Origin of the sequence: Arthrobacter subterraneus (genome assembly GCF_900099735.1) — a bacterium.
GTDB lineage: Bacteria > Actinomycetota > Actinomycetes > Actinomycetales > Micrococcaceae > Arthrobacter_D > Arthrobacter_D subterraneus.
In genome coordinates, this window is the sequence record NZ_FNDT01000022.1 from 1 (window position 1) to 41,994 (window position 41,994).

Sequence of the window (41,994 nt, forward strand, 5' to 3'; positions counted from 1 at the left end):
TGGCAAATAGGGTGAGTTGGTACCGGTAATCCGGCTATTTGGTACTGCGGTTCCGGCGAGTTGGTACTGCCGTTGGTGTTCGGGGTGCTGTGCTGTGGGTGGGGCGGCGCGCTGGGCGCCGTCTCTTCCTATGTGAAGGGGCAGTATGGCCGACTACAAGGTGATCATGACGCTGGCGATCGCCGGGCACAGTTATGACGAGATTGTTGCTGCTGCGGGGTGTTCGCGCCGTGAGGTGGCAGCGGTGAAGAAGACGATTGCCGCTTATGGTTTCACCGCCGGGCAGGTGAGCTCGATGACTCCGGCGGAGATCGCCGGTTTGTTTCCCGATGGCCGTAAGCGGGTCTCGGAAGGTTATGCGCAGCCGGATTTCGGTCCTGTGCTGGCGGCAATGAAAGCGAACCGGCACTTCACCATTCAGCAGGCGTGGGGTAAGTACCTCGCTTCCGAAACAGGTGGCGGGAAGAAGTATGGGTACTCGCAGTACTGCGCCTTGTTCGCCGAGCATGCCCGGGTGAAGGATGTTGTGGCGACGCTGCGTCATGAGCCTGGCCGGGCGATGCTGGTGGACTGGGCCGGTGACACCCTTGAGGTGGTGGACGCGGTCACCGGTGAGGTGACCAGACTGTATCTGTTCGTCGCGGTGCTGCCCTATTCCGGGGCGGTGTTCTGCCGGGGGTTCACGGACATGAAGTCCCCGGCATGGATCGCCGCTCACGTGGCCGCGTTCGAGTTCTTCGGCGGGGTCCCGCAGCTGGTCGTTCCCGATAACCCGACGACGGCCACTCATCGTCAGCAGCAGGGCGAGGCGGCCCGGGTGGTCAATGCCAGGTATCAGCAGTTGGCGGATCACTACTCAACAGGGATTGTCCCTGCCCGGGTGCGCAAGCCCCGCGACAAGGCTGCCGTGGAATCAGCGGTGCAGGTGGTCAATAAGCGTGTGATCGGCTACCTGGCTGAAGAAGTCTGGACTGTCGTCGATGACCTCAACGCCGCGATCGCGGACAGGATCTCCGAGATCAACGAGACGATCCGGCGTGCCGACGGCAGCACCCGGTGGGAACGCTTCGCGGCGGAGGAAGCCCACCTGCTGCAGCCGCTTCCGGACGAGGGGTTCGACACCGTGGAGTGGAAGCAGCTGAAGGTCGGACGGAATTACCACGTCAGCTGCGACTCCCAGCATTACTCGGTGCCCTACACCTATGCCGGGCAACTGTTACGGGTGCGGGTCACGTCCACGACGGTGACGGTGTTCGACGGGGACCAGGTCCTTTGCCAACATCTGCGCCGGCAGGGACGGAAGGGACAGTATTCCACGGACGTCACCCATGCCCCTGAGCAGCATCAGAACATCGACGGGCTGTGGTCCAGGCAGTGGTTCCTGGACCGGGCGAGGGGCTTCGGCCCGGCCACCGGGAAGGTCATCGAGCAGATTCTTGACCGGCACGCGATCGAAGCGCAGGCGTATCTGGATTGCCAGAACATCCTGGAGACCCTGGGCAAACGCAATAAGCAGCGCCTGGAAGCCGCCTGCCAGGTTCTGCTCAATAACGGGCACGACGCCGGCAGTTACAGCACGATCAAGCGGATCATGGCCACCATCGATTCCGACACCAAACGGCAGAAACCCCCGACACCGGCGGCGGTCACACGAAAACCGGTCAGCGGTGCCGGCACCGCGGTGCATGTCCGCTCCGCTGCCCACTACCAGCTCGGCGGGCAGGGGGCAGGAGCCTGATGTTCACCAGCATTGACCACGAGAAGTTCCGTGCCCTGCGCATCGCGCACCTGGCGACCCGGTTCGAGGAGCTGATCACCGATGAAGCCAATGACGAGCTGACACCGGAACAGGTTTTCCTCACGGCCGTCGATGACGCCCTCGACCAGCGCCGGGCACACCGGGTCGAGAAACTGATCCGCGCCGCGAAATTCCCGATCCCGCAGGCCTCGGTGGCCGAGATCAACTACCAGGAAGGCCGCGGAGTCACCCCGGTCAGGATGAAACGCTACGCCGCGCACCAGTGGAGTCAGGACCCGACGAATCTGCTGATCATCTCACCCACCGGCGGAGGCAAAACCTATCTGGCGTGCGCGATCGGGATCGCCGCCTGCCAGAACGGGCACACCGTCGCCTACGCCCGGATGGATGATCTCGCCAGGCGGTTGATTATCGCCCGCAGCGACGGCATCGGCCACCAGAAGCTGCTCAATGAGCTTTCCGACGTGGACCTGTTAATCATCGATGACTTCCTCACCGTCGGGATCGACCCTGAGGCCGCGAACGACCTCTTCGCCGTCCTGGCGAACCGGGAACACCGGCTGCCCACGCTCATCGCCTCGCAATCCGGGCCGGCCTACTGGGTCGAAGCACTCCCAGACCGCGTCGCAGCCGATTCAATCGTGAACCGGCTGGCCAACAACGCCCGCCGCCTCAACCTCGGCGAAATCGATATGCGACGGCTCCGGGCCGACCAGGCACGAGCAGAACCGGCTCACTGGGAATAACAGCCCATCGCTACTTGGTACCGGCCAGCTATCCAGGCCGGTACCAAGTCAGCGGAAGCGCAGTACCAAGTCGCCAGACTGGCAGTACCATCCGGCCCTACTTGCCACCATCCCGCCGCGCCAGCCTCCACCAGACGCTCATGCACGCTCTCGATATCTCCTCGGACTACAGCATCCAGATCCTTCGAGGTTCGTGATTCCGAGATCCCACGGCGGAGCTCCAGCGAGACACCCCCTTGACGAGCAGTGTTGGACCTCCGTCGCCATCGACCAGCGACGCCATCAACTGCGTTACGACGAGGACGCCGATGTGCTGCTGCAGCCGACCGAACACGACGCCTTCGCGCTTGGCAGCCTGGGTCAATCGGTCCCGAAGTGCGCGCAGACCGGTCGGCGATGCCTCGTAACGCTTGATCATGCCCGCACCGCAGGCCGAATACCCGCAACTTCGGCACGCAATGCTTCAGCCTCGGCGCGTCGCAGCAACCCGCCTGCTTCAGCGCGGTCGACGGCGAGTCGCAGTTGGTAGGGATCGGTGCCGGTAGCCAGACAGTCACGAATAGTCCGTTGCACTGTGGTCACCGGGATACCATCGGCCTCGGCGATGTCCGATGGCGAAAGTTCGCGGCGGTGCAACCGGTACAGATCACCTCCGCCGGTGCGCGGGTGGTTGTTGCGTGGCACGGTCAGGTGCACCCTCGATGGGTTCACATCGGAGAGTTCATGGAGGACGAGCGCCGACTCATGAGAGACGATTCCTCGCCCAAGCGACCAGGCGACCGCTTCTGCCAGATCGTCATGCTGCCCCCGTGGGAGGACCGGGACCCGGTAGGCGCCTCGGCCCACCCGCTCCAACCGTCCGCGAGCAGCCAACAACCGCAGTTGTGTAGGGTCGATCCCCAGTTCGCGAGCGTCCCTGGTGGTGACGTAGCCGTGCTGGTCAGCAGCCCTCTCTACGAGCAGATCCCAGACCCTCATGTGCTAGAGCGTATCAAATATATACGCTCTAGCACACACCGTCTGAATGGATCATCGAAGCGGCGCAGCCGAAGACTCCTCCGTCGTCGCACCCTCGGGCAGGTCAGCGTTCGGCGTGCCCGCATCGCCACCCACACGCTGCAGAGGCACCCGACGCGCCCGGGGAGAGCGCCGCACGCGGTTCAAGCGACCGTAGACCAGGTACATCACGGTACCCATGACCACCATCAGCAGCACCGTGTACACAAAGGTGTTGCCGATCGCTTCCACGGAAGCACCGCCGTCGGTATTTGCCTTGATCTGCAGTCCCAGCGGCTGGTAGAGCGGGTGGGCCAGGAAGACGGCGGTGTCGTAGTCATCGAGGAGGTTGTTGAAGTTCAGCGCAGCCACCGCCGCGGCTGCGGGCAGGACCGCCGGCAACAGGATGCGCCGGAACGTGTAGAGCGTTCCTGCCCCCATGATGGCGGCGGCTTCCTCCATTGACCCGTTCACTGAGGAGAACGCAGCCTTCAGCATCCGCAGCGTGAACGGAACCTTCACGATGACGAAAGCCAGCAGCAGAATCACCACCGTACCGCTGAGCACAAAGCCGCCGACCAGCGGATTGGGCCGGTCGTACGTGATGAGTAGCCCGAGGGCAATCATCGCGGCCGGAAGAATCCAGGGAATGTGCAGCAGATACTCCAGCGCGCTCATCAGCCAGCCGCGGTACTTGAGCATGAGCCGGGTGACGAAGAGCAGCCCGCCCACAGAGATGATCGCCGCGAGCGCGCTGTACACAATGCTCACGATGAAGGGCTTCAACGCCGACTGCTGCGACAGCACCCGCACATAGTTCTCCAGCGTAAACCGGTCCAGCGTGAGCACGCCGGTGCTGATCGCTGCACTGTCCATGCACGAGTACAGGACAACCAGCGTCAGCGGAAAGACGTAGATCAGGAAGAGGACATAGGCCACCGCATGCACGGCGATGTTCGCTCCGCGATCCCGAATGGGCTGCTTCTGCAGCGGGGCGGCGACCTTCGCGACCGAATGATAGGTACCGCCGCGCTCCAACCGCGTCATGACGGAGAGCATAGCGATCGTCGCGACGCCCAGAACAAGGGCCAGCAGCGCGGCAAGATCACGCGACGTCGTGCTGTTCGCGAACGTCAGGATCATTGGCGTGATCGTTTCGAAGTCCTGGCCGCCGAGTACCTGCGGGGCGCTCAACGCGCCGAGCCCGGTCAGGAAGGACAGGATCGTGACGGCGAAGAGCGTGGGCTTCAACGTAGGCAGAACAACGCGTCGCAGAATAGTCCAGGACGAGGCCCCCAGATTTCGCGCAGCTTCGATGGTCTGGAAATCGACATTACGAATCGCGGACCCCAGGAAGAGCATGTGGTTGGTTGTCGTCGCAAAGGTCATCACGGCGAGAACCGCGAAGAATCCCTCGAACCAGGTCCGGTCCATATCCGGAAAAATGCCAGCCAGGAACTTCGTCACGATCCCGTCCGCACCGTAGATGAATTTGTAACCGGCGGCGAGGACAATGCCGCCGTAAATGAACGTCGTCGCGTAGCCGAGCCATAGGACCTTGGCACCGCGGATGCGGAAATACTCGGTCACCAGCACAATGAAAATCCCGACGGCGTTCACGGTGAGTGCCAGGGTAACCGCCAACAGGAAACTGTTGCCCAGTGACATCATCGCCCGTTCCGAGGACATCAGCTTCTCGACGGCGCGGCCCGTGAACTGCCCATCCGGAAAGAACGTCTGCACCAGCAGGTTGGCGTTCGGCCACAGAAGGAAGGCCGCGATGAACCACACCAGCACGGTCATCGTGATGACGACGGCGGGCGAGCGCAACATCCTTCGCGTTGAGCCGGTCACCCGGTCGCCCCGTACTGCAGTACGTGCGCCGGATTGATGCGCACCCGCGCTTCCTCGCCCAGGCCCGGACCGTGACGTCCGTCTTCCTTGACGAGGACCTTGATGTCGGCATCATCCAGGCGGACCGTGTAGCGGCTGTGCTGGCCGTGATAATTGCGGGCGGTGACGCGGCCGCTCACGGTGACGCTGCCGTCGTCGTGCAGGTGGTCGCTCCGACCGGGAAGATCCAGTGCCGCCTTCTCCACGCGCAGATAGGACAGCCGCGCCGGATCCAACTGTGACCGGCGCGCCAGCTCATTGAGCCGGTGAATCAGAGCCGGAGTGAGCGAGGAGGAATCGCCGATGAAGTTGCAGACAAATTCGCTCGCTGAGGCATCGTAGATCTCCTGCGGCGTGCCGACCTGTTCGACCCTGCCCTTGTTGAAGACCGCGATCCGGTCGCTCATGGTCAGCGCCTCGTCCTGGTCGTGGGTCACGTAGACGGTGGTGATACCGAAGTCGGACTGGAGGGCCTTGAGCTCGCCACGGAGCTGATGCCGCAGCTTGGCATCCAGGTTGGAGAGCGGCTCATCGAGAAGCAAAATTTTGGGCTTGAGCACCAGCGCCCGCGCAATCGCGACGCGCTGCTGCTGGCCGCCCGAAAGTTCCGATACCTTCTTATGCAGCTGATCGCCGGACAACTCCACCCGAGCGGCCATGTCCTCGACGAGCCGGTCCCGCTCCGCGCCGGACGTGCGGCGGACCTTCAGGCCGAACGCAATATTCTCCCAGACGCTCATCGACGGGAACAAGGCATAGTTCTGGAACACCATGCCTACTTCCCGCTTGTCGCTCGGCACGGTGGTCACGCGGCGACCGTCAATGAAGACGTCACCGGCGGACGGATCGACGAAACCCGCGAGTGTGCGAAGCGCCGTCGTCTTGCCGCAGCCGGATGGGCCGAGCAGGGTGAAGAATTCCCCGGGCTCGACGTGCAGGTCGAGGTTGTGGATCGCAGTGAACCCGTCGAAGGTCACCCGGATGGAGTCGAAGCGAATCACTGCATGTATTCCAGTTCGATCTTCTCGACCCAACCGGCCAGGTTCTCCTCGACGAAGGTCCAGTCGATGTCCTGGTGGGTGAACTGCTCGTCGAACTCGATCACCTCGGGCTTCGTCTGCTCCAGCGCGCCCTCATTGACGGGCAGCGAGTCGAACTCCTGCGCCCACTCCCCCTGCACCTCTGCGCTTCCGAACCAGTCAATGAACTCCTGCGCCTGTTCCTGCTGGTCAGTGCCCTTCACGACGGCGACCTGCTCGATGGCGTACGGCACCCCGATTTCCGGCGCCACAGCGCCGGAGGTTACGCCGTAGGCTTCCTCCCGCCCCGGAATAGACGACGACGGCATCTGCCCGAAGTCGACCTCACCCTCCGCGAAACGGGCGAAAAGGTCAAGATCCTTCACTGCGGGTACGCCGTTGCTGAAATACTGCTCGATCTGGCTCCAGCCCTCTTCGCTCACACCGAGCTCGCCGCTGTCCTCACGGTACCGGCTGAGAATTCCTGCCATCACAAGCTGGGTGGTAGCACCGCCCATACCGGTAACCCGCTCATAACGGTCCTTGTACTCGTCCTCAGTCCACAGTTCCGGCCAGTCCTTCGGTGCTTCGTCGGCACTTACCGTGTCCGCGTTGTACGCGAGGACAATCGCCTGCTGCACCAGCGGCCAGTACGCCTTCTCATCCGCCGGGTCAGCGAGGGATTCGTCAACCTCTCCCGACCATTCCGGCGTATACGGCTCGAGGACGTCTTCCTTCTTCAACTGCTCGTAGTACACGTTGTTCAAGCCGAAGACGACGTCGGCGATGGGGTTGTTCTTCTCGGCGATGAGCTTGTTTGTGGCATCGGCTCCACCGGCTCCGACAATCTCGATGTCAAAGCCTGCTTCGGCAGCTTCTGCCTGAAGCCACTCGCCACGGCCTTCCGAATTGGAATTGGTGTACACGACGAGCGTGCCGGCCTCAGCGGACCCTTCACCCTCGGCCGCGGTATCACCCTGCCCGCAGGAGGTCAGCAGGACTGCGGCAGCAATGGAAAGGGCAATGGCACCCAGGGGCTTTCTCACGATTGGTTCTCCTTCATGGCGTTGCGCACGCCCCGAAATCGGGACAGGTCAACGGTTCCGGATGAAGGTGAACTGTTGCTGCAGGACACCTTAACGGCGGGGCAACAGTGACGGTCGCTGTAGACCGGCTGCGTGAAGTAAGCGGAAGCGCCCGCGGTGACGCCGTCGGCGATGCCGAATGCCGAATGCCCCCCATGACACACCCCAGGCGGAGGTCTACAATGAGCGCATGCCGCCAACACACGTGGTGGAGATAGAGCGGAAGTTCGAGGTCAGTGACGGCGCAGCCCTGCCCCCGCTTCAGGGCCTTCCCGGCGTAGCGCAAGTAGACCAGCCGGACACGCAGATCCTCGAGGCTGAGTACTTCGACACCAGGGACCTGCGCCTGGCATCCGAACAAATCACGCTCCGACGGCGACGCGGAGGTGATGATGCCGGCTGGCACCTGAAACTCCCCGGGGCCGGCGGTGACCGGCACGAGTACCACCACCCGCTGGAAGAGGACGACGCTGTCCCGGAAAGCCTCCTGCGGTTGGTGAGGGTGCATGTCCGCAACCAAGAGGTGGGTGTGGTTGCACGACTCCGTACTCAGCGCTCCCTGCACCGCCTGCGCAACAAAAGAGGCGAGCTCCTGGCCGAGCTCGCTGATGATCTGGTGCGCGCGGAATCTCTTGTGCCCGAGCGGCGTTCCCAGCACTGGCGTGAGTGGGAACTGGAACTGAAAAATGGATCACGGACCCTGTTGGAGGCTGGACAGGGTTTGCTCGCAAGTATCGGAGTTAAACCCTCCAGGCACACTTCGAAACTCGGCCGGACCCTGGGCGAGAACCTCCCCTCACGCCGGCAGGGGTCTCCGGCCACAGGGAAAAGCAGCGCGGGCGACATTTTGCGCTCCTATCTCACAGAGCAGGTCCGGGTACTGATTGAACAGGATCCCCAGGTTCGACTCGATACCAAAAACGCGATCCACAAAATGCGTGTTGCCACCAGGCGTATGCGGTCGGTCCTGGCAACTTACCGAAAGCTCCTGAACCACCGGAATGAAGCAATGTATTTGCGGTCGGAGCTGAAGTGGCTTGCCGGTGTCCTCGGCGGTGCCCGGGACGCCGAGGTGATGCACGAACGTCTCAAAAAAATGATTGCCGAGGAACCTGACGAACTGGTCATGGGGCCGGTCGCCCGCAGAATCGACCTGGAACTGGATTCTGACTACCGGGAAGCCCATGGAAAGGTCCTCAGAGCACTCGACAGTGACCGGTACTTTCAACTGATCGACGCTCTTACCGCTCTTCTGGATACACCGTCGTTTTCCAAAATGGGCAAAAAATCTGCCCGAAAGGTTATCCCGGATCTGGTGGACCGGGATGCTGCCCGGCTCCGGGAGGCGGTGGAGCAAGCAAGGAAAAACCCTGCCGGCATCGGTGACCATCCTGCCCTCCACGACGCGCGCAAAGACGGTAAACGCCTGCGCTACGCCGCTGAGACCGCTTCACCCATCGCTCCGAAGAAAGCTGCGAAGCTCATCGAGGCCGCGCACGGTGTGCAGAAGATTCTGGGCGACCATCAGGACAGCCTCGTCACTCGGAGCATGCTGCGACGGCTCGGCGCCAAGGCGGCGGCCGATGGCGAAAACGGGTTTACGTTCGGGCGCCTTCACGCACTCGAGCAGACAGCCGCGTTGGAGGCCGAGACCCGCTTCCACGCCGAGTGGAAACAGTTTCCCGCCGTGTCGCTGCGGAAATGAGAACCGCGGCCGGTTAGCTCCAACGCTGTGCAACGCTGACTCCAGGCCGTCAGGTGGGACCCTTGCATGCTATACGTTCTGCCGTGAACCTTGACGGCGACGATCGGTCAGGTCCACACTCTGGGGATGGATGAAGAGTCCAAGGACACCATCGTGACGGGCGTCGTTACCCGGCTGGCTGTTCGTTTCCCCACGGCTCCTGAAGCACGAATCAAAACCCTTGTCGGGGAGGAATACGATGCCCTCGCGGACGGGCCTATCCGCATCTACGTTCCAACGCTGATCGAGCACAATGCCAGAGACCGACTTCGGCGCGACCATCTGCTCATCGCCGAGGCACAGCGGACAACGACCGGCCCGGCTCACAGTCCTGATGCCGCACCGACGATCCCAACAGGAGAGGGCAGTGACGATCTTCCGCCCTCGACGGCTCCTTCGTGGACCAGCGAACGCGGCGCCCTCAAACGGGACATGGTCTTTCGAATCATGTGGGCCGGGGCAGTAACGGCGGTGGCCATTGTGGTGATTTTCCTGGTTGTGCAGGACCCGGCTCAGGAAATGCTGATAGCAGCACCCGTGGTCATCATTCTGGTGATCCTTTCTCTGCTGATGGTTATTCGGCAAGCCCGAAAACTCAGGCATGGCCCAATGGGTCGACAGAGACTTTGAGAGGCTGCATACGCTGCGTCCGGCCATTCGGACGGACTCCAGTGTCCCTTCAATTTCCTGGGTCTGAAGCTGTGATCTCCAAGCAGACTGTGGACAGGTAGGTCAGTCGAAGATGAAGCAGACCTTCTCCCGGAAGCAAACGCCAACATTAGTAGTCTGGCGGAGTGAGCGAGATCCGCATCGGCACCTCCGGGTGGAGCTATGACCACTGGAACGGCATCTGCTACCCGCACGGCACTCCACCGGCAAAGCGGCGGGACCACTACGTCGCCCGGTTCGACACGGTGGAGCTGAACGCCAGCTTCTACCGCTGGCCGCGCGATACCACGTTCGCCGGATGGCGCCGTCGTCTTCCCCATGGGTTTGCGCTGTCCGTCAAAGCACCGCGTGGGCTGACGCACGGAAAGAAGCTGTACGCGCCGGAGGTCTGGATTGAGCGGATCGCCCGCTGCTGGCATGAGCTCGGCGCCCGCCGCGCCGTTCTGCTCGTCCAGCTCCCGCCGTCCATGGAGCGCGACGACGCCCGCCTGGACTACTTCCTCTCCCGCCTGCCGTGGTGGATCCGCGTCGCCGTCGAATTCCGGCATCCCAGCTGGGACGACGACGCCGTCTACGCAATGCTCGAGCGGCACGGTGCCGCATACTGCGTGATGAGCGGAGCGGGACTCCCCTGCGTCCTGAGGGCGACAGCTCCGTTCGTGTATGCGCGGCTGCACGGGCCCGACCACAACTATCTGTATGGAGGCTCGTACTCCGACGATGACCTGCGCTGGTGGGCCGACCGGATCCAGGAGTGGCACGGCACCGGCAGGGACGTCTATGTGTACTTCAACAACGACGGCGGCGGGAACGCCGTGCGGAATGCGGAGACGCTGCGCGGGCTGGTCGGGGTGGGATGACCTCCTGCATCGTGATCTGCCAGTACGCCGATGGCACCACAGGTGAGGCCCCGCTGACCGTAACGGCGGACTAAGTACGGAAGCTTCCGTTATCCGCGGGATACCGTGCGCGCAATCGCTTGAACACCGCTTCCGACGTCGGGAGTCGGCTACGGCACGACCCAGTCCTCTATTTGGAGGCCGGGGACCCGCTCGAATTCCCGCAGGTTGTTGGTGACCACCACCAGCCCCCGTGACCGGGCGTGGCCGGCGATCATGGCGTCATAGGGGCCGATCGGCGTTCCAGCACGTTTCAGGCCCGCGCGGATCTGTGCGGCGTGGTGGGCGGCCGAAGCATCGAATTCCAGGAGCACCAACCTGGCGGCCAGGCCTTCGACCACACGGAGGTTCGCCTCGACGTTCGCCGATGCCTCCGCGCCATAGACCAGTTCGGAGAGCACCACCGTGGACAGCGCCATCCGGCCGGCATGTTCGTTGAACGCGATCCGGAGGTTTTCAGGCTTGTACCGGACGGCGTGAATCAGCGTGTTGGTATCAAGCAGGTACTTCAGGGTCACAGGTCTGGACGCCGCTGCTCTTCGGGCTGCTCACGGTCAGCGAAAGTCTCGTCCACCGGAGGACCGGCAAACCAGGTGTCCCACACCAAATCGACCGGGGAGACGATACGCGCATCCCCGTCAGCGATGACCTCCACTTCGCGGACACCCTCCGGCCACTCCAAAGCTTTTGGTATTCGTACCGCCTGCGACTGGTTATTTCTAAAAACCCGTGTAGTTGCCATGACGCCTCCGGTGTGTATACAACCAGTATATACACCGGACTGATCGGGGTGGAACGAACGCTAAACCCGGCTCTCATCCACCATGCGCGCCACATGAAGCGTCAGGTACGTGACCTCGTCACCGGTGAGCGGGGTGCCAAGCCTGAGTTCCAGCACGCTCTGGAGCTTCAGCGCCGTGGAATAGGCGTCCGGATAGGAGTCCTTGATAGCGGTGAGCAGGTTGTCCGCACCTTCTTCGAGCTGCTTGCCGGAGTTCGCACGAACAAAGAAGTACCGGAGGTGGGTGATGAAGCGGGCAGCATTGACTGTATTGCGGTCGAAGGGACGCTCATAGGCCTGTTCCAGCACCTCGAAAAGCTGTTGGAACAGACCCGTCATCTGGTAGGTGTACGAAAGATCCCCGGAGGCGAAACCGGCATTGACCAGGTGCAGGGTGATAGCGACGGCCTCACCCTCGTCGAGAGGAGCGTCCAGACGGGAATTGACGAAGTCCAGGATGCGCTGGGCCGCACGCAGTTCCTCCGGGTAGAGGTGCACGACTTCGGCACGCAACGGGTACTCGAACTGCAGGCCCTGGCGAAGCCGTTTGATGGCAAAACTGAGGTGGTCGGCGAGCGCAACGGACAGCACGGCGCTTTCCGGAATGTCCATTTCCGTGCGCCCGGCGTCCAGCGCCTGTTCGGCAAGCATCAGGTGTTCGGGCGGGATGGCCGCGACCATCGCTCCGAGGTTGTCGGGATCCCGGCCGTCTTCGGGAACGAAGGTGCGCACCACCTTGGCCGGGTCTACCCTCTGGCCCGGCTTTGCCTGGAACCCAAGACCCCGGCCGGTGAGAATCACCTCCCGGCCGGTGTGGTCACGGGAGAGGACCACATTGTTGTTGAAGACGCGCAGGATTTCCACGTCGTTGTCTCTCCTGCCTCCGATGGTGGGCTAACCCGTGTAGGGAAAGCCTAGACGGCTGCGGAAGGGGCGGGCGCGCAGTAGTGCGCCCGCCCCTTCCGCCGGGTCAGCGCAGTGCTGCGCCGTTGGTGGTGATGACGTCCCGGTACCAGTCGAATGACTTCTTTCGGTAGCGCTCGAGGGTGCCTGAGCCGTCGTCGTTCCTGTCCACGTAGATGAAGCCGTAACGCTTGCTCATCTGCGCAGTGGATGCGCTCACCACGTCGATGCAGCCCCAGGCAGTGTACCCGAGAACCTGGGCGCCGTCGGCGATAGCTTCACGGACCTGGACCAGGTGGTCGTTCAGGTAACCGATCCGGTAGTCGTCCTCGACGGTCAGCATGCCGTCGATTTCCACGAGCACGTCCTTGGCTCCGATGCCGTTCTCGACGATGAACAGGGGTTTCTGCCAGCGTTCCCAGTAATCGTTGATGACCACGCGCAAACCCTGAGGATCGATCTGCCACCCCCACTCGGAAGCTTCCAGCTTCGGGTTCGGCACTCCACCCATGATGTTTCCGGGCCCCTGGTCCACCGAGGGATCAGCCGACTCACAGATGCTCATGTAATAACTGAAGGAGACAAAGTCGACAGTGTTCCGAAGGTCCTCGCGGTCCTGCTCCGTGATGTCCAGTTCGATGCCGTGGTCGCGGAAGTAGCGCAGCAGATACCCGGGGTATTCTCCGCGGCAGTGGATGTCACCGAATGCGTAGCTCGCATGGGCCGTGTCCATGGCCTTGACGACGTCGTCCGGAGACGGCGTGAGCGGATACACCGGCAGCGCCAGAATCATGCAACCGACCTGCGCGCCCGGCATGATGTCCCGGGCCAGCCTGGTGGCCCGCCCCGAAGCAACCAGCTCATGATGGATCGCCTGGTAGAGGTCCGAATCGGTCAGCTCCTCACGCGGAGTAGGAATACCGCCGGACAGGAACGGCGCGTGAATCACGGAGTTGATCTCGTTGAACGTGAGCCAGTACTTGACCCGGCTGCCGAAGCGCTCAAACAGCACCCGGCAGTACTGCTCATAGAAGCCGATCAGTTTCCGATTGGTCCAACCTCCGTAGGCCCGGGCAAGGTTCAGCGGCGTTTCATAGTGGCTGATGGTTACCAGCGGTTCGATGCCGTACTTTTCGAGCTCGTCAAGCACCCGGTCGTAGAAGGCGAGGCCTTCCTCATTGGGCTGTTCGTCGTCGCCGTTGGGGAAGATCCGGCTCCAGGCGATGGAGAAGCGGTATACCTTGAAGCCCAGTTCCGCGAAGAGCGCGATGTCCTCCGCATACCGGTGGTAGAAGTCGATGCCCACCTGCTTCAGATTGTCCTCCGTCGGGCCTTCCGCAGGAGGGGTCATAATGCCGTTCGGCATCACGTCCTGGATGGACAGACCCTTGCCGCCTTCAGCGTAGGCGCCTTCCAACTGGTTCGCCGCAGTGGCACCACCCCAAAGGAATCCTTCAGGGAATGCGCCGCCATTGTTTTCTACTGTCGCGTGGCTCATGCTGTCCTCTCGCTTGGAATTCAGAGTTCGACGTCGAGTGCGGGCACGCCGTGCGCGAGGCGGCCTTCGGCCGACGGTAGGACGGCGGTCAGTTCCTTGGTGTTGGTGACCACCATGATCGTGGTGGAGTCATACCCTGCCGCCTCAATCTTTCCGCGATCGATGGTCGCCAGCAGGTCTCCCGCTTCTACCCGCTGACCGCGGATCACTGCGGACTCGAAGCCTTCGCCCTTCATCTGGACGGTGTCAATGCCGATGTGCACCAGCACCTCGACGCCGTCGTCGGATTTGATGCCATAGGCGTGACCGGTCTTCATCGCTGCCTGGATGATGCCGGAAACTGGGGCGTAGATCTTGCCGTCCTCAGGAATGATTCCCATGCCGGCACCCATCGCGCCGGAGGAGAAGACCCTGTCCGGCACGTCGGAGAGCGCCACCGCTGCACCGCTCACGGGAGCCAGGACCTGGATGTTCCGCGCGGTGACACCGGCAGTCTGTCCAACGGACGGCTCGGCATCCGGAGCCGGGACCGGATCATTCACCGACGGGATTGCGGCGGCGTCGGCCTGTTCGCGCGGACCGAACAGGAAGGTGAGTGTGAAGGCAATGGCGACAGCCAGGCCCGTACCGGTCAGGAGCAAGGCAAAACTGCCCACGGAGGCGAATGCTGGCAGGGACAGCAGGGACGGGAAGACAAAAGCGTTTGACGCACTACCGCCGATCGCTGCGACAGCTCCACCGATGGCGCCGGCGGCAATGCCGAAGTAGAACGGCTTCTTCAGCGGGAGGTTCACACCGTAGATGCCGGGCTCGGTGACACCGGCAAGGAAACCTGAAAGAGCTGCGGGTGCGGCGACTTCCCGGCGCTTGGCGCTGCGGCTGCGCAGAGCAACCGCGAGCATGGCCGCAGCCTGGGCCAGCACGGCGGGAACCAGGGGCGCCATCAGGAGGGACTGCCCGCCAGTGGCCAGCTCATTGGCCATAATCGGCACGAATCCCCAGTGCAGACCGAAGAGCACAAAGACCTGCCAGAGACCTCCCATGATGGCGCCGGCCAGCCAGGGTGCGAAGGTGAAGATCGCCGTGATACCGCCTGAGATTCCCTGGGAGGCGAAGGTTGTGAGAGGACCGACGGTGAGGAGGGTGAGCGGAACCATGAGTACGATGCTCAGCAGGGGAGTCATGAAGTTCCGGATGGCGGCGGGAAGCACCTTCAACAGGAAACGCTCGAGGTAGCCCTGCAGCCAGACCGCGACGATTATCGGAATGACTGAACTGGTGTAGTTCATCATCACCAGCGGGATGCCCGCGAAAGCCACGGGTTCGCCCGCTGTACCGAGCGCGACGATGCTGGGGTAGACCAGCGTGCCGGCGATCGCCATCGAGGTGAACTGGTTCGTCTTGAACCTGCGTGCAGCGGTGATTGCAAGGAACAGCGGCAGGAAATAGAACAGCGCGTCTGCTGCCGCAGACAGAATGACGTACGTCTGGTTGGTGGCATCAACCCAGCCGAAGGTGGTTGCCATACTGAGGAAAGCCTTGAACAGGCCGGCACCGGCCAGCGGCCAGAGAATCGGGGAGAAGATCGAGGAGACCACGTCGATGAAGCGGTTGAAGAGGTTGCCCTGGGCCGGCGCTTCCTCGTTCGTGTCATCCTTACCGAACCGGCTGATCTTGCCGAGTTCCGCGAAGACGGTGGGCACCTCGTTGCCGATGACCACCTGGTACTGCCCACCCGCCTGCATGACGGTGAGGACTCCGGGCAAATTCTCGACGGCGGCGGTGTCTGCCTTCGATTCGTCCCGCAGCTTCAGACGAAGCCGGGTGGCGCAGTGGGTGGCCCCCATAATGTTTTCTTCGCCGCCTACCTTTTCGAGGATATCGGCGGCCAATGACCGGTAACTTACGGAAGCCATGGCAGTCCTTTCTGTCTGTTCCGTCCTCCGGGCACAAAAAAAGACCCGAGCCACACGTCACCGTGTGTCTCAGGTCTTGCCTCGTGTCAGAGTAACAATCCTTCAGGCTGCATCGCCTGCTCGGAAAACTGTAGCCGTGACCGAGGTCACTCGTCAAGTCGATGGTGACGTCGTCGTAATTGCGGGTGCGAAGCGCTCCGCATTACTGGCCTCCGGAAGCGGCTCGAAAGAAAATGGCCTAGGCTGAAATGATAAGCTGACTTATCACCTGGACACGCTGCTCCCTGGTGCGCGGCGCTGCCAGACCATTGGTCCGATTGCCCTGGAGGTGCGTTGAACGAGCAAGTGCAGGTCAAGACGACGACGCTTGCCCTGTCCGAGGCGGAGCTGAGCATCGAGGACCTGTGGGTTCGCTATTACGGGCTCGGCGGGGCAATCTCGGCCTTCGAGGTCCAGTCCTACCTGTCAGGCCTCCTGTCATTGCCGCCCCTTGAGCGGAATCTGCTGGCCGATGCCACAAATGAGCTGCTCGAGCTTACACCGGTACAAATCCGCGTGCCGGCTGATGATGAAGGCGGCGCTGATGTTTCCGCTGAGGATTCACTGCGTGCACTCGGCGCAGCCGGTGCTTTCCTCCTCAGCGTCGAAGAGCAGGAAAGTGAACGCCTGGCCGCGTTGGACCGGACCCGTCTCCTGGACTCCATACCGGAATCCCGGTTTGATCGGTACACGCAGCAGGCAAAGGACCACTTCCAGGTCAGCTCGTCAATCATCGCACTGCTCGATGACCGGCGCATGTTCCTGAAATCGGTACTTGGACCGATTGAGCAGAATCTACCCAGGGAAATTACCTTCTGCCACGCGACGATCCGCAATGCCGGGCCACTCATCATCACCGATGCTCTCGCCGATGAACGATTCCAGAAGAACCCACTCGTGCTTGGGGAGCCGTTCATACGCTTCTACGCCGGGCACCCGCTACGGGGACCCCGTGGGTGGACCGTTGGCACACTGTGCATCATTGACCAGAAACCACACGACTTCTCGGAGAAAGACTGCCGGTTCCTACAAAAGCTGGCCCGCCTCGTCGAAGAGGAAATCAACAGCTGACCCCGGGAGCGGGCTTCCGTAAGCCAATCCGCCTTGCCGCGAAGACCCACGCGGAGGACAGTGATGTACATGAGCGCACGCCGCCCGGCCCTGATCCTCTTCGGTGGAGTGCTCGGCGTCATCCTTCTTGTGCTCCTGCTCTTGTCCTCCATGGGGGACCCGCCGCCCGACCCCAGCACAGCTCCCCTGGAGGTCGTAGCTAACAGCCCCGACGATGGGCGATGCCTCCTCAACCGCGAGGACGTTGCGGCCGGAGTGCACGAAGTCGCGGTGATCACCGAGAGCTCGGGGGCGACAGTGGTACTGCGCGACGAGGCCGGTCAAACCGTATTCCAGTCGGAGGATCCGCAGGTACCTCCAGCGGACGAGGAACCGGAGGCCACCGGCGTCGAACTCGTTGAGGGCCAGTACACGGCGCTCTGCCAGTACCCGGACGGCACGACAGGTGAAACCCCGCTGACGGTGACGGCGGACTGACCCTTGACTTCACTCATCCGCTGGACCAGCATGTGCACGAGTGCGCGGACGCTGCGTCCGGATACTGTCCGCTCTTCTCCTCGGCGCAGCGCAGCTCTGGCGGGGTTGGCTCCTCTGGCGATCGGCCGGTGCCGCGCCGACGGCAGCGCCGTAGACTCGCTGTTGCCGAAGGACATTCACGCTCGGGGGAGGAATTCACGTGCACCATCGATGGACAAGACACGCGTGTGCCCATCACACCAGTGACGCTGTGGGCCGCCTCGAACCTCTCGCGCCCCGCATCGACGAGCTTGCTTCGGTCCAGCCGGCCGAGTTGGCTGAGTGGATCTCCGTCGAGGCCGACGACGAACCCGAGGTCCCCGGCCACGATTGGACGGTGGAGCTGGACGATGAAGTCTCCCTGCTGGTTCATCCCGACCGTGACGACGTGGCGAATCTGTTGGGTGAGCAGGCGGGAGTTCAGTCTGTTGTCCAACTCGACCGCGAGGTGTTGGTGGTCAGTGCGCCACGGATGTGTGCCGACGGGGTGCGAGCCGCCGTCGTACTGGCCGTCTCGGCAGCGAACGAGCGGCTCCAGGACGGTGCACCGGCCGGGCAGGCAAGAATCCTGCCTGCGGAGGTCCACGTGCCACCCGTGCCGGCACCCACCGCGGAGAGTGCCCGTTCTTCTACCGAGGACGACGCCGAGTCCCGGCTGGTTACCGGCCATGCCCGCTGCGAAGGCCGGCTGGTCCAGCTTTGGGTCAACATGGACGGCATTCTTCTCCTGCCCGCCGGGACACTCCCCCACGGTCCGCTGGACCCGAGCGATAATCCGCATCTCCAGCGCGCGAGGCTCAGCTCCGGTCGGGCTGCCGCGCTGGCGGAGCGTCACGGCGGGCGATGGATTCCCTACCCCTACCTCGGCAGTCTCCGCCTGCGTAAACCCGGATTGTTTCGGCGCCGCTGGAGCGCCACGATCACCGAACGAAGTGGCGCTTCCGTCTCGATGACCTGGAAGGGAACCCGCCCGCACGCGCTGGTGCTCTGGGGTTACGTTGTGGCTAGGTGCGGGCTCGGTTCGGTGAACGGACTGCCCTGAGCCAAGACCCGGGACTGCGGCATGGAAGTGCCTGCTCACGCGGACTTCGACCGCGCTTTACGCCATGGTTCGCGCTCGGTTACCTCAACATTACCCGGCGCTGTTTGGCTCATGGTGATCCTTCCCTCACCAGACTGGAGCCCACCATGCCGAGCCAACCCACACCCTCGACCTTTAACTCCCCAGGCCGCCGTAACTGCAGGCCGCGGGTAAGCCGAACGGGCACACCTGGAACGGCGGCGTGAGCGCTCAGCAGCTTGCCTGGATCGAGCGACCCTCGAGACTGCGCGCAAATTGGGGGAGAAAGTGGTCCTCAACTCACATCACCCGGTCTTTCCCCTCGACCAGCACAACGCGTACAACGACGCCGAACTGGTGGACCTCGTGAGCTCCTACGACAACGTGGTGGCCTGGCTCAACGGCCACAACCACGCCGGCAACTACGGCTTCACCGGCGGCACCCACTTCATTCGAGCGAGTGGTACGCTTTGATGTACCACTCGGAAGGAATGTCGATGTCCGCAATCACCGCAACAGACGCTCGGCGCAACCTGTTCGGACTCATCCAGCAGGTCAACGAAGACCACACTCCTGTCGAAGTTGTTTCGAAGCACGGCAACGCCGTCATCATCTCCAAGGACGACTACGACGCGATCACTGAGACGGCCTACCTTTTGCGGCATACCAAAGGCGCGCAGCGCCTGCTCGCAGCCCTGGAACGCGCGCGGCGCGGAGAGTTCGAAACCCACGAACTGCATGAGGCGTGAGCCGGCAACTCGCATTCGACCGGAACGGGTGGGAAGACTACATCTACTGGCAGGGCCAGGACAGGAAGACCCTGAAGCGAATCAACCTGTTGATTCAGGACGTACTGCGAGACCCGTTTACCGGTACGGGCAAACCTGAGCCTCTCAAGCACATCCTGTCGGGTGCCTGGTCCAGGAGAATCGATGAGGCGCACCGCCTCGTCTACCTTGTCACTGACACGCACATCGTCGTGTTGCAGGCGCGCGACCACTACTGATTCACAACCATCTCTGGCCAGCGGTGTTGTCCCGATACATCCGCGCAGGTAGCGTTTCCCGCATGCCAAAGTCGAAGCGATCCAAGAGAAAAGCGACAGGGATTAAAGCGACCGGCGACAGACACCTCAGCGCGGTACCCCAAGCGCCTGCGCCGCCGGTCGCACTGGCCTCCGCCAGTCGGGTCATCGACTCTTTCGCGGCAGAATTCGTCCACTGGTTCGAAGACGAGGGTGCAGGCAGTGCTGCCGAAGCGATGCAATCGCTACGTGCCATGGAGGCGATCCTCACCGCCGAATACAAAGTTACCGGCGGGTGCTCGGCCACTGAATTCACCCACGATGAAATTCTCGCCGTCGTCGAAGCCCTGGAGTTGGAGGATGAAGCGCTCGCGCTCCTCGACCTTTGGCATCTTTACGTCGATTTCCTCGCCGAAACCGGACGATGGACCGGCTCCGGCGAAGAACTGGAGAAGGTGCACGGTCTCCTTTCCGGACCGGACGGTTTAGCCATCGTAAACGTCCCGGAACTGACCGAGGAGGAGGAATCCAACGGCTTCGCGGAACTTCCCCTCATCCAGCGGACCACCGAGTTACTGCGCTGGATTGACCGTGGAAAGGAACTGACCGCCACCGGTGCCCTGAGGCTGAAGGACATCGCGCCCGCAGCTGCCTGTGTCGGAGTGAACGCCCGCGGCGCACAAAACGCCCCACGCGTTCCGCAGCCATTGCCCGGTTTCGAGGCACCCGTGCAGGAGGAGGGACTGAAGGTTCGCTCCATGCATGAAGTTCCGATTCTCAACGTCATCTGGCGCACCCTGACCGGCATGGGTTTGTTGATTCTCGGGCCAACCTCAGTCCGCCCCGGACCGGACGTGGAGAGGTGGCTGAACGGAACCCCTGAACAAAAGGTTGAACTGTCCCGGGGTTTCGTTACCGAATTCCTGATCGCCAATCTCGATGACAGCAACAGTTGGCTAGAAGTTGCGCAAAACTCCGGGTTCCTGCTGGAGGTGGCGGCTCTCCTGGCGGGCACCACTGAGGAACCGGTGGCCAGAAACGCGCTGGACCGTTTCGCTCTAGAGGCGGCCGGCATGCCGGACTACCTTGCCGGAATCGCCGCCGCATCCGCGCGCAAGCGTCTGGATACCTTGACCGAGCTGGGAATTTTTGAGACCGGCGGCTACTACAGGGTTCGCCCCGTCGTCGTGCAGTGCATTGCGGCGGTGGATGAGCGGGTGCGTGCCGATAATGAAGAACAGTACGACGACGAATCGCTCACCTTCCTGCCCACAGCGCCCGGCCATCCCGGTGGCCCGGCGGACGCCAACAGCACCTATCAGCTGAAAATAACGCTTCGGGAATCTGAACCGCCGATCTGGCGGCGCGTTCTGGTGCCCGCATCCGCAGCGCTGGGCGAACTGCACAACGTTGTGCAGGCGGCCTTCGGGTGGGAAGACAGCCATATGCATCTTTTCAGTGCGGGCAACCGCTCTCGGGGAGGCACCTTTCAACCGGTGGGCTGGGACGGTCGGCAGCCGGAAAACTCCATCGATGAAGCCTCGGTTCAGGTGGGGCAACTGTTGTCGAAGAAAAAGGAGAAGCTGACATACGTTTACGATTTCGGAGACGACTGGATCCACGACATCACCCTTGAGGAGATCCTGGACAAGGAGGAGGCCGGCGCTCTTCCACGCTGCACCGACGGCAGCGGTTTAGGTCCCGAGGAGGACAGCGGTGGCGTATGGGGCTGGACAAATATGGTCCGGACGGCCAACGATCCGCGCGCTGAGGATCACGCGGATATCCGCGAATGGCTCGGGCTTCGGCCTGGGGAGAGAGTCGATCCCGAATCGTTTTCTCTTCCCGATACCAATGAACGGCTGAAGCGTCTGCGCTGATGCCGTCAGCGCAGTCTTCCAGCCGGGTTCCTGAAGAACCACAATGCAATTCCCGCGTACGAACTTCAGCCCGACTTAACGGAGCGGCCCGCGCCCTGTTACCGCGACGTTACCCGGCGCTGTTTGGCTCGTGGTGGTCCTTCCCTCACCAGACTGGAGCCCACTATGCCGAGCCAACCCACGCCGTCGACCCCTCACTCCCCCAGCCGCCGCCGCTTTCTGGGACTGAGTGCCGGCGCGGCCGCTGCCTTCGCCGTGGCCGGCGCACCAGCCGCGTCCGCCAACCCGGGCAACGCTGCACCGCCGCTGCGTTTCGGAGTCATAGCCGACTGCCAGTACGCCGACAAGCCCGACCGCGGCGTCCGGCTCTACCGGCAGTCCATCGGAAAGCTGCAGGAGGCGGTCACCACCCTTAACCAGGAGGACCTCCGGTTCGCACTGCACCTCGGTGACTTTGTCGACGAGTTTCCGGAGAGCTTCGACGCCGTCACCCCGATCTGGGAGCAGCTGCGGATGTCGAAGTTCCATGTGCTTGGCAACCACGACTTCCAGATGCCCCGCGAGGAAGTGCTGGCCGCGATGAACATGCCGGCGTCCTACCATCACTTCCGCCGCAACGGCTGGCGGTTCATCGTGGTGGACACCAACGACATCAGTACCTACGGCAACCCCGAAGGCTCAGCCAACTACGAACTCGCCCGGCAGATGCGCGCCGAACTGCAGGCCGCGGGCAAGCCGAACGGGCACACCTGGAACGGCGGCGTGAGCCCTCAGCAGCTTGCCTGGATCGAGCAGACCCTCGAGACTGCGCACAAATTGGGGGAGAAAGTGGTCCTCAACTCACATCACCCGGTCTTTCCCCTCGACCAGCACAACGCGTACAACGACGCCGAACTGGTGGACCTCGTGAGCTCCTACGACAACGTGGTGGCCTGGCTCAACGGCCACAACCACGCCGGCAACTACGGCTTCACCGGCGGCACCCACTTCATCACCTTCAAGGGCATGCTCGACACCACGGTCAACTCCTACGCCACCGTGCAGGCGTACGACGACCGCCTCGTGATCGAAGGATTCGGTCGCGAGCCCAACCGCATTGTCCCCATCGGCGCCCCCGCGTACGAAGCCTGACGCGGTGCGGATCCTGGTTTTAGGCGGTGACGGCTTTTGTGGCTGGCCAACCGCCCTGCACCTGTCGAATGCGGGGTATGACGTAACCATTCTGGACAACCTCTCCCGCCGTCGCATCGACGTCGAACTCGGTGCGCAGTCACTGACCCCGATCGAACCGATCCAGGTGCGACTGGACGCCTGGCGTGCCGTCTCGGGCCGCAGCATCGGGTTTGTGCAGTGCGATGTTGCCGCCGACTTCGAGCTGTTGCTTCAGGTGTTGGACAGTCTCCGCCCGGACGCTATCGTTCACTTCGCCGAACAGCGCGCCGCCCCCTATTCCATGAGGTCCGCCCGGCACAAGCGCTACACCGTCAACAACAACATCAATGCCACACACAATGTTCTGGCCGCGCTTGTGGAGTTGGGGCTCGACTCCCACCTGGTGCATCTGGGCACCATGGGCGTCTACGGGTATGGCACAGCGGGCGTGCGCATCCCGGAGGGCTACCTGCCGGTGTCGATGACCGCCGACGACGGCGGCACCGTGGATCAGGAAATCCTCTACCCGACAAATCCGGGCAGCATCTACCACCTGACCAAATCCCAGGATCAGCTGCTCTTCGCCTTCTACAACAAGAACGACCACCTCCGCATCACCGACCTGCACCAGGGCATCGTCTGGGGTACCCAGACCGTGGAGACCGCCCGCGACCCGCGTCTGATCAACCGATTCGATTACGACGGCGACTATGGCACCGTCCTGAACCGTTTCCTCATGCAGGCGGCAGTGGGCCACCCCCTCAGTGTGCACGGCACCGGCGGACAGACACGCGCTTTCATCCATCTGCAGAACACCGTCCAGTGCGTCCAGTTGGCTCTGGAGTCTCCGCCTGCCACGGGCGAGCGCGTCCGGATCCTCAACCAGATGACGGAGACGCACCGCCTGCGCGACCTGGCCCGCATGATTGCCGGAATGACCGGGGCACAGATCGAGTATCTGGACAATCCGCGCAACGAAGCGGCCGAAAATGACCTCATAGTTGAGAACAGCGGGCTGTTGGCACTTGGCCTGGAGCCGCTGACTCTCGCCGGGCACCTGCTCGCTGAGGTTACCGAGATCGCCCAGCGCTACGCCGGGCGGTGCGATCTGGAGAAAATTCCGTCCCGCTCACTCTGGCGCAGACCTGCACCCGCCGTCGTCCTCTGATCAGGAGGGCAGGCGATGAAGATGAGAATCGCTTTTGTCACCGAGGTGTGGCGTCCGTCGATCAACGGCGTGGTCACCCGTCTGTCCGTGGCGGTTGACGGTCTTCTGGCGGCGGGACACCAGGTGCTGATCATAGCGCCCGACGTCGGCGGCGGCCACGGTGCCTCTCCCCGGCAGCCGGGCCTCACCGTGCGCCGGGTGCCCTCCTTCCGCTTCCGCTTTATTTACGGAGGCCAGCCCTGGGGGCTGCCGATGCCCCGCGTCGACCGGTATCTGAAGGATTTCCGGCCGGACCTGGTCCACGTCGTGAGCCCCCTGATGCTGGGCATTGCAGGGGTGCTCGCCGCGCGGCTGCAGCGACTGCCGCTCGTCGCTTCCTTCCACACCGACGTTGCCGCCTACGCCGGCTCCTACCACCTGGGTTGGCTGCGCCCGGCGATCTGGTGGGTCACCGCCCAGCTCCACCGGCAGGCCGCCCTGAACCTCGTGACTTCCGAGTACGCAGCTCAGCTACTGGCCTCCCACCGTATCGACCGGGTGCAGGTGTGGCAGCGCGGCGTCGATCTCAGCCTCTTCCAACCCGCTCGGGCCTTGAAAAGGACGCCGGACGAGCTTCCCACCGCGCTGTATGTGGGCCGTCTGGCTGACGAGAAGGGCCTGCACCGGCTGGCACCGCTGGCCCGGTCGGGGTGCGTCCGGCTGCTCATGGTGGGTGATGGGCCCGACCGTGACAGACTGCAGGCAGAATTCGCCGGAACGCCGACCAGCTTCCCCGGCTCCCGCTCTGGTTCAGCGCTGGCCGAGACGTATGCCGGGGCGGATGTCTTCGTCTTCCCGTCGACCACCGAAACACTTGGTCTGGTGATCCTCGAGGCACTCGCCAGCGGCCTTCCGGTGGTGGCCGCTGACACCCCCACGGGCCGGGAACTCCTTCAGGGAAACCCGGCGGCGCGGCTGTTTCCGCCGGATAGGCCTGAGCAGATCGCCGGCCTGGTGGCCGAGCTGCTCTCCGGCCTGTCACGGGAGGAGCTGGCGCAGCACGCGCGTAGGGAGGCGGAGCGGTGGGGGTGGCGGGCGGCAACCGAACAGCTGACCGGGTACTACCGCGAGGTCCTGGACGACGCCGGGTAGCGGCACGAGTGCCCCGGTACACTCGTGTTTGCTGTTACCCCACCACCATCCCCCGCCAGGCCACGTCCAGAGCTGACCGGCATGGACGGGTCAAACCCGTCCGGCGAGGTCTAAACTGTGAGGGTCCATCAGTATGAAAAAGAGGTCGAACCATGCTTAGCTCCAGCAAGGTAACGACGATCCTGCCTGTGAAAGACATGGACCGTGCACGAAGTTTTTACGAGAAGTCCCTCGGCCTGACCCTGGCGGGCTCCATGGAGGAGGGAACGTGTCTCTTCAGCGACGACGGCCACAACGGGATCCAGCTCATGCTGAAACCGGAAGGTAGCCCCTCCGGCAATACGGAAGTCAGCTTCGAGGTGGAGGACATCGCAGCGGAATTGCGGGCGCTGGAATCCAACGGGGTCAGGTTTGAGGACTATGACCTCCCCGGGCTGAAAACCGTCAATCACGTTGCAGAGAGCGACGGGCATAAGGCGGCCTGGTTCACCGACACGGAGGGGAACATCCTCTGTCTTCATCAGATTGCGGGCTAACCCGCGCCTGACGAGGGTCTGGAGGTGAGCTCGGGGAGCACCACCGCTGCTGCTCTTCGGGCTGACCAGGTCACGGCGGGGCGATCGATTATGCCCGTATCCGTACCCTATCCGGCGGGCTTTCAGGGGACCAGATTCCGCAGCCGCTCCTGAAGCAATGGGACAGCCGACTCCGTGACCGCGGTGATCGCCGTGACGGGCGCGAACCCCGCGGCGAGCAACGTGAAGTCGCTGTGTTCCTCCGCCTCGCCGACGGTGTCCTCCACCGACAACCGGATGTACTGGTGCCCGCGCTCAGCCATGGTGGTCTGCACAATTCCGAATTCGGCAAGCGTGGCTACGCGGTACTCCGGCTGGTCAGTTCCGGCACTGTTCGGCACATTCAGGTTGAGGACCGTCCCCGGCTCATGATCCAGCAACACCGGAAGCAACCCCGCAGCCATCCTGGCTGCGTGCTTCCAGTGCAGCTCCGCGGGATCCAGGCCCGTGTCGAGGGAGACTGCCATGCCGCGGCCGCCGTTGATGCCGGCGGTCAGAGCCGCTCCGACCGTGCCGGAGTGCAGAATGGCACGTCCCACGTTGGCGCCGCGGTTTACTCCGGAAAACACCACGTCCGGCGGATCACCGAATGCGCCGTGGGCCGCAATCATCGAAATGAACCCCGGCGCTCCCGGTACTGCGAAAGCCCGGACGCCGTCGAGCCCTTCGATGGGCCGCTCCTCAACGTGAATCCGGCCCTCGTCCTCCACCGCGATGATGGACGCGCTGCTGCCGCTCGACTCAGCGGAGGGGGCAGCTACCGTAACGTCATGTCCGCCGGCCGCGAGTTCAGCAGCCAGGGCATGCAGTCCCGGTGAGCTGATGCCGTCGTCGTTCGTGACAAGGATTCTGGTGGGCCGGTTCATTCTGTACGCAGTCCTTTCGCCGGCTCGTCAGCGGCTGTTCCTCTGGCCCGTTCCGGCTGATGACCGCCCCTGTAGGGAACGATGCGGACCAACCCCATGAGCTGGCGGATGGTATCGGCATCGCCTGTGCCCAGTCCGTGCCGGGTGACGTTCAGCGCCCCGGCAGCACTGCCCTGGGTGACTGCCTCGAGCAAGGATTCACCGGATGCCAGCGCCGCGGCCGTTCCGGCCGTAAGCGAGTCACCCGCCCCGCTGGTATCTACGGTTTCCAGCGACGGCGCGTGCACCTCATGCACTTCGTTTTCGAGCAGCAGGAGCGAGGGCAGGTCCGCTCTCGTCACGATCACCGTTGCCGCTCCCTCTCCGACGAGACCGCGCATCGCGCGGATCAGGTCGTCGGGCCCGGTGGAGTCCGCCCGGCCGCTGTCCACGAGTTCATCATGCGAAACCTTGACCAGCGCGACGCCGCCGTTCACGGCTGCCGTGAGCCGGTCACCCGCCAGGTCCGCGATCACGGTACAGCCGGTTTCCTCGAGATCGGCCGCCAAGCGCCGGTAGGCGTCAGCCGGCACGATGCCCTCACGGGCAGGGCCGCTCAGAATCACGGTCCCGGCCGCTATCCCGGCCTGCATGGTGAGGCTGTACAGCTGGTCCAGTTCATGCCGTGAGAGCCGGTGGCCAGGAGACTCAGCCAGTTCCTCACGTTCGCCGCCCCGACGGTCATGGATGTAGGCGCCGTTGCTTCCGGCCCCTTCCACAGCGGTGACGGCGCGAAAAACCGCTACTGCACCCATCGCAAGAACTCCCTCCGGAATGTTGCGAATATCCGTTTCCGATTTCAATCTAACGTGCTGCCGGTCGTTGTGCGACGGACACCGGCTGATTCAGTCTGGACCGCTGACAGCTACAATCCTCGAGCAACGCGGTCTAGGTTCCCACCCCGAGCGAAACCCACCACGCAAGCTCCTCCTCACCTTCAAGCCGCGGCCCGGGCACGGTGATCCAGCCGCGGCCCATCGGCCGTGTCCTGCTCATAGTCGCGGGTTCTGCACCACGCGTCAGGAGGTCGTCGTACCGGCTAGGATCGGTACGCACCAGGAGGCCTCCGTCCCGGCCGGCAGCCACTGCCATCCGCCCGTCCACCATGAAACACACCCCGCCGAACATGCGTATTTCCCGCACGTCCTGCTGGGAGTTCAGAATGGCCCGGATCCGGTGCGCCAGCGCTTCGCGAGGGCCGTCTGCAGCGGTCATGAGCCGATGGTACGCCATGTCGCTGAGCGAGCAACTCTCGCAGCTATGGCAGTGGAACGGAGCCCCGTTCCTGCTCTCCTGAAAACAGAAGAGGTCAGTAACTCTCCTTGGGCAGCACGATCCACAGAATGATGTAGACCAGCTCCCCGATGCCTACCAGGCCGAAGATGATGAATCCGATCCGGACCAGCCACTTGGGCAGGCCGAAACCGGTGGCCAGAGCCGCGCAGACTCCAGCGATGAGTTTGCCGTTACGGGGTCGTGTCAGTGTGCCAGCCATGTGCGCGACTCTACGCCCCCTGCCGAGCCGACGAAACCCCTCCGGTACGTGGCCGCGTTGAGGAGGGGGCCGGCATTAAAGGCAAAGGGGCGCACGCCGCGGACGCCGGCGCGCACCCCGGTGTGGGGGCCTACAGTCCCGGCGCTGCCGGAATGTCGAGGTCCGTCTCGACCATGTGGTTGAAGTAGTTGGTGAACAGGTTCAGGGCCACATGGGTGGAGAGTTCGGTGAGCTCCTCGTTGGTCCAGCCGGCGTCGAGCGCTGACTGCCAGGTGCCGTCCGCAACGTTGCCCTTGTTCGCGGTGGCCTCGCGGGCCACCTGCAGGAGTGCGGCGAGCTTGTCGTCGAAGTCCACCTGTCCGTTCCGGACCGCGACGGTCTGTGCCTCGGTCAGTCCGGCGGCCTTGGCGCCCATGGTGTGAGCCGATTGGCAGTAGGTGCACTCGTCCACGTTGGCGACGGCGAGCGCGATCGCCTCACGGGTGCGGGCGTCGAAGGTGCCGTAGTCGCCGATGACCTGCTGCAGGGCCACGTAGGACTGCAGGACTACCGGCGAGGACGCCATGGCGCCGTGGATGTTGAGCACCTTGCCGAACTTCTGCTCGAGGGCCTTCAACTCGACACGGGACTCCTCGGGAGCTGAATCGATGGTCTGCACTGTTACGCGTGACATGGATATGCCTTTCTCTCGGTGATTCTTGCAAGCAGCGGGCGCAAACGGCCCACCGACAACTGGAGTTCAGCGCGGATCAGGAGCTTCTGCGGGCGATGGTTCCGAGCCGGTTCCGGTCCCGGACCGTGATCCGCCCGCGGCTCTGCCTGATCAGGCCTTCGGCCGCAAATTCGGCCATGGTTTTGCTGGTGGCTTCACGGGTGGCTCCGAGGAGCCCGGCCAGTTGTTCGTGGGTGATCCGGATGGCCGGAGCCTGTCCGAGCATGCTGGGTCGGGATGCATCGGCCAGCGTCAGCAGCGTCTTGGCTGTCCGGGCGGACAGGGGACGGAGGGCCAGATCGGTCAGCCGCTCCTCCAGCCTGGCCACCTGCTCGCCGAGCAGCCTGGAGATCCGGACCGCAATGCGGGCGTCGGCAATCAGGTGCCGCTCGACGTCGTCGACCGTGAGCTGGCAGATCACAGATTCCTCGATGGCTTCGGCGTAGTTGTCATACATGCGCTGTCCGACGAGTAGCATTTCCCCGAACACCGCCCCGGGTTCCAGGATGGCCATGGTGAGAGCCTTGCCGTCCTCGGTGATCCGGAAGATCCGCACCCGTCCTGACCGGAGGATGAACAGGGAGGTCACCGGTTCCGACTGCGAGAAGACCAGCTCACCGGCCCGGAAACGCCGCTCCGGCACCATGAGCTGCATGGACTCCAGTTCGGCGACGCTGAGGTCCGCGAACAGATCAACGTCATTCAGGCAGGTGAACGCCTCAGGGTCTCCCGTGGTCAATACGTCTACCTCTCGTTTCTGTGGCGACCAGGGCCTCTCCCCCGCCGCCGGTGTGCCTGCCAGGCCTACCGCGCACTCGTCCTTCACCTGCGGCCCCGCAGCATTGCAGACGCGCTCACCCCGAGGATTATTCCGTAGATCAGGTGTCCGAGCAGGGACACCCAGGCGGCGGCGTCGATCATGAATACCGGCATGCCCATCATCGTCGGCATCAGCAGCAGCGGGCCAAGCAACCACCACAGCGCGCCGTACGCGAGCCCGATCACGGCCGAGCGTGCCAATCCGGACAGCATCCCGGCAAAGGGCACTGTCAGCCCCAGCCCGATCAGCACCGAAATGACAAGATGCACAGCCAACCCGACGACTGCGGCGTCGCTGCCCACCAGGGACGCAATCATGGGCAACATGCCCATCATGGCCATGAGCACACCGAACACGGCGCCGCCGGCGAGCCCGCCGACAATGCCTGCCGTGATGCGTCGAGCCATTGGGACGTGCCCGGCGGGCGCGCTGGCCTGCGCGTGCGTGGACGAGTTTCTGGGCCTGGTTTTCATCGGACTGCCTTCCTCGATCTTCCTCGATATGTCCTAGTTCCAGAACGCTACGGCGCCTCGCCGGTCCGCTCTGCAACCCAGAACACACAAGGACAATTTCCTCTCAGGCCCTCACCACCCACCCCTGCCCGCCGGCCAGAGACACCCCTACGCGGTCCCCGGCCCGAAGCGCCGGTGCACCCGCCAGTTCGACGGCGATGCTTTCGACGGCGGTGCTCCCGCTGCCCGGGGCGGACTCCACCCGTACCCGGACCAGCACGTGGGCACCCATCGACTTCACCTCGGTGACCACCCCGGTGGGGGCCTCGTCGCCGGAGGAAGTGCCGCCGTCGTCGTTCCGGATCAGCCGGAGCGCCTCCTGGCGCACCACCAGCAGGGCCGGCCCGTCCGGGACGCCCGGCTGGACGCGGACCCGGCCCAGCACCGAGGTATGAAACCCGCCGGCCGCGTGCCCTGGAACCTCGTTGAGCCCGCCCAGGATGCGGTTCACCGCACGGGTGGCCGGTTGGTAGTGCAGTTCGGGGACGGGACCATGCTGCAGGATGGTGCCCTCGTCCAGCACGGCGATCGTGTCGGCCAGTACGGAGGCTTCCCGCCGGTCGTGCGTCACCAACACGATGGTCGGCTCGAGTTCCGCGCGGATCTTGCCCACGAGCTCATACATGTCGTCGGTGAGCCGGGAGTCCAGCGAACTGAACGGCTCGTCAAGGAGCAGGATGCGCGGTTGCGCGGCGAGGGCGCGCGCCAGCGAGACCCGCTGTTCCTGGCCGCCCGAGAGCTGGCCCGGCATGCGCCGCGCAAATCCGCCGAGCTGCACCAGGTCGAGGAATTCCAGCGCCTGCGAGCGCGCCTCCCGCCTGGTCACACCGGCCATGCGCGCCGGAAACGCCACGTTGTCCACCACCGTCAGGTGCGGAAACAGCAGCGGCTTCTGGAAGACGACAGCGATGCCCCGGTTCTCGGCCGGCACCGCGCTGGCATCCTGCCCGTCCACGAGCACCGACCCGCTGCTCGGCGCATCCAGTCCGGAGGCGATCCGCAGCAGGGTGGACTTGCCGCTGCCGGACGCGCCAAGCAGCGCCACCAGGGAACGCGCCGGCACGGTGAGGGAGACGTCGCTCAGGACCTCGGACTGTCCGAACATCCTCGACACCCGGTCGAAGGTCAGGCTGGAACTCATCGTCTCCTCCTCGGCCCGGGCACCGCCAGAAGCGCCAGCAACAGCAGCGGCGGCACGATCATGGCGAGGGACAGCGCCGCGGTGAGCTGCTCGTTTCCGGTGGCCGACGCCGCGGAACCCAGCACCAGCGGCAGGGTCAGCAGCTGTCCGCCGCCGACCAGCAGCGTCGTAATGTAGTCGCTCCAACCCACCAGGAACGCCAGGAAGGCCGCCCGGGCGGTGGCGCGGGCCAGCAACGGGATCCGCACCCTCGCAAGAACCGCCCGGGAAGAAGCACCGAGAGTGCGCGCCACTTCCTCGAACTGGTCATCATAGGAGGCGAGTGCCGCCCGGAACATGAACACCGTGTAGGGCAGTGCGGTCACCGTCAGCACCAGTACCACGGAGGGGAACGCAGGCACGCGTGCGCCGAGCAGCAGGACGTTCGAGCCCATCACCAGCGCGAAGGGCGGGATTGCCAGCGGCGCCAGCAGGATCATCTCCACCCCGCGCGCCCAGCCGTTGGGAAGCCGCCGGATAGCGAAGGCCGCCAGTGCGCCGAGAACGGTGGCGGGCAGCGCAACGCTGAGGCCAAGGACCAGTGACGCCCCTGTGGCCGTGAGGACCTCCGGCCTCAGCAGCGCAGCCAGTCCGTCGGTGGAGAAGGCCCCGGGAAGCACGTCCGGAGCCCGCCATTCCGCGGCGACCGACCACAGGATCAGCGGCACCAGCGGCAGCAGGATCCACAGGAACAGCAGCCCGCCGAGGAGCGGCCGCGTTATCCCGGTGCCTCCGGCTGCCCTCAGCCGCACCGGCTGGTAGGCCTGCATCAGCGCCACCCCCTGACGCGGCGCAGCAGCAGCAGTCCCGCGCCGATGGCCGCAAGGCCGACGACGACGGACGCCAGGGCGGTGGCCATCGCCTCCGGCCGGGCGGTCAGGTCAATGGAGCCGAAAAGGCGGACCGCGCGGACCGGCAACGGTTCCGGCGAGACCGGTCCCAGCAGCCAGGGCGCCTCATAGGAGCCCAGCGTGTAGACGAAGACCACCAGCGCGGACACGCCCAGTGCCGGCAGCGCGAGCGGGAGCAGCACGTGCAGCATCCGCTGCTTCGCGGACGCGCCCAGGGTGGCGGCTGCCTCGCAGAGACCGCCGGCGGAGCGGGCCATGCTGCCGACCAGCACGAGCGCCACGAACGCGGACTCCTTCCAGCCGAACTCGAGGATCGCCGCACCCCACCCGCGGCCGCCGACCAGCCCGGGGAAACCGGACGGCATGCCGAAGACGCGGGCCAGGAAACCGGCGTCGGACAGCAGCAGCCCCATGGCGCCCGCGGCCACCAGGTGTGGGATGGGCACCGACGCCGCGCTGAGTACGGCCAGCACCCGGCTGCTGACGCCGGAGGTGAGCACGTAGGCGGCAATCAGGAAGCCGACGACGACGGACAGTACGGTGGATGCCGCGGCGATGTAGACGGAGATTCCGGTGGCGAGCAGGAGTTCGCCGTCCGCGTCCCAGGCCGCGGTGCTGAACTCCGGTTCCCCGATGATCGGCAGGAGTCCCAGGCTCTGCAGGAGGGCGGCAACCAGCGCACCCGTGAGCACGAGGGCCACCGGCAGGACAGCGGGTGCAGCGATCAGCAGCGCCCTGGCACGCGGGGCCATCACCCGCCGGCGACTGTCCGGCGCCAGGCGTCGTCCAGTTCGGGGACCCAGGCGGAGCCGAGCTCCGCGTGGGAGTTGCGGGAGAGCTCCTCGTAGGGCGGGACCACCGGAGAGGACGGGAGTCCGTCGAAGAGGGCGCGCTGCGCCGGTTCCAGCCGGTCGACGTCGAGCACTGTGAACTGTCCCCACACCTTGGGGGCGGCCTTGGCTGCCTGCTGTTCCGGGGAGAGGGCGAGGTTGGCGACGGCCATGGCGCCGGCGGCGTCCTCGGCGTTGGCCGGTATGGCGAGGAAGCTGGCGTTGCCCACCGTGCCCTCGTCCAGGGTCAGTACCTTGGTGGACGGCGGGAGGGCACCGGAATCCACCAGGTCGGTGAGCCGTGCCGGGCCGTAGGTCATGCCGAAGTCCACCTCGCCGTTGGCGAAGAGTTCGTTGAGCGCCTGCTCGTCGCGCGGGTAGGTTGCCCCTTTCCGCCACAGGGACGGTTCCAGGGACTCCAGCGCTTCAAGGGCGGCAGGCGCATGCTCTTCGAAGGCTCCTTCGCTGTATTCGAGGGAAACCTCGGCCGCTCCGCCGGCGGTGGAGATCAGCACCTCGCGGAGGAAGACGCTGCCGGTGAAGTCCGGTGGTGCCGGGTAGGTGAAGCGTCCCGGGTTGGCCTCGGCCCAATCGAGGAGGCCTGCCAGGCTGGTGGGCGGCTGGGACACAGTGTCCGAGTTGTAGAAGTACGTGAACTGGGCCTTGTGCCAGGGTGCTTCGCAGCCGTCCACAGGCGTTCCGAAATCGTTGGTGAGCAGCGGGTCCGCCGGGTCCGTGAAGGCCATGTTGGGCAGCATATCCGTCCACCCGCAGCGCCAGGCGTCGGCCTGCCTGCCGGTGCTGAAGACAGCGCCGTTGACCCAGACCAGGTCCACCGAACCGTCGTCACGCCCTGCCTGTATTTCGCTCAGGACCCGGTTGAGCGCGTCCGCCGTGTCCGCCACCGGGACCCGGCGCAGGATGATGCCCAGCTCCGCGGCGGCCGGGGCGAGGGTCTCATCCACATACGCGTTCCCCTGCTCATCTCCGCCGTACATCCACAGGTCCACGGTGGAGCCCTCGGCTGCTTCCAGTACGTCGTCGAATCCGGAGAACTCCTCGTCGGGCTGCTGGCCGGACTGCCCTGCGGCGGCGCCGCAGGCGGAGAGCAGAAGCGCCGAGGCGAGCGCAAGCGGGGCCAGCGCGCGGCGGAACGGTCGGGGGGCGGTGGTGTGCATGGTTCCTTCCGGGTTTTCCGGTTCACGTATGCTCATTGCGTGCCTCGGTGGAGGACGGCAACGGCGAACGGACGGCAGGTACGGTGACGGAGCAGGGCGGGCGGCGCGAACGCTTTCCGGCTCCCCTCCGACGGGCACTTCTTCTCCTGGTATTCGTGGCCGCGGCGACTGCGGCTGTGCTTCTCATCCCGATTCCGCCCGTCGAGGAGCTCCGCGCGATGGTCGATTCGGCCGGGTGGTGGGGGCCGGTGGGCTTTGGGCTGGGCTACGCCGCACTGACGCTCGCACCTGTTCCGAAGAACGTCCTCACCGTTGCAGCGGGCGTACTCTTCGGCTTCGGCGCCGGCTTCCTGATTGTCTACCTTGCCGCGATGCTGGGAGCCACGGCCGCCTTCTGGCTGGGCAGGTATCTCGGCCGCGAGGCCGTGGAGCGGTTCACTGGGACGCGGGTTGCCCGGGTGGACGAGGTCCTCCGGCAGCGCGGATTCGCCGCCGTGGTGGGGGTGCGGCTGGTGCCGGTGCTGCCGTTCACTGCCATCAACTACTCCGCCGGCCTCACCTCGCTGGGCTGGCGCCCGTACTTCCTCGGAACCGCGCTGGGCATCCTGCCCGGGACGCTGAGCTTCCTTGCGCTGGGTGCCTACGGGTTCGAGCTCGGCTGGCAGGCCCAGGTCGCCGCAGCCGGGCTGGGCCTGCTGACCCTCGCGGGTGTGGTTTACGCCGTGCGGTCGCGCCGGAAGGGCACCCGCACCGATGTTTGATTCCCGGCTCCGCCCGCTGCTGGCACCCGCGCTCAACTCCGCCGCCCGGCGTCTCGACGTCCCGTGGATCACCCCCAACCGGCTGACCTCGCTGAACCTGCTGTTGGGCCTTTCCAGCGCCGCGCTCGCCGCCGGCCAGCTGTGGGTTCCGGCGCTGGCGGCCTGGCTGCTCTGCCGCCTCGCGGACGGCCTGGACGGCCCGCTGGCCCGGCTGCGTGCGGCGCAGACTGCTGGAACCGGAGCGGACGACGCCGGCCAGGGCGGGTTCTGGGACATCTCAGCGGACTTCATGGTGTACGGCGCCACGGTGGTGGGCGTGGCGGTCGGCGCAACCGCAGGGTACGACGCCGGCTGGCTGCCGTTCCTGCTGGTCCTGTTTGCCTACTACATCAACGGCAGTGTGTTCCTCGCCTTTTCCTCCATCGCCGAGCGCAGCGGCAGACAACTCGACGACGGACGCTCGCTGTCCTTCCTGGGCGGCCTCGCGGAAGGTGCGGAAACCGTCGTCGTACACAGCCTGTGGCTGCTCTTCCCGGCATTCGCCGGTCACATCGCGCTGGTGTGGGCGGTGCTGGTGTCGGTGAGCGCAGGTCAGCGCGTTGTGACAGGTTTCCGTGCACTGCGCTGAGGCGGCCGCCTTCAGTGTCGCCGCCGGCAGGGTCACCGGCGTCCGTTCCGCAGGCGCGCGACGGCGCTGAGCAGGCGTACGGCGGCTGCGGCCACCGGCGAGTCGAGGCCGGCCCGGGCGTGGCTGATCGCGGCATTCCACACGGCGTCGTTGTAGGTGGGGTACGGGTGGGTCACTCCGGCGAGCGCCCGCGTGCTCATCCCCTGCTGGACCGCGAGGGTGAGCTCGGCCAGTGATTCACCGGCGCGCGGGCCCACGATGGTGCCGCCCAGGATCCGTCCCCTTGTGCCGATGACCAGTTGTGCGAAGCCTGCCGTCCGGCCCTCCGTGATGGCGCGGTCGGTGTCGTCCAGGTTCACGGTTGAGAGGCTCAGCCCGGGGGCGGAGGCGTCGGTGATTCCGACTGCCGCCACCTCCGGTGAGGTGAACGTGACGCGCGGGATCACACTGCTGACCGACCGGTGCAGGCCGAGGATGGCATTGGACGCCGCGGTGCTCGCATGGACGCCGGCGAGGTGGGTGAATTTCGGGTTCTGCGTCACGTCCCCGGCAGCCCAGATGCGTTTGTTGGACGTCCGCATGGCCTGGTCCACGAGGATCTGACCCGCGTCGTCGAGCTCCACGCCTGCCGTGTCCAGGCCGAGGCCGTCCGTTCGCGGGGTCCTTCCGGCGGCAACCAGGAGAACGTCGGCGTCGAACCGGTTGCCCTTGGACGTGAGGACCGTGGAGCTTCCGTCGTTGGTGCTCTCCACCGTGCGGGCGGATTCGTTTTCGGCGACCGTGACGCCGTCGGCCGTGAGGGCGTTCCGGACCAGGGCGGCAGCCTCCCGGGTTTCCTTGCCCAGGATGCCTGTCCGGGCCAGGATGGTGACCCGCGTACCGAGCCGGGCGAATGCCTGGCCGAGTTCGCAGGCGATCGGCCCGCCGCCGATGATGACCATCCGCCGGGGCAGTTCCGTCAGGTCCCACACGGTGTCGGAGGTGACCATGCGGGCGTGCGCGAGTCCCGGAACGGGCGGCACGGTGGGGTGGCTTCCGGTGGCGATGAGTGCATTCCGGAAGCGGATCCGCCGGCCGTTGACTTCGGCCTCGCCGTCGGCCGTCAGCCGTGCGGTGCCGCTGCGGACCTCGACGCCGGCGGCTTCCAGTGACTCGGGGGAATCGGCGGGTTCGATGGCCCGGATCGCTGCAGTGATCCGGTCACGCACCCGGCCGAAGTAGGGTTGCCCGCCGGTGATACCGCGCTCCTCCGCTGCGTCCTTCGCCGCGGCCAGGAGGGTTTTGGAGGGTACGCAGCCGGTCCACAGACAGTCACCGCCGGTGCGCTCGTTCTCCACCAGTACGGTCCGGGCACCCAGCCGGGCGGCAGTTTTAGACCCGACGATCCCCGCCGTTCCGCCGCCGACAACGAGGAGGTCAACCAGCTTGTCCATGTATTCAGCTCTTTCCTGGGAAGGTAGGCGGTGGTGCACCCAGACTACGGTGACGGGAATCCCCGTCGGGGTCTGTAATCCAGGACACCGAAGGCGGGATGGAGGTGCCCTAGGGTTGTCCGGCGTGCGCCCTAAGCTGGAATCACCCTTTTATGCAATGGAAGAGGCCCCGGTATCGAGAAGTACACAACATTCGCACCGCTGTACGACCTCCTGTCGGCGGAGTTTCCGGTGTACCGTGCCGGACGCCGTCGCGGCGTGGACCTGCTCCGGCTCCAGCCCGGCGACCAGGTGGTTGATCTCGGCTGCGGCACCGGACTCAACTTTGCGCTGTTGCAGTCGAAGGTGTCCGTCGGCGGCCTGATCGTGGGAATCGACCGGAGCGCCGCGATGCTTCGCCAGGCACGGCGGCGGGCGGAACGCCGCGGCTGGAAGAACGTTGTCCTCATCCAGGCCGATGCCACCACACTGTCCCCGGCTGACGTCGGTGCCCGGGTGGCCGCCGCGGGCGGGCGTGAGCTGTCCGACTCCGCTCTGGCCACCTACGCGCTGTCGCTCATGCCGGAGTGGGAACGTGCCTGGACGAACATGCGGAACCTCACGAAGCCGGCCGGGCGTTTGTGCGTTGTCGATATGCGGCGGCCCACGGGCCCCTACGCCCTGCTGACGCCGCTGGCGGTGGCGGCGTGCCGGCTGGGCGGGGCGGACATTGACGCCCATCCCTGGACCGCCGTGGACCGGGACTGCCTCGGAGTGGAGGCCTCTTCCACGCGCGGCGGTCACCTGCAGGTCCGCGCGGGCACGGCTCCCGCCCTGCGGCGCGTACCGGGGTCAGAACATCCGGCTCGGTAGAATCCGGAGAATGAGCTCAGACCCCGCCGGCACTTCTTCGCCAACCAGCACTACTGCACCGACAAGCCGCGCCGTTTTCCTTGACGTGGACGGTACCTACGCGGACTACGGGGTGGTTCCCGAGGGCCATGTCCGTGCGGTGCAGGCCGCCCGGGAGGCCGGGCACAAGATCCTGCTCTGCACCGGACGGCCGGTGTCAATGCTGAGCGCCCATATCCGCGCTGCCGGATTCGACGGCCTGGTGGCCAGCGCCGGGGCGTACGTCGAGGTGGACGGTGAGGTGCTGCTGGACCGCCGGTTTCCACCGGACCTCGCGGACCGGACCGTCGCTGCGCTCGACACGAACGGTGCCGTGTACATCCTTGAATCGCAGGAGTCCCTGCACGTGCCCGCAGCGGCGGTGGAACGCCTTCAGGAGATCATCGAGGAACACTTCCAGCAGGGTCCGGACGGCCGAGCGGCCGGGGCGTCAGCCATCCTGGACACAGTTGAGTTGATGACGGACGGCGTCCCTGTGCCGTTCGCCAAGGTCTCCGTGTTCGATGCGCCCATCCCGGTCAAAGCCATCGCGGACGGAATCGGGCCGGCTGTCGCCGTCGTCGACAATTCCATCGCTGACGAGGGCCGGCACAGCGGCGAGCTGTTCCAGCACGGGATCAGCAAGGCCGACGGCGTGGCTATCGCCCTGGAACGCTTGGGGATCCGCCGGGAAGACTCCATCGGCGTCGGGGACGGCCAGAACGATCTCGAGATGCTCGCGTACGTCGGCCTGGGAATCGCCATCGAAGGGTCCTCGCCCGAGCTGATGGCGGTGGCACAGCAAACGGCCGCTCCGCCCAGCCAGGAGGGCCTGGTCTCGGCGTTTGCGGAGCTTGGGCTGTCGTAGACGCACTCCCGGTTTCCCGGCTGCGTGCCGGTTCCCCCGGCTTCTGAGCCCTATTCCGCGTGTCGGATGGCGACACGCCGTCCGGACAGGGGTGCACGCTCCAGAACCTGGGGGATCCGGCCCGCGCGGAGCCGTCTAGAACTGGATGCCGCGGGTCAGGCCGCCGTCCACGAGGATGTTCGCGCCGGTGGTCCGGCTGGACTTCGGGCTGGCGACAAAGACCACCGTGTCAGCGATCTCCTGCGGCGTACCCATCCGGTGCGTGGGATTCAGGCCCATCGCCATGCTGAACAGCTCAGGGTTTCCCTGCTCGATCTGCTCCCACACACCGCCGCGGTGGTAGGTGTTGCCCGGTGAAACGGTGTTGGCCCGGATGCCCTGCTCAGCGAGCTGGAAGGCCAGCCCGGCCATGTAGGCGATGATCGCCGACTTCACCGTGCCGTACGGACCGGAAGCGAAGTCCACTTCCCGCCCCGAGACGCTCGAGATCGCGGTGATCGAGGGCGCCGTGCTGTGCTCGAGGTGCGGCAGCGCCGCCTTCACCAGGCGCACCGACCCCATCAGGTCCACGTTCAGGGATGCTTCCCAGTTCTCCTCCGTATCCGGAATCGCGAGTGCGCTGACGTTGCTGACCACCATGTCGATGCCGCCGAACCGCGTCGCTGTATCACTCACCCAACGGGCCACGGCTCCGCCGTCACCGACGTCGACTTGCGTGCCAACCACAGTGTCCCGGCCCACCGCTTGCTGGGCTGAAGCGACGTCGTCGGCGTTTCTGGCGCAGAAGGCGACGTTGGCGCCCTCGGCAGCGAAGGTCTCCACGATCGCACGTCCAATGCCCTTAGTGCCTCCGGTGACGATGGCGGTCAGTCCGTTGAGCTGCAGATCCATGGTGGATCCTTTCTGGTTGCCTAGATTCCGGCGCTGCGGTCCCGCAGGTCGGTGTGGACGCCGTCGTATGCGCTGGCGGAGGGAAAGAGCGATTTGGCGGCCTTCACCACGACGCTGTAGTTCGCGTCCACCGCGTTGGCGATCGGAGCCTGCGCCGTCTGGGTGAGCAGTTGGTAGGCGTCCATGGCGTGGAGACCGAAGAGCTCACCGAACCAGCGGACCATTTCCAGCTGGCCGATCCGCCAGGAGTCCTCCATCGGGCGGGATGACCCCACCGCCATCCAGTGCGTGTCCGTCTCAATACGCGGCCAGGCCGGGGCGCCGCCCTTGACCAGCTCCACGATGATGGTCGAGTCCATTGCGCCCTCGACGGCGGTGCCGCACGCTTCGCCCTCGCCTTGTCGGTAGTGCCCGTCGCCGATCGAGAAGAGCGCGCCGTCCACGTTGACGCCGAGGTAGATGGTGGAGCCGGCCTTGACCTCGGGCGAGTCCATGTTGCCTCCGAACCGCTCGGGGACGAGGGAGGAACGCACTTCACCGCCGGGCGGTGCCACGCCGACGGTGCCGAGCATGGGCTCGACCGGCAGTTCGAGCCGGAAATCACCGAAGCGGGATTCGAAACCGACGGTGTTGCGTGCGGAGTCGAGATGGTAGATCCAGGTGGTGTCGGGCAGCGGGTCCTGCAGGAGTGCGGTGCGGTCGGTGCTGGTCAGGCCGCCGAAGAACGGGATGGTGGCGGAGGCTCCCCAGCTGCGGGCCGGTGTCAGGTCAACGATGTGGAGGACGAGTGTGTCCCCCGGTTCGGCGCCCTCGACGTAGAAGGGTCCGGTCTGCGGGTTCACGAAGCGCAAGTCCACCTTCTCACTGGAGAGGTCCTCGACGGACGTGAGCGCGTGGTTGAAGGCATCCTCGGACCAGAGTTTAAGGACCGTTCCGGGCTTGATGGTCATCGCCGGCTTCGCACCGCCGAATGTGTAAACGAGCTGATCACGTGACGGCCGGTACTCGATGATTTCCATTACTGGATGCTATGCCGTGGCCCTCAGCCGAACAAGAGTCCGACGGTACTCTTCAACTTTCAAGACCGGTGCCAGGAATTTGAACCTGGCACCGGAACTGAAGAATCGACTACTTATTGTTCGACTTCGGCGCACCCATACCGGGATTGACCTTGTGTGGGCCGGCAGTGGAAGGACGAACATCAAACTCAAAGATCGCTGTGGGGATGTAAACCGTCGAGCACGAGTTCGGGATGTCCACCACGCCGGACAACCTGCCCTCAATCGGCGCCGACCCCAGCAACAGGTATGCTTGCTCCGGGCTATAGCCGAACTTCGTCAGGTAGTCGATCGCGTGCAGACATGCGCGCTGGTAAGACAGATGCGAGTCAAGGTAATGCTGCTTCCCGTCGAGGGTTACGGATGTTCCGGAGAATGCGATCCACTCGCTGTAGCGGGGATCCACGATGCCCGGCATGAAAATTGCATTCTCGCTGACGCCGTAGGTTTCCATGCCACCCTTGATGACATCGACCCTGAGGTCAATGAAGCCGCCCATCTCGATCGCACCGCAGAAGGTGATCTCTCCGTCGCCTTGCGAGAAGTGGAGGTCTCCCAGGGAAAGGTTGGCGCCGTCCACGAACACCGGGTAAAAAATCCGGGTCCCCTTGGACAGGTTCTTGATGTCCTGGTTGCCGCCGTTCTCGCGGGGTGGCGCCGTGCGTGCAGCCTCCGAAGCTACCCGGTCGAATTCCGACGCCGGCAGGCTTCCGAGCACTGCGTGCTCCGCTTCCGGGGGGAGGGCCAACGGGGGCACCCGGTTCGGGTCCGTAGCGATGAGGTCCCCTTCCCGCTTGTTCCACCTGGCGAGCAGCTCGGCGGAAGGAGCCGTACCCATCAGGCCTGGGTGGATGAGCCCGACATAGGACACTTCGGGAACATGCCGCGACGTTGCGACCTGCCCGGTGAAGTCCCAGATCGCCTTGTATGCGTCAGGGAACTGATCGGTGAGGAAACCTCCGCCATTGTTGCGCGAGAAGATGCCGGTGTAACCCCATCCTTGCCCGGCCAGAGGGCCTGAATCTTCCTGCGGGATCGGCCCGACGTCGAGGATATCGACGACGAGCAGGTCACCCGGCTTCGCCCCCTCGATCCCGAAAGGTCCGCTGAGCTTATGGACGGTGAGCAGTGGAGCGTTCAAGATGTCCTCTGCGGAGTCGTCGTTGACGATAGCGCCGTCAAACCACTCACGGCAGTGGACCCGGAAGGAGTCTCCAGGCTTCACCACGGCCACCGGCGGGATTTCCGGATGCCATCTGTTGTGGCCGATCTTTTCCTGGTCTTCAAACTTCTTCGTTGAATCTAGTGGAAATATGACGTCAGGCATTGCATCTCCTATAAATGTCGCCGGACACCACAGATCAGGGTCGCGGCAGTTTCTTGCCTGACTTGGCTCACGGATCCCGGTCTTCTGGGGGCGCGCGGCTGTGACCTGCGGTGATGTCTGCCCTTAGTGCGTTTTTCACGCACTAAGGGCA

At 64.7% G+C, this 41,994-nt stretch carries 45 protein-coding genes; 20 read left to right on the top strand and 25 right to left on the bottom strand.

Features of this window, described 5'->3' with window-relative positions:
• Positions 1-145 precede the first annotated feature (145 nt).
• Together istA and BLS52_RS15730 are read left to right on the top strand one after the other, a co-directional pair.
• Positions 146-1,738 carry an IS21 family transposase gene (gene istA / locus BLS52_RS15725; protein WP_090587978.1) on the top strand — a complete coding sequence of 531 codons (1,593 nt, stop codon included), beginning with the start codon at positions 146-148 and terminating at the stop codon, positions 1,736-1,738.
• Positions 1,738-2,505, top strand: a complete 768-nt coding sequence (locus tag BLS52_RS15730) for an ATP-binding protein (RefSeq protein ID WP_090587980.1) — start codon at positions 1,738-1,740, stop codon at positions 2,503-2,505. Before istA ends, BLS52_RS15730 begins: the two co-directional genes overlap by 1 nt.
• 166 nt (positions 2,506-2,671) lie before the next feature.
• On the opposite strand, the gene BLS52_RS15735 is transcribed toward BLS52_RS15730, so the two are convergent.
• From BLS52_RS15735 to BLS52_RS15755, 5 genes are read right to left on the bottom strand one after another with little or no spacing between them, the layout of a single operon-like run.
• On the bottom strand, positions 2,672-2,923 hold the full coding sequence (locus BLS52_RS15735) for a hypothetical protein (RefSeq protein ID WP_090587981.1): 252 nt from the start codon (positions 2,921-2,923) through the stop codon (positions 2,672-2,674).
• A complete protein-coding gene (locus tag BLS52_RS15740; RefSeq protein WP_090587983.1) occupies positions 2,920-3,483 on the bottom strand; it encodes a type IV toxin-antitoxin system AbiEi family antitoxin domain-containing protein in 564 nt (187 codons plus the stop codon). Before BLS52_RS15740 ends, BLS52_RS15735 begins: the two co-directional genes overlap by 4 nt.
• Positions 3,484-3,534: 51 nt before the next feature.
• Entirely contained in the window at positions 3,535-5,334 is a 1,800-nt protein-coding gene (locus BLS52_RS15745) for an ABC transporter permease (RefSeq protein WP_090587984.1), read from the bottom strand.
• A 17-nt stretch (positions 5,335-5,351) separates the two neighbouring features.
• Positions 5,352-6,395: an ABC transporter ATP-binding protein gene (locus tag BLS52_RS15750; protein WP_090587986.1), complete on the bottom strand. Its 1,044-nt coding sequence runs from the start codon at positions 6,393-6,395 to the stop codon at positions 5,352-5,354.
• Complete coding sequence (locus BLS52_RS15755) at positions 6,392-7,459, bottom strand: extracellular solute-binding protein (protein ID WP_090587988.1); 1,068 nt, start codon at positions 7,457-7,459, stop codon at positions 6,392-6,394. Before BLS52_RS15755 ends, BLS52_RS15750 begins: the two co-directional genes overlap by 4 nt.
• Before the next feature lie 229 nt (positions 7,460-7,688).
• Here BLS52_RS15755 and BLS52_RS15760 point away from each other — a divergent pair, with 229 nt between their 5' ends.
• The 3 genes from BLS52_RS15760 (at position 7,689) to BLS52_RS15770 (ending at position 10,771) form a co-directional block, all read left to right on the top strand.
• Complete coding sequence (locus BLS52_RS15760; RefSeq protein WP_175460200.1) at positions 7,689-9,203, top strand: CYTH and CHAD domain-containing protein; 1,515 nt, start codon at positions 7,689-7,691, stop codon at positions 9,201-9,203.
• 126 nt (positions 9,204-9,329) lie between these two features.
• Positions 9,330-9,872 (top strand): three-helix bundle dimerization domain-containing protein, encoded by a 543-nt coding sequence (locus BLS52_RS18575; protein WP_175460201.1) that lies wholly within the window; start codon positions 9,330-9,332, stop codon positions 9,870-9,872.
• A 164-nt stretch (positions 9,873-10,036) separates the two neighbouring features.
• Complete coding sequence (locus BLS52_RS15770) at positions 10,037-10,771, top strand: DUF72 domain-containing protein (protein WP_175460202.1); 735 nt, start codon at positions 10,037-10,039, stop codon at positions 10,769-10,771.
• Positions 10,772-10,920: 149 nt separating this feature from the next.
• Here the strand turns inward: BLS52_RS15770 and vapC are convergent, their stop codons facing one another.
• The 5 genes from vapC to BLS52_RS15795 all read right to left on the bottom strand — a co-directional run bounded on the left by vapC (position 10,921) and on the right by BLS52_RS15795 (position 15,908).
• On the bottom strand, positions 10,921-11,328 hold the full coding sequence (gene vapC / locus BLS52_RS15775) for a tRNA(fMet)-specific endonuclease VapC (RefSeq protein ID WP_217636778.1): 408 nt from the start codon (positions 11,326-11,328) through the stop codon (positions 10,921-10,923).
• Positions 11,325-11,552, bottom strand: a complete 228-nt coding sequence (gene vapB, locus BLS52_RS15780; protein ID WP_090587991.1) for a type II toxin-antitoxin system VapB family antitoxin — start codon at positions 11,550-11,552, stop codon at positions 11,325-11,327. The genes vapC and vapB overlap by 4 nt, the downstream gene beginning before the upstream one ends.
• A 60-nt stretch (positions 11,553-11,612) precedes the next feature.
• Positions 11,613-12,455, bottom strand: a complete 843-nt coding sequence (locus BLS52_RS15785) for a PRD domain-containing protein (protein ID WP_090587993.1) — start codon at positions 12,453-12,455, stop codon at positions 11,613-11,615.
• 106 nt (positions 12,456-12,561) lie between these two features.
• Positions 12,562-13,992 (bottom strand): glycoside hydrolase family 1 protein, encoded by a 1,431-nt coding sequence (locus tag BLS52_RS15790; RefSeq protein ID WP_090587995.1) that lies wholly within the window; start codon positions 13,990-13,992, stop codon positions 12,562-12,564.
• 20 nt (positions 13,993-14,012) lie between these two features.
• Positions 14,013-15,908, bottom strand: a complete 1,896-nt coding sequence (locus BLS52_RS15795) for a beta-glucoside-specific PTS transporter subunit IIABC (protein ID WP_090587996.1) — start codon at positions 15,906-15,908, stop codon at positions 14,013-14,015.
• Positions 15,909-16,241: 333 nt separating this feature from the next.
• Between BLS52_RS15795 and BLS52_RS15800 the strand changes: the two genes are divergently transcribed.
• The 11 genes from BLS52_RS15800 to BLS52_RS15850 all read left to right on the top strand — a co-directional run bounded on the left by BLS52_RS15800 (position 16,242) and on the right by BLS52_RS15850 (position 25,485).
• Entirely contained in the window at positions 16,242-17,018 is a 777-nt protein-coding gene (locus BLS52_RS15800; protein ID WP_175460203.1) for a GAF domain-containing protein, read from the top strand.
• A 69-nt stretch (positions 17,019-17,087) separates the two neighbouring features.
• Complete coding sequence (locus BLS52_RS15805) at positions 17,088-17,495, top strand: hypothetical protein (protein ID WP_139186294.1); 408 nt, start codon at positions 17,088-17,090, stop codon at positions 17,493-17,495.
• Between the two features lie 250 nt (positions 17,496-17,745).
• Positions 17,746-18,576 carry a hypothetical protein gene (locus BLS52_RS15810; protein ID WP_090588000.1) on the top strand — a complete coding sequence of 277 codons (831 nt, stop codon included), beginning with the start codon at positions 17,746-17,748 and terminating at the stop codon, positions 18,574-18,576.
• A 294-nt stretch (positions 18,577-18,870) separates the two neighbouring features.
• Positions 18,871-19,068 (top strand): metallophosphoesterase family protein, encoded by a 198-nt coding sequence (locus BLS52_RS15815; RefSeq protein WP_139186295.1) that lies wholly within the window; start codon positions 18,871-18,873, stop codon positions 19,066-19,068.
• Between the two features lie 23 nt (positions 19,069-19,091).
• Positions 19,092-19,343, top strand: a complete 252-nt coding sequence (locus tag BLS52_RS15820) for a type II toxin-antitoxin system Phd/YefM family antitoxin (protein WP_090588003.1) — start codon at positions 19,092-19,094, stop codon at positions 19,341-19,343.
• Positions 19,340-19,600, top strand: coding sequence for a Txe/YoeB family addiction module toxin (locus BLS52_RS15825; protein ID WP_090588004.1), 261 nt, complete (start codon positions 19,340-19,342; stop codon positions 19,598-19,600). Before BLS52_RS15820 ends, BLS52_RS15825 begins: the two co-directional genes overlap by 4 nt.
• A gap of 62 nt (positions 19,601-19,662) precedes the next feature.
• Positions 19,663-21,498: a plasmid pRiA4b ORF-3 family protein gene (locus BLS52_RS15830; protein WP_090588005.1), complete on the top strand. Its 1,836-nt coding sequence runs from the start codon at positions 19,663-19,665 to the stop codon at positions 21,496-21,498.
• A 165-nt stretch (positions 21,499-21,663) separates the two neighbouring features.
• Entirely contained in the window at positions 21,664-22,629 is a 966-nt protein-coding gene (locus tag BLS52_RS15835) for a metallophosphoesterase (protein WP_090588007.1), read from the top strand.
• A gap of 4 nt (positions 22,630-22,633) precedes the next feature.
• Positions 22,634-23,818 (top strand): NAD-dependent epimerase/dehydratase family protein, encoded by a 1,185-nt coding sequence (locus tag BLS52_RS15840; protein ID WP_090588008.1) that lies wholly within the window; start codon positions 22,634-22,636, stop codon positions 23,816-23,818.
• Between the two features lie 21 nt (positions 23,819-23,839).
• A complete protein-coding gene (locus tag BLS52_RS15845; protein ID WP_090588035.1) occupies positions 23,840-24,949 on the top strand; it encodes a glycosyltransferase family 4 protein in 1,110 nt (369 codons plus the stop codon).
• A gap of 152 nt (positions 24,950-25,101) precedes the next feature.
• On the top strand, positions 25,102-25,485 hold the full coding sequence (locus BLS52_RS15850) for a VOC family protein (protein WP_090588010.1): 384 nt from the start codon (positions 25,102-25,104) through the stop codon (positions 25,483-25,485).
• Positions 25,486-25,607: 122 nt separating this feature from the next.
• Here BLS52_RS15850 and surE read toward each other — a convergent pair whose 3' ends face one another.
• The 11 genes from surE to BLS52_RS15905 form a co-directional block, all read right to left on the bottom strand.
• Entirely contained in the window at positions 25,608-26,390 is a 783-nt protein-coding gene (gene surE, locus BLS52_RS15855; RefSeq protein ID WP_090588012.1) for a 5'/3'-nucleotidase SurE, read from the bottom strand.
• Positions 26,387-27,184, bottom strand: a complete 798-nt coding sequence (locus tag BLS52_RS15860) for a PfkB family carbohydrate kinase (RefSeq protein WP_090588013.1) — start codon at positions 27,182-27,184, stop codon at positions 26,387-26,389. The genes surE and BLS52_RS15860 overlap by 4 nt, the downstream gene beginning before the upstream one ends.
• Before the next feature lie 133 nt (positions 27,185-27,317).
• The gene (locus BLS52_RS15865; RefSeq protein ID WP_175460204.1) at positions 27,318-27,644 is read right to left on the bottom strand and encodes a TfoX/Sxy family protein; all 327 of its coding nucleotides are present in this window, start codon (positions 27,642-27,644) and stop codon (positions 27,318-27,320) included.
• Positions 27,645-27,738: 94 nt separating this feature from the next.
• Complete coding sequence (locus BLS52_RS15870) at positions 27,739-27,924, bottom strand: PspC domain-containing protein (protein WP_026545234.1); 186 nt, start codon at positions 27,922-27,924, stop codon at positions 27,739-27,741.
• A gap of 130 nt (positions 27,925-28,054) precedes the next feature.
• Positions 28,055-28,597, bottom strand: coding sequence for a carboxymuconolactone decarboxylase family protein (locus BLS52_RS15875; protein ID WP_090588016.1), 543 nt, complete (start codon positions 28,595-28,597; stop codon positions 28,055-28,057).
• A 76-nt stretch (positions 28,598-28,673) separates the two neighbouring features.
• A complete protein-coding gene (locus tag BLS52_RS15880; protein ID WP_245702902.1) occupies positions 28,674-29,375 on the bottom strand; it encodes a Crp/Fnr family transcriptional regulator in 702 nt (233 codons plus the stop codon).
• Between the two features lie 83 nt (positions 29,376-29,458).
• Positions 29,459-29,929 carry a hypothetical protein gene (locus tag BLS52_RS15885; RefSeq protein WP_245702903.1) on the bottom strand — a complete coding sequence of 157 codons (471 nt, stop codon included), beginning with the start codon at positions 29,927-29,929 and terminating at the stop codon, positions 29,459-29,461.
• Positions 29,930-30,032: 103 nt separating this feature from the next.
• The gene (locus BLS52_RS15890; protein WP_090588018.1) at positions 30,033-31,109 is read right to left on the bottom strand and encodes an ABC transporter ATP-binding protein; all 1,077 of its coding nucleotides are present in this window, start codon (positions 31,107-31,109) and stop codon (positions 30,033-30,035) included.
• Complete coding sequence (locus tag BLS52_RS15895; RefSeq protein ID WP_090588038.1) at positions 31,106-31,918, bottom strand: ABC transporter permease; 813 nt, start codon at positions 31,916-31,918, stop codon at positions 31,106-31,108. Before BLS52_RS15895 ends, BLS52_RS15890 begins: the two co-directional genes overlap by 4 nt.
• The gene (locus tag BLS52_RS15900) at positions 31,918-32,754 is read right to left on the bottom strand and encodes an ABC transporter permease family protein (RefSeq protein ID WP_217636779.1); all 837 of its coding nucleotides are present in this window, start codon (positions 32,752-32,754) and stop codon (positions 31,918-31,920) included. Before BLS52_RS15900 ends, BLS52_RS15895 begins: the two co-directional genes overlap by 1 nt.
• Complete coding sequence (locus BLS52_RS15905; RefSeq protein WP_090588040.1) at positions 32,751-34,007, bottom strand: ABC transporter substrate-binding protein; 1,257 nt, start codon at positions 34,005-34,007, stop codon at positions 32,751-32,753. Before BLS52_RS15905 ends, BLS52_RS15900 begins: the two co-directional genes overlap by 4 nt.
• 35 nt (positions 34,008-34,042) lie before the next feature.
• Here BLS52_RS15905 and BLS52_RS15910 point away from each other — a divergent pair, with 35 nt between their 5' ends.
• Both BLS52_RS15910 and BLS52_RS15915 read left to right on the top strand, forming a co-directional pair.
• On the top strand, positions 34,043-34,768 hold the full coding sequence (locus BLS52_RS15910) for a TVP38/TMEM64 family protein (protein ID WP_090588022.1): 726 nt from the start codon (positions 34,043-34,045) through the stop codon (positions 34,766-34,768).
• A complete protein-coding gene (locus BLS52_RS15915) occupies positions 34,761-35,396 on the top strand; it encodes a CDP-alcohol phosphatidyltransferase family protein (protein ID WP_090588023.1) in 636 nt (211 codons plus the stop codon). The genes BLS52_RS15910 and BLS52_RS15915 overlap by 8 nt, the downstream gene beginning before the upstream one ends.
• Before the next feature lie 32 nt (positions 35,397-35,428).
• Here BLS52_RS15915 and BLS52_RS15920 read toward each other — a convergent pair whose 3' ends face one another.
• A complete protein-coding gene (locus BLS52_RS15920; protein WP_090588025.1) occupies positions 35,429-36,829 on the bottom strand; it encodes a dihydrolipoyl dehydrogenase family protein in 1,401 nt (466 codons plus the stop codon).
• Between the two features lie 231 nt (positions 36,830-37,060).
• Between BLS52_RS15920 and BLS52_RS15925 the strand changes: the two genes are divergently transcribed.
• Both BLS52_RS15925 and BLS52_RS15930 read left to right on the top strand, forming a co-directional pair.
• Positions 37,061-37,681, top strand: coding sequence for a class I SAM-dependent methyltransferase (locus BLS52_RS15925; protein WP_217636780.1), 621 nt, complete (start codon positions 37,061-37,063; stop codon positions 37,679-37,681).
• 10 nt (positions 37,682-37,691) lie between these two features.
• On the top strand, positions 37,692-38,567 hold the full coding sequence (locus BLS52_RS15930; RefSeq protein WP_090588027.1) for an HAD-IIB family hydrolase: 876 nt from the start codon (positions 37,692-37,694) through the stop codon (positions 38,565-38,567).
• A 135-nt stretch (positions 38,568-38,702) separates the two neighbouring features.
• Here the strand turns inward: BLS52_RS15930 and BLS52_RS15935 are convergent, their stop codons facing one another.
• The 3 genes from BLS52_RS15935 to fmdA all read right to left on the bottom strand — a co-directional run bounded on the left by BLS52_RS15935 (position 38,703) and on the right by fmdA (position 41,843).
• On the bottom strand, positions 38,703-39,458 hold the full coding sequence (locus BLS52_RS15935) for an SDR family NAD(P)-dependent oxidoreductase (protein ID WP_090588028.1): 756 nt from the start codon (positions 39,456-39,458) through the stop codon (positions 38,703-38,705).
• Between the two features lie 20 nt (positions 39,459-39,478).
• Positions 39,479-40,477, bottom strand: coding sequence for an acetamidase/formamidase family protein (locus tag BLS52_RS15940; protein WP_090588030.1), 999 nt, complete (start codon positions 40,475-40,477; stop codon positions 39,479-39,481).
• A 109-nt stretch (positions 40,478-40,586) separates the two neighbouring features.
• Positions 40,587-41,843, bottom strand: a complete 1,257-nt coding sequence (gene fmdA / locus BLS52_RS15945) for a formamidase (protein ID WP_090588031.1) — start codon at positions 41,841-41,843, stop codon at positions 40,587-40,589.
• Positions 41,844-41,994 lie beyond the last annotated feature (151 nt).

Bases quoted from the DNA above. Each gene is read 5' to 3' on its own strand.
- istA (WP_090587978.1), top strand. From the start codon at position 146: ATGGCCGACTACAAGGTGATCATGACGCTGGCGATCGCCGGGCACAGT.
- BLS52_RS15730 (WP_090587980.1), top strand. From the start codon at position 1,738: ATGTTCACCAGCATTGACCACGAGAAGTTCCGTGCCCTGCGCATCGCG.
- BLS52_RS15735 (WP_090587981.1), bottom strand. From the start codon at position 2,923: ATGATCAAGCGTTACGAGGCATCGCCGACCGGTCTGCGCGCACTTCGG.
- BLS52_RS15740 (WP_090587983.1), bottom strand. From the start codon at position 3,483: ATGAGGGTCTGGGATCTGCTCGTAGAGAGGGCTGCTGACCAGCACGGC.
- BLS52_RS15745 (WP_090587984.1), bottom strand. From the start codon at position 5,334: ATGTTGCGCTCGCCCGCCGTCGTCATCACGATGACCGTGCTGGTGTGG.
- BLS52_RS15760 (WP_175460200.1), top strand. From the start codon at position 7,689: ATGCCGCCAACACACGTGGTGGAGATAGAGCGGAAGTTCGAGGTCAGT.
- BLS52_RS18575 (WP_175460201.1), top strand. From the start codon at position 9,330: ATGGATGAAGAGTCCAAGGACACCATCGTGACGGGCGTCGTTACCCGG.
- vapB (WP_090587991.1), bottom strand. From the start codon at position 11,552: ATGGCAACTACACGGGTTTTTAGAAATAACCAGTCGCAGGCGGTACGA.
- BLS52_RS15790 (WP_090587995.1), bottom strand. From the start codon at position 13,992: ATGAGCCACGCGACAGTAGAAAACAATGGCGGCGCATTCCCTGAAGGA.
- BLS52_RS15795 (WP_090587996.1), bottom strand. From the start codon at position 15,908: ATGGCTTCCGTAAGTTACCGGTCATTGGCCGCCGATATCCTCGAAAAG.
- BLS52_RS15805 (WP_139186294.1), top strand. From the start codon at position 17,088: ATGAGCGCACGCCGCCCGGCCCTGATCCTCTTCGGTGGAGTGCTCGGC.
- BLS52_RS15820 (WP_090588003.1), top strand. From the start codon at position 19,092: ATGTCCGCAATCACCGCAACAGACGCTCGGCGCAACCTGTTCGGACTC.
- BLS52_RS15830 (WP_090588005.1), top strand. From the start codon at position 19,663: ATGCCAAAGTCGAAGCGATCCAAGAGAAAAGCGACAGGGATTAAAGCG.
- BLS52_RS15835 (WP_090588007.1), top strand. From the start codon at position 21,664: ATGCCGAGCCAACCCACGCCGTCGACCCCTCACTCCCCCAGCCGCCGC.
- BLS52_RS15845 (WP_090588035.1), top strand. From the start codon at position 23,840: ATGAGAATCGCTTTTGTCACCGAGGTGTGGCGTCCGTCGATCAACGGC.
- BLS52_RS15850 (WP_090588010.1), top strand. From the start codon at position 25,102: ATGCTTAGCTCCAGCAAGGTAACGACGATCCTGCCTGTGAAAGACATG.
- surE (WP_090588012.1), bottom strand. From the start codon at position 26,390: ATGAACCGGCCCACCAGAATCCTTGTCACGAACGACGACGGCATCAGC.
- BLS52_RS15860 (WP_090588013.1), bottom strand. From the start codon at position 27,184: ATGGGTGCAGTAGCGGTTTTTCGCGCCGTCACCGCTGTGGAAGGGGCC.
- BLS52_RS15865 (WP_175460204.1), bottom strand. From the start codon at position 27,644: ATGACCGCTGCAGACGGCCCTCGCGAAGCGCTGGCGCACCGGATCCGG.
- BLS52_RS15870 (WP_026545234.1), bottom strand. From the start codon at position 27,924: ATGGCTGGCACACTGACACGACCCCGTAACGGCAAACTCATCGCTGGA.
- BLS52_RS15875 (WP_090588016.1), bottom strand. From the start codon at position 28,597: ATGTCACGCGTAACAGTGCAGACCATCGATTCAGCTCCCGAGGAGTCC.
- BLS52_RS15885 (WP_245702903.1), bottom strand. From the start codon at position 29,929: ATGAAAACCAGGCCCAGAAACTCGTCCACGCACGCGCAGGCCAGCGCG.
- BLS52_RS15890 (WP_090588018.1), bottom strand. From the start codon at position 31,109: ATGAGTTCCAGCCTGACCTTCGACCGGGTGTCGAGGATGTTCGGACAG.
- BLS52_RS15895 (WP_090588038.1), bottom strand. From the start codon at position 31,918: ATGCAGGCCTACCAGCCGGTGCGGCTGAGGGCAGCCGGAGGCACCGGG.
- BLS52_RS15905 (WP_090588040.1), bottom strand. From the start codon at position 34,007: ATGCACACCACCGCCCCCCGACCGTTCCGCCGCGCGCTGGCCCCGCTT.
- BLS52_RS15915 (WP_090588023.1), top strand. From the start codon at position 34,761: ATGTTTGATTCCCGGCTCCGCCCGCTGCTGGCACCCGCGCTCAACTCC.
- BLS52_RS15920 (WP_090588025.1), bottom strand. From the start codon at position 36,829: ATGGACAAGCTGGTTGACCTCCTCGTTGTCGGCGGCGGAACGGCGGGG.
- BLS52_RS15930 (WP_090588027.1), top strand. From the start codon at position 37,692: ATGAGCTCAGACCCCGCCGGCACTTCTTCGCCAACCAGCACTACTGCA.
- BLS52_RS15935 (WP_090588028.1), bottom strand. From the start codon at position 39,458: ATGGATCTGCAGCTCAACGGACTGACCGCCATCGTCACCGGAGGCACT.
- BLS52_RS15940 (WP_090588030.1), bottom strand. From the start codon at position 40,477: ATGGAAATCATCGAGTACCGGCCGTCACGTGATCAGCTCGTTTACACA.
- fmdA (WP_090588031.1), bottom strand. From the start codon at position 41,843: ATGCCTGACGTCATATTTCCACTAGATTCAACGAAGAAGTTTGAAGAC.